The 57,671-nt window shown below is 43.5% G+C and carries 51 protein-coding genes and 1 tRNA gene (2 of these 52 only partly in view); 43 read left to right on the top strand and 9 right to left on the bottom strand.

Features of this window, described 5'->3' with window-relative positions:
- The 3 genes in view from P5V12_RS13515 to P5V12_RS13505 are tightly spaced (at most 28 nt apart) and all read left to right on the top strand, a layout consistent with a single transcriptional unit that may run on beyond the window.
- Nucleotides 1-639, top strand: the 3' portion of a protein-coding gene (locus tag P5V12_RS13515) for a methyl-accepting chemotaxis protein (protein WP_316953613.1). The gene continues 450 nt to the left of window position 1, outside the view; 639 of the gene's 1,089 nt are visible here — the last part of the coding sequence; its start codon lies off the left edge, out of view; it ends in the stop codon at nucleotides 637-639.
- A gap of 28 nt (nucleotides 640-667) precedes the next feature.
- On the top strand, nucleotides 668-973 hold the full coding sequence (locus P5V12_RS13510) for an STAS domain-containing protein (protein WP_316953612.1): 306 nt from the start codon (nucleotides 668-670) through the stop codon (nucleotides 971-973).
- An 18-nt stretch (nucleotides 974-991) separates the two neighbouring features.
- Nucleotides 992-2,689 (top strand): fused response regulator/phosphatase, encoded by a 1,698-nt coding sequence (locus P5V12_RS13505; RefSeq protein ID WP_316953611.1) that lies wholly within the window; start codon nucleotides 992-994, stop codon nucleotides 2,687-2,689.
- A gap of 2 nt (nucleotides 2,690-2,691) precedes the next feature.
- On the opposite strand, the gene bioA is transcribed toward P5V12_RS13505, so the two are convergent.
- Nucleotides 2,692-4,008, bottom strand: a complete 1,317-nt coding sequence (gene bioA, locus P5V12_RS13500; RefSeq protein WP_316953610.1) for an adenosylmethionine--8-amino-7-oxononanoate transaminase — start codon at nucleotides 4,006-4,008, stop codon at nucleotides 2,692-2,694.
- A 59-nt stretch (nucleotides 4,009-4,067) separates the two neighbouring features.
- A complete protein-coding gene (locus P5V12_RS13495) occupies nucleotides 4,068-4,880 on the bottom strand; it encodes a hypothetical protein (RefSeq protein WP_316953609.1) in 813 nt (270 codons plus the stop codon).
- A 294-nt stretch (nucleotides 4,881-5,174) separates the two neighbouring features.
- Between P5V12_RS13495 and ttcA the strand changes: the two genes are divergently transcribed.
- Entirely contained in the window at nucleotides 5,175-6,101 is a 927-nt protein-coding gene (gene ttcA / locus P5V12_RS13490) for a tRNA 2-thiocytidine(32) synthetase TtcA (RefSeq protein ID WP_316953608.1), read from the top strand.
- A 292-nt stretch (nucleotides 6,102-6,393) separates the two neighbouring features.
- Nucleotides 6,394-8,832, top strand: coding sequence for an EAL domain-containing protein (locus tag P5V12_RS13485; RefSeq protein ID WP_316953607.1), 2,439 nt, complete (start codon nucleotides 6,394-6,396; stop codon nucleotides 8,830-8,832).
- Nucleotides 8,833-8,854: 22 nt separating this feature from the next.
- Here P5V12_RS13485 and P5V12_RS13480 read toward each other — a convergent pair whose 3' ends face one another.
- The 5 genes from P5V12_RS13480 to flgA all read right to left on the bottom strand — a co-directional run bounded on the left by P5V12_RS13480 (nucleotide 8,855) and on the right by flgA (nucleotide 11,549).
- Complete coding sequence (locus P5V12_RS13480; protein ID WP_316953606.1) at nucleotides 8,855-9,565, bottom strand: 16S rRNA (uracil(1498)-N(3))-methyltransferase; 711 nt, start codon at nucleotides 9,563-9,565, stop codon at nucleotides 8,855-8,857.
- 51 nt (nucleotides 9,566-9,616) lie between these two features.
- Nucleotides 9,617-9,691, bottom strand: a tRNA-Arg gene (locus tag P5V12_RS13475).
- Between the two features lie 89 nt (nucleotides 9,692-9,780).
- A complete protein-coding gene (locus tag P5V12_RS13470; RefSeq protein ID WP_316953605.1) occupies nucleotides 9,781-10,278 on the bottom strand; it encodes a flagellar protein FlgN in 498 nt (165 codons plus the stop codon).
- 127 nt (nucleotides 10,279-10,405) lie between these two features.
- Nucleotides 10,406-10,711, bottom strand: coding sequence for a flagellar biosynthesis anti-sigma factor FlgM (flgM, locus tag P5V12_RS13465; RefSeq protein ID WP_316953604.1), 306 nt, complete (start codon nucleotides 10,709-10,711; stop codon nucleotides 10,406-10,408).
- A 91-nt stretch (nucleotides 10,712-10,802) separates the two neighbouring features.
- Nucleotides 10,803-11,549 carry a flagellar basal body P-ring formation chaperone FlgA gene (gene flgA / locus P5V12_RS13460; RefSeq protein ID WP_316953603.1) on the bottom strand — a complete coding sequence of 249 codons (747 nt, stop codon included), beginning with the start codon at nucleotides 11,547-11,549 and terminating at the stop codon, nucleotides 10,803-10,805.
- Between the two features lie 172 nt (nucleotides 11,550-11,721).
- On the opposite strand from flgA, the gene P5V12_RS13455 reads away from it, so the two are divergent.
- The 35 genes from P5V12_RS13455 to P5V12_RS13290 all read left to right on the top strand — a co-directional run bounded on the left by P5V12_RS13455 (nucleotide 11,722) and on the right by P5V12_RS13290 (nucleotide 49,711).
- On the top strand, nucleotides 11,722-12,660 hold the full coding sequence (locus P5V12_RS13455) for a chemotaxis protein CheV (protein ID WP_316953602.1): 939 nt from the start codon (nucleotides 11,722-11,724) through the stop codon (nucleotides 12,658-12,660).
- Nucleotides 12,661-12,701: 41 nt separating this feature from the next.
- On the top strand, nucleotides 12,702-13,553 hold the full coding sequence (locus P5V12_RS13450) for a protein-glutamate O-methyltransferase CheR (RefSeq protein WP_316953601.1): 852 nt from the start codon (nucleotides 12,702-12,704) through the stop codon (nucleotides 13,551-13,553).
- A 276-nt stretch (nucleotides 13,554-13,829) separates the two neighbouring features.
- Nucleotides 13,830-14,234, top strand: coding sequence for a flagellar basal body rod protein FlgB (gene flgB / locus P5V12_RS13445; RefSeq protein ID WP_316953600.1), 405 nt, complete (start codon nucleotides 13,830-13,832; stop codon nucleotides 14,232-14,234).
- Entirely contained in the window at nucleotides 14,234-14,674 is a 441-nt protein-coding gene (flgC, locus tag P5V12_RS13440) for a flagellar basal body rod protein FlgC (protein WP_316953599.1), read from the top strand. Before flgB ends, flgC begins: the two co-directional genes overlap by 1 nt.
- 36 nt (nucleotides 14,675-14,710) lie before the next feature.
- Nucleotides 14,711-15,424, top strand: coding sequence for a flagellar hook assembly protein FlgD (locus tag P5V12_RS13435; protein ID WP_316953598.1), 714 nt, complete (start codon nucleotides 14,711-14,713; stop codon nucleotides 15,422-15,424).
- A gap of 64 nt (nucleotides 15,425-15,488) precedes the next feature.
- Nucleotides 15,489-17,954: a flagellar hook-basal body complex protein gene (locus P5V12_RS13430; RefSeq protein WP_316953597.1), complete on the top strand. Its 2,466-nt coding sequence runs from the start codon at nucleotides 15,489-15,491 to the stop codon at nucleotides 17,952-17,954.
- A gap of 683 nt (nucleotides 17,955-18,637) precedes the next feature.
- Entirely contained in the window at nucleotides 18,638-19,030 is a 393-nt protein-coding gene (locus P5V12_RS13425; protein WP_316953596.1) for a hypothetical protein, read from the top strand.
- 189 nt (nucleotides 19,031-19,219) lie between these two features.
- A complete protein-coding gene (locus P5V12_RS13420; protein WP_316953595.1) occupies nucleotides 19,220-20,197 on the top strand; it encodes a hypothetical protein in 978 nt (325 codons plus the stop codon).
- 881 nt (nucleotides 20,198-21,078) lie between these two features.
- Complete coding sequence (locus P5V12_RS13415) at nucleotides 21,079-21,399, top strand: hypothetical protein (protein ID WP_316953594.1); 321 nt, start codon at nucleotides 21,079-21,081, stop codon at nucleotides 21,397-21,399.
- Between the two features lie 773 nt (nucleotides 21,400-22,172).
- Nucleotides 22,173-22,367 carry an IS3 family transposase gene (locus tag P5V12_RS21790; protein WP_410483295.1) on the top strand — a complete coding sequence of 65 codons (195 nt, stop codon included), beginning with the start codon at nucleotides 22,173-22,175 and terminating at the stop codon, nucleotides 22,365-22,367.
- Nucleotides 22,368-22,460: 93 nt separating this feature from the next.
- The gene (locus tag P5V12_RS13410; protein ID WP_316953593.1) at nucleotides 22,461-22,883 is read left to right on the top strand and encodes a DDE-type integrase/transposase/recombinase; all 423 of its coding nucleotides are present in this window, start codon (nucleotides 22,461-22,463) and stop codon (nucleotides 22,881-22,883) included.
- A 69-nt stretch (nucleotides 22,884-22,952) separates the two neighbouring features.
- Nucleotides 22,953-23,609 carry a hypothetical protein gene (locus P5V12_RS13405; RefSeq protein ID WP_316953592.1) on the top strand — a complete coding sequence of 219 codons (657 nt, stop codon included), beginning with the start codon at nucleotides 22,953-22,955 and terminating at the stop codon, nucleotides 23,607-23,609.
- Nucleotides 23,610-23,768: 159 nt separating this feature from the next.
- Nucleotides 23,769-24,101, top strand: a complete 333-nt coding sequence (locus P5V12_RS13400) for a hypothetical protein (protein WP_316953591.1) — start codon at nucleotides 23,769-23,771, stop codon at nucleotides 24,099-24,101.
- A 99-nt stretch (nucleotides 24,102-24,200) separates the two neighbouring features.
- A complete protein-coding gene (locus P5V12_RS13395) occupies nucleotides 24,201-24,893 on the top strand; it encodes an alpha/beta fold hydrolase (protein WP_316953590.1) in 693 nt (230 codons plus the stop codon).
- Nucleotides 24,894-25,094: 201 nt separating this feature from the next.
- Complete coding sequence (locus P5V12_RS13390) at nucleotides 25,095-25,775, top strand: adenosylcobinamide amidohydrolase (protein ID WP_316953589.1); 681 nt, start codon at nucleotides 25,095-25,097, stop codon at nucleotides 25,773-25,775.
- 32 nt (nucleotides 25,776-25,807) lie between these two features.
- Nucleotides 25,808-26,173, top strand: coding sequence for a hypothetical protein (locus P5V12_RS13385; protein ID WP_316953588.1), 366 nt, complete (start codon nucleotides 25,808-25,810; stop codon nucleotides 26,171-26,173).
- A gap of 25 nt (nucleotides 26,174-26,198) precedes the next feature.
- Complete coding sequence (locus P5V12_RS13380; RefSeq protein WP_316953587.1) at nucleotides 26,199-26,453, top strand: zinc ribbon domain-containing protein; 255 nt, start codon at nucleotides 26,199-26,201, stop codon at nucleotides 26,451-26,453.
- 273 nt (nucleotides 26,454-26,726) lie between these two features.
- Nucleotides 26,727-27,473: a flagellar basal body rod protein FlgF gene (locus P5V12_RS13375; RefSeq protein ID WP_316953586.1), complete on the top strand. Its 747-nt coding sequence runs from the start codon at nucleotides 26,727-26,729 to the stop codon at nucleotides 27,471-27,473.
- 26 nt (nucleotides 27,474-27,499) lie between these two features.
- The gene (gene flgG, locus P5V12_RS13370) at nucleotides 27,500-28,285 is read left to right on the top strand and encodes a flagellar basal-body rod protein FlgG (protein WP_316953585.1); all 786 of its coding nucleotides are present in this window, start codon (nucleotides 27,500-27,502) and stop codon (nucleotides 28,283-28,285) included.
- A gap of 23 nt (nucleotides 28,286-28,308) precedes the next feature.
- Nucleotides 28,309-29,016 (top strand): flagellar basal body L-ring protein FlgH, encoded by a 708-nt coding sequence (flgH, locus tag P5V12_RS13365; protein ID WP_316953584.1) that lies wholly within the window; start codon nucleotides 28,309-28,311, stop codon nucleotides 29,014-29,016.
- The gene (locus P5V12_RS13360) at nucleotides 29,004-30,128 is read left to right on the top strand and encodes a flagellar basal body P-ring protein FlgI (protein WP_316953583.1); all 1,125 of its coding nucleotides are present in this window, start codon (nucleotides 29,004-29,006) and stop codon (nucleotides 30,126-30,128) included. The genes flgH and P5V12_RS13360 overlap by 13 nt, the downstream gene beginning before the upstream one ends.
- On the top strand, nucleotides 30,128-31,144 hold the full coding sequence (gene flgJ / locus P5V12_RS13355; protein WP_316953582.1) for a flagellar assembly peptidoglycan hydrolase FlgJ: 1,017 nt from the start codon (nucleotides 30,128-30,130) through the stop codon (nucleotides 31,142-31,144). Before P5V12_RS13360 ends, flgJ begins: the two co-directional genes overlap by 1 nt.
- Nucleotides 31,145-31,156: 12 nt before the next feature.
- Complete coding sequence (flgK, locus tag P5V12_RS13350; protein ID WP_316953581.1) at nucleotides 31,157-34,336, top strand: flagellar hook-associated protein FlgK; 3,180 nt, start codon at nucleotides 31,157-31,159, stop codon at nucleotides 34,334-34,336.
- Between the two features lie 71 nt (nucleotides 34,337-34,407).
- Nucleotides 34,408-35,952, top strand: a complete 1,545-nt coding sequence (gene flgL, locus P5V12_RS13345) for a flagellar hook-associated protein FlgL (RefSeq protein WP_316953580.1) — start codon at nucleotides 34,408-34,410, stop codon at nucleotides 35,950-35,952.
- 1,120 nt (nucleotides 35,953-37,072) lie between these two features.
- Nucleotides 37,073-39,556, top strand: a complete 2,484-nt coding sequence (locus P5V12_RS13340; protein WP_316953579.1) for a flagellin — start codon at nucleotides 37,073-37,075, stop codon at nucleotides 39,554-39,556.
- Nucleotides 39,557-39,979: 423 nt separating this feature from the next.
- A complete protein-coding gene (locus tag P5V12_RS13335; RefSeq protein WP_316953578.1) occupies nucleotides 39,980-40,312 on the top strand; it encodes a hypothetical protein in 333 nt (110 codons plus the stop codon).
- Nucleotides 40,313-40,612: 300 nt separating this feature from the next.
- On the top strand, nucleotides 40,613-45,007 hold the full coding sequence (locus tag P5V12_RS13330) for a hypothetical protein (protein ID WP_316953577.1): 4,395 nt from the start codon (nucleotides 40,613-40,615) through the stop codon (nucleotides 45,005-45,007).
- Between the two features lie 470 nt (nucleotides 45,008-45,477).
- A complete protein-coding gene (locus P5V12_RS13325; RefSeq protein WP_316953576.1) occupies nucleotides 45,478-45,819 on the top strand; it encodes a hypothetical protein in 342 nt (113 codons plus the stop codon).
- A gap of 73 nt (nucleotides 45,820-45,892) precedes the next feature.
- Complete coding sequence (locus tag P5V12_RS13320; protein WP_316953575.1) at nucleotides 45,893-46,210, top strand: hypothetical protein; 318 nt, start codon at nucleotides 45,893-45,895, stop codon at nucleotides 46,208-46,210.
- A 69-nt stretch (nucleotides 46,211-46,279) separates the two neighbouring features.
- Nucleotides 46,280-46,603 carry a hypothetical protein gene (locus tag P5V12_RS13315; RefSeq protein WP_316953574.1) on the top strand — a complete coding sequence of 108 codons (324 nt, stop codon included), beginning with the start codon at nucleotides 46,280-46,282 and terminating at the stop codon, nucleotides 46,601-46,603.
- Between the two features lie 74 nt (nucleotides 46,604-46,677).
- Nucleotides 46,678-47,025 (top strand): hypothetical protein, encoded by a 348-nt coding sequence (locus P5V12_RS13310; RefSeq protein ID WP_316953573.1) that lies wholly within the window; start codon nucleotides 46,678-46,680, stop codon nucleotides 47,023-47,025.
- A gap of 46 nt (nucleotides 47,026-47,071) precedes the next feature.
- On the top strand, nucleotides 47,072-47,389 hold the full coding sequence (locus tag P5V12_RS13305; RefSeq protein WP_316953572.1) for a hypothetical protein: 318 nt from the start codon (nucleotides 47,072-47,074) through the stop codon (nucleotides 47,387-47,389).
- The gene (locus P5V12_RS13300; protein WP_316953571.1) at nucleotides 47,386-48,090 is read left to right on the top strand and encodes a penicillin-insensitive murein endopeptidase; all 705 of its coding nucleotides are present in this window, start codon (nucleotides 47,386-47,388) and stop codon (nucleotides 48,088-48,090) included. The genes P5V12_RS13305 and P5V12_RS13300 overlap by 4 nt, the downstream gene beginning before the upstream one ends.
- A gap of 189 nt (nucleotides 48,091-48,279) precedes the next feature.
- Nucleotides 48,280-49,218, top strand: a complete 939-nt coding sequence (locus P5V12_RS13295; protein ID WP_316953570.1) for a carbon-nitrogen hydrolase family protein — start codon at nucleotides 48,280-48,282, stop codon at nucleotides 49,216-49,218.
- A gap of 19 nt (nucleotides 49,219-49,237) precedes the next feature.
- Nucleotides 49,238-49,711: an N-acetyltransferase gene (locus P5V12_RS13290; protein WP_316953569.1), complete on the top strand. Its 474-nt coding sequence runs from the start codon at nucleotides 49,238-49,240 to the stop codon at nucleotides 49,709-49,711.
- 68 nt (nucleotides 49,712-49,779) lie between these two features.
- Here P5V12_RS13290 and htpX read toward each other — a convergent pair whose 3' ends face one another.
- Nucleotides 49,780-50,664 carry a protease HtpX gene (gene htpX / locus P5V12_RS13285; RefSeq protein ID WP_316953568.1) on the bottom strand — a complete coding sequence of 295 codons (885 nt, stop codon included), beginning with the start codon at nucleotides 50,662-50,664 and terminating at the stop codon, nucleotides 49,780-49,782.
- Nucleotides 50,665-50,964: 300 nt separating this feature from the next.
- On the opposite strand from htpX, the gene P5V12_RS13280 reads away from it, so the two are divergent.
- Together P5V12_RS13280 and P5V12_RS13275 are read left to right on the top strand one after the other, a co-directional pair.
- Nucleotides 50,965-51,549, top strand: coding sequence for an FMN-binding negative transcriptional regulator (locus tag P5V12_RS13280; protein WP_316953567.1), 585 nt, complete (start codon nucleotides 50,965-50,967; stop codon nucleotides 51,547-51,549).
- A gap of 25 nt (nucleotides 51,550-51,574) precedes the next feature.
- Nucleotides 51,575-52,078 carry an AAA family ATPase gene (locus tag P5V12_RS13275; protein ID WP_316953566.1) on the top strand — a complete coding sequence of 168 codons (504 nt, stop codon included), beginning with the start codon at nucleotides 51,575-51,577 and terminating at the stop codon, nucleotides 52,076-52,078.
- Nucleotides 52,079-52,138: 60 nt separating this feature from the next.
- Here P5V12_RS13275 and P5V12_RS13270 read toward each other — a convergent pair whose 3' ends face one another.
- Nucleotides 52,139-55,051, bottom strand: coding sequence for a PKD domain-containing protein (locus P5V12_RS13270; protein WP_316953565.1), 2,913 nt, complete (start codon nucleotides 55,049-55,051; stop codon nucleotides 52,139-52,141).
- Nucleotides 55,052-55,724: 673 nt separating this feature from the next.
- Here P5V12_RS13270 and P5V12_RS13265 point away from each other — a divergent pair.
- A protein-coding gene (locus P5V12_RS13265; RefSeq protein WP_316953564.1) for a flagellin crosses the window boundary here: on the top strand, nucleotides 55,725-57,671 show its 5' portion. The gene runs 429 nt beyond the window's last position; 1,947 of the gene's 2,376 nt are visible here — the first part of the coding sequence; its start codon is at nucleotides 55,725-55,727; its stop codon lies off the right edge, out of view.

The following is a 57,671-nucleotide window of genomic DNA, read 5'->3' as shown; positions in this document are numbered from 1 at the left end:
GATATGGTAAAACACTTGGACGGTATGTTTGTGCTGATTAGTGACATTCGTGGAATTGCTGACCAAACCAATCTACTCGCATTGAACGCCGCAATTGAAGCGGCACGAGCGGGCGAAGCAGGTCGAGGGTTTGCGGTTGTTGCAGATGAGGTCAGAAAACTTTCCCAGGATTCTAATGCCCTCAACGAACAGATTCGCGAGCGTGCAGAAACGGCTAAAGCCACAGTGACAAATGTGGAAGAAGTGGTAGGGGATATTGCTTCTTTAGACATGAATATTGCAATAGATGCTAAAGGTCACTTGGATGCCATGCTTAAAGAGCTTGAGCATGTAAATGAAAAAGTAACGGATAGCGTTGCCCAAGGTGCAAGTATTGGTGAGGAAATTAATCAGGAGATATTCCGAGCGATCGAAGCGTTGCAGTCCGCTGATAGAGTTTCCCAGCAGGCAGAAAAGGTGGTGGCCGTAGCCACACAATTAACTGCGGTAATTCATGCCTGTCATATTTCAAAGACCGAAGGTCAGGACGTGATGGAACTCATCAAGTCAACTCAATCGAGATTGTCCGCTCTGCCTCCCGTAACACATATTTCTGCATCGTCATCACCAAAAAGTACGGGCGATATAGAGTTGTATTAACACCTGCTACTGCTTTATAGGAGTCCTCATGAGTATTGTGGTTAGCAATAAAAGCGAGAATGAAATCGTTTTGTCCTTGGGTGAGCGTTTTGATTTTGGTGCGGTGGAAAGCTTTAGAAAAAGCTATGAAAGTTTAAAAGATCTCAGACGTAAGACTCTGTATATCGACTTTCGCAATACGCGCTATATGGATAGCTCTGCTTTGGGTATGTTGATCAACGCGAAAAACTTTTTTTCATCGTCGGATATTAAAATAAAACTCATTAATGCCAACGACCAGATACGGAAAATCTTTTCGATTTCACGATTTGATAAAAAATTTGATATCGAGTAATCGTCCTCGAGCATTGAGATGAAAATACTGATCGTAGATGACCACGGGTACAACCGCGAGTTACTGGCGTTAATACTGGAAGACGAACACCATGAGTGCTGTTTTGCAACCAATGGTATTGAAGCATGTGATTTGGTTGCCGCTGACGAGTCTATTGATCTGATTTTAATGGATATCAACATGCCGGAAATGGATGGCATTACGGCGACACAAAAAATTAAAGCAGGGTTTGGAGAGCGTTTGACTCCGGTGATATTTGTCACCGCCTTGGATGATGCGGATGTAGTATCGCAATGTCTGGAAGCTGGAGGCGACGATTTCGTTCCCAAACCTGTTAATGAAAACATACTGATTGCAAAAGTGAACGCGCATGGTCGTTCCCTCGCGCTGTACAACAATCTTAAGAAGGCACACGCTGAGCTGACTTTTCATAAACAGCTTATGGATCGGGAGCATTTAGTTGTTGAGCAGGTTTTCAATAGTGCCAACCGAACCACCACTTATTGCGACAATATACAAAAATACACTTCACCTGCATCCATGTTTAATGGTGATCTGGTTCTTGTCAGTCCGTCTCCCTCCGGCGGCGTTTATATTTTGGTTGGCGATTTTACCGGGCATGGGTTAGCCGCATCGATTGGCAGTCTGCCAGTTTCAGAGATCTTTTTTTCCCAAGTGGCTCGTCACGTCAGCGTCGGACAAATTGTGATTGAAATTAATTCCAGATTAAACAAATTACTACCGTCCAATATGTTCTTTTGTGCCACCCTGATTCATATGGATTATCTTGGAAAGTCACTCACGGTTTGGTCTGGTGGCATGAACGATATGCTTTGTGTTTCACCTGAAGGTAGGTTACAAAAAATTGAATCTGCTCATATGCCCCTGGGTTTGTTATGTGAAGAAGAGTTTGATGAAGAAGTTCGTATCTTGGAGTTCACTGAACAAAACCGAATTTATCTCTATACCGATGGCGTAAATGAAGCACAGAATGCAGATGGAGAAGAGTTTGGTTTACAACGGTTGGAAGATATGGTGATCGCGGGCTCTGGCAATATGGTAGATAGGATTCGCGACGCGGTGCAGGTGTTTTGTGGTGAGACGGAGCAGAATGACGACATCTCAATTGTTGAGATCTTAACGGGGCCGGTAACACATCGAAATAAAGAAACCCAGGAATTGGTTGATGTTACTAAGGATTATTACAATGCAAGTTCTTTTCCCTGGGATTTTTCCATGAATGTGGAAAATCAGGATTTGAAAAACCCTGAAATAATGCATCAAGTGTTGGATTTGGTCAGTTGTATTCGGGGAATAGAAATTCACCAGGATAAATTTTTTACCATAGTCAGTGAATTGTTTAGTAATGCGCTGGAACACGGGGTACTTGGATTAGACTCTGGGTTAAAAGAATCCGCCGATGGTTTTGAGCGTTACTATCAATTGAGAGAGCAAAAGCTAAATAGTATTACTAATGCCTATATAAAAATGGATATTGCCTATTTAAGGGGCGAGCCAAACCAGATTAGATTGGTCATTACGGATTCCGGGAATGGTTTTGATTTCCAACGTTATCTCAACCAGCAGGAAGCAAATGATAATGCCCATGGAAGGGGGCTTGCCTTGTTGCAGAACCTTTGCTCATTTATTGAGTATTCCGATGGCGGGAGAACCGTCACCGCCATCTATTCTTTATCGCAAGATAATTGTCAGTAATCTCAAACTGTTTCCAATCCTTCGACTACTTCGCAGGTTGCTTGTGTTAACTGCGACAAATCTGTCTGGTCAATAATGTACGGTGGCATGGTATAAACCCGGGAACCGAAGGGGCGTAACCAGATCCCTTTGTCTACCAGTCTCGGTTGTATTAAGCGTAAGTCTACTGGGTTGTGTAGCTCAATTACCCCAATACCGCCTAAAACCCGAACGTCTTTTACGTGAGAAAATGATGCGGCTGGTGCGAGTTCTTGTATGAGCTGCTGTTCGATACGCGAAACTTGTTGCTGCCAATTGTTTTTTAGTAGTAATTCGATGCTTTTGTTGGCGACAGCACAGGCAAGCGGGTTGCCCATAAAAGTGGGACCATGCATAAACACACCGGCATCACCGTGACAAATACCTTCTGCGATTTGTTCTGTGCAGAGAGTTGCTGCCAATGTCATATAACCGCCAGTCAGGGTTTTTCCCAAACACATAATGTCCGGTGAAATCTGTGCGTGTTCGCAGGCGAACAGTTTTCCTGTTCGGCCGAAGCCGGTGGCGATTTCATCAGCAATAAGCAAAACGTTATGTTGATCGCATAACTGTCTTACCCGGCGAAGGAACTCTGGCGAATAAAATTTCATTCCACCGGTTCCCTGCACAATAGGTTCGAGAATGACTGCCGCCAGATCCTGGCGGTTGTCAGATATTTTTTGCTGAAAGTCCTGTATATAGGTTTCCTGCCAAGGGTCATTAAATTTACATTGTGGGGACTCTGTGAACACCTGTTCCCGCAGTACTTCGGAGAACATATGATGCATACCGGTAACCGGGTCGCAGACTGACATTGCGGCAAAGGTATCGCCGTGATATCCACTACGTAAACTCAGCATCTTGTTTTTGCGTTTATTCCCCTGAGATAACCAAAACTGAATGGCCATTTTCATTGCCACTTCAACCGCCACGGAACCAGAGTCACATAAAAAGACTTTGCTTAATCCCTCCGGAGACAATTGCACCAGTTTCTCACTCAGTGATACGGCAGGTTCATGGGTTAGCCCGCCGAACATAACGTGTGCCATTTTTTGAGTTTGTTCAATAACCGCCTGGTTCAGTTCCGGGTGATTGTAGCCATGTAAGGTGCTCCACCAGGATGACATACCGTCAATTAACTCTCTGCCATCTTCCAGCTTGATGCGCACACCAGAAGCCGAAGCAACCGCATAAAGGGGATTGTCATTGTTTACCGAAGAGTAGGGGTGCCAGATGTATTGTTTATCTCGTTCGACTATAGAGGCGGAATGATTCAAGGTATTTCCCACTATCACATGCATGTATGCTCAATGATAAAGGGATCACCCGGTATAGTTCAATTCGATACGCTAAATAGGTTCTATGCGGCACTGTTCAAAAATTTATCTGCCTGTGAATACATGTCGATGAAGGTATTGATCTGTTCCCGTTCAACATGGGACAGCCGATTAAAGAGTAAGCGGGTTTTTGAAAAACAGCAGGGCTGACGGAAATAATTACTTTGTAATATTTTGGCGGAGACGCTTAATTCGAAGTGCTCATTAAATTGAAAATCACATCGAACTTGGTTTTGACCCGAAAAATCCGGACGATCTTTTTGGCCATAGGTCTCAATCATGCAGCCTTGATTACTCAGGTTGGACAGCCAGCCTTTGATTCTTGGCTGATGTGCAGGATAAATTTCGACAGAGGGCCCCTGACGAGTGGCGAAATGAATGCGGGGGTTCCAGCGTCTGCTGTCAGTGAAATATGCGTTATCTATTTTTAAACTGATGAGTGTGCCGGATGTTTTTGGCAGCAACTCATGGATATGGGTTTCTAACCGGTAGTAGCCTTTTCCGTAGCGTACCTGTAGCCATATCGATTGTCGGTTGCGCTTGACGTCGGTTAGCTTTGGCAGCGACAACGGATAAATACTGTCCACGAGCAATTCAGAGGCAAATAGATCCATCTCCAGAAGTACGGTTTGCATATTCTCAGGTTGGTCTTCCATATGGACGCTGAGTATTTGGTGGTTATATTGTGCGTTGAGCAGAATTTCTGCTTCCCAGTCGAGCCAGGTTTTATTCGGTACTTGTACGGTCTCACTGACCACCGGGGTGAGTTTTTCCTGTGCCTCGGTGCGACCTAATAATGTGTTCAGGAACGATGAAGTATTAAATACTGACTTCATAAAACCTCTATCTGCCTAAAGATTAAGAACGTAGTGATTTTGTATTCTAATAATCATAGTGCAATGAGCATGCCTGATTGTGCGGACTTAACCAAAATGGCTGGCGTCCTTGATAAAAGCTGGAGTTAATGGTGTTACTGCTATAGATTGAGCTCCGGCTCATACACAGAACCCGGTAATTCTTTTCCCGTCTGGCCGCTTTGTTGTTGCCGTTTTGCCTATGGCTCGGGCTCGTTCACAGCTGCAGCGAGACTCTGTACAATAGCGCCCCCACAGAAGTTCAGCGGAGTTCCCTTGGATAACACACGAAAAAGCCGGCTTGAGTTTAATAAGCTGCAAAAGCGTTTACGGCGAAATGTTGGTAAAGCCATTGCCGATTTTGACATGATCGTTGAAGGCGACAAGGTGATGGTCTGCCTGTCCGGTGGTAAAGACTCCTACGCGATGCTGGATATCCTGATGGGGCTACAGCGTACTGCACCTGTTAAGTTTGAACTGGTTGCTGTGAATCTGGACCAGAAACAGCCAGGATTTCCTGAAGATGTGCTGCCAAGGTATCTGGAATCCGTGGGTGTTCCCTACCATATTATCGAGCGGGACACATACAGTGTGGTCAAGCGGGTCATTCCAGAAGGAAAAACGACCTGTGGTTTATGCTCACGTTTGCGCCGGGGAACGCTCTATGGTTTTGCCGAAGAAATCGGTGCGACTAAAATCGCATTAGGGCATCACCGGGACGACGTGGTGGAAACCCTGTTTTTGAACCTCTTTTATGCCGGGCGGATAAAATCCATGCCGCCCAAACTGCTCGCCGACGATAAACGCAATATCTTGATTCGTCCCATGTTCTACTGTAATGAGTTGGATATCGCTTCCTACGCTGAACAGAAAGCATTCCCCATCATTCCGTGCAATCTCTGTGGTTCCCAGGAAAATCTCCAGCGACAGGCGATTAAGCAGATGCTTGCACAATGGGAGAAATCCCATCCTGGGCGTGTGGACACCATTTTTGCCGCATTGGGCCGTGTTTCACCCTCCCAGCTGGCGGATACTAACCTGTTTGATTTCTTTAACATGGAGATTGACCGTTCCCAGCCTTTGCCTGACCGAGAAGAGCAGGAAACGGACGAAGACCTATTCCGGCCCCAAATCGAGGCTCATACGGGGGGGGCGGAGGTAGGTGTTCATGAAGTGATCCCTGCTTTGAATCTGGGGGATTGATTTACCCCGTTATTTAGGTAATTCAAAAGGGGGATATTGAGCCTTACCCTGCTAACTGGCTCGAAAGCGTCTAAGATTAGTTAAGAGCCGTAAGGTCGGCCCCAAATATGCTTATCTTTGGTTGTGTAACTAGGCTAAACTGTCGCCCTTCACAACGAAATAAACATTTAAGCAAAAACGTCATCGACAGAGTGGCGAGAGGGTGTGTTTAGTACAGTAATGTATAAAAAATAGACCCTATGGATAAATTTGTTTGAAGCAGTGCTTGAAAAGCAAAAAATAAAGGTATTCAGTGCAAGGTTTTTTTCAGGGCATATCATTTAGACTCGCAAAAATAGGCGTTGTTGTCGCCTTGCTTGTGGGTATCTTTATGAGCGCTGTGCAAATCTATATCGATTATCAGGCACAGAAAACCGAAGTTAATCGACTGATCAACCGCATTACCGAAGTTTCCACCCCTCCCGCCGCCCGGGCAGTACACACTCTGGACAATATGCTTGCCGCCGAGGTTGCCACTGGCCTCATGCGCTATGACTTTATTATTGCGGTCATCATCGAAGACGAGCTAGGTAATGAACTAGCTGCATCCAGTAAAGTCCGAAAAGATTCCTCCACCGTCTGGTTAACCAGACAAATCACCAATGACCTTGAGCCCTTTTCTTCACCGCTGGAAATTCCCGGTCACACTGGCGTGGGTGGGCATATTAGCTTTGTGGTGGATATGGATTCGGCCTTTACACCGTTTTACCAGCATTCCTTTTTAGTCATCGTCATCGGTTTGATTCGCAGCTTCCTTTTGGTGATGTTCTTGTTTGTGGCGTTCCATTACTTGCTGACCAAGCCGTTGATACGTATTTCCTCGGAAATGAAGCAGATAAACCCCGGTTCGCCAGGTGAGCAGCGCTTATCCATGCCGAAGTCGCATAATAATGACGAGCTGAAGCAACTGGTGGATAGTGGTAACCAGCTTCTGGACGCAGTAGATTTGGCCTTGGCCAAACGGCGTGCGGTGGAAGTGGTGTTGCGTAAGAGTGAGGAGCACGTTCGCCAGATTATCGACAGCCTGCCTGTGTGGGTTGGTGCACGAAATAAAGATGGTCACTATATTTTTGCCAACAAGGCATTGGCCGACTTTTTGGATACCTCACCAGAGGCGATGAGAGGCTCGCATATTAGCGACTTTACTCAGCATTTCATTGCCGACCCCAAACAGGTGATGAGCATTGATTCGCAAGTGATCTCATCGAAAAACAGCGTGCAGGTGTGGGAAGAAATATGGCTCGATACGGACAATAACGAGCGTTCCATGCATACCCACGTTATGCCCATGGAGTTCTATGACGAAGTGGTTGCGTTGGTGGTGTCTTCCGATATTACCGAACTGAAAGCCACGCAAGCGCAAATGGAGCACATGGCGTACCACGATGCGTTAACGGATTTACCCAACCGCAGTTATCTAGTTGAGCGTCTGGAAGAGGAACTGCGCAAGGCTTCTGCACAAAACTTCCTCGGCGCCTTGCTCTTTATCGATCTCGACCAATTCAAATACATTAATGACTCGCTTGGACACCCGGCGGGTGACGGTGTTTTACAGCATGTTGCTGAACGCTTACTGACCATCGCTACAGAAAATGATTTGGTTGTGCGTTTAGGCGGGGATGAGTTCGTGGTGGTCATCACCAACCTTGGCCATGATCTGCCTAGTGCCATTCTGCGTGTCGAAGAAATTGGTGAGCGAATACGTTCAAGTGTTTCCCAGCCATACAAACACAACGATTTAACATTACATGTTACCTGTAGCGTGGGCATTGTGATTTACCCGGAAGACGGTGCCGGGGTGCATGAGTTGCTGCGTTACGCTGATGCGGCCATGTACCAAGTGAAAGAGCAGGGCCGTAACGCCATTCAGTTCTTCAACAAATATATGACTGACAAAGCGCGCAATGTGTTGGTGATGGAAGGGGATCTGCATTCGGCGCTGAAAAATGGCAGTTTCAGTCTGCACTATCAACCACGGGTACACACCGCGACCTCTGAAATCGTTGGTGCTGAAGCGCTATTGCGTTGGGAGCATCCCGAACGGGGGATGATTTCTCCGGCAGAATTTATCCCGATTCTGGAAACCTCAGGCCTGATTGTGGATGTGGGCATGTGGGTTATCGAAGAAGCCATTCGACAGGTTAAGGAATGGCAAGATACAGGTTATTGGACCGATGATATGCGCCTGGGAGTAAATATCAGCCCTCGCCAATTCCGTTCAGCTAACTTCGTCGAGGCGGTCACCGAGCGCCTGGAAAGAGATAATTTCTCGCCCTATTTGCTGGAAATGGAGATCACCGAAGGCATTGTTATCCATAACCTTGAAGAAACGGTTGCCACTATGGAGCAACTCAAAAAGAAAGGGATCAACTTTGCCCTGGACGATTTTGGTACCGGGTATTCATCGATCAGTTATTTAAAGCGTTTACCTGTGTCGATTCTCAAAATTGACCAAAGCTTTGTTCGTGACATTACCATCGACCGTAATGATCGGGCCTTAGTCGAAACGATCAGTGCTATGGGTAAGATGTTGGAGCTCGAAGTGGTTGCTGAGGGTGTGGAAACTGCGGCTCAGCTTAACCTTATTCAGGAATACGGTTGTCTATACTACCAAGGGTATCTATGCAGCCGTCCGGTTGCGCCTAGAGAGTTCGTCAGCCTGTTGGCGAAAAAGAAAATCAATATCGCCTAAGCTTAAGGAAGTCATTCCAGCTCTAAAACAGCTTGCCAATTAATACCGGAATAGCCGTTTCCACTTTCAATATACGTTCGCCAAGTTGTATTGGTGCAAAACCACACTCAACAAAACGCTCAACTTCCTGCTGCAAAAAACCGCCTTCCGGGCCAATTGCAAGGCAGATTTTTCGCTCTTCAGTGTGGGGTGTGCAGAAGGGATAATCTCCTGGGTGGGCGATTATTTTTTTTGCTCCAGCAGAAAGTGATTCCAGTTCATCCTCAATAAACGGTCGAAAGCGTTGGTGAAAATGCACTTTAGGTAGTTGCGTAGCTTTCCCTTGTTCTAACCCAAGTAGCAGTTGATCCTGAATCGCCTGTTCGTGCAAACATGGGGATTGCCAAAAGCTCTTTTCCACCCGACTAGACTGAATCAAATGTAATTCAGCAACGCCCATTGTGGCGATTGTTTGCAGTATGCGTTTGATCATCTGTGGGCGGGGTAAACCAAGAATGATGGATAAAGGCAAGGCGGGTGGGGGTATCTGATTCAGCATGTCCACTTCGATTATGACGTTTTCCCCATCCACTGATGCAATGTGGGCGTTGCCGATCATACCGTTGAGGATTCCAACCTGTAGCGAATCCCCTGTATTCAGGCGTAATATTTTCAGCACGTGGTTGGATTGTCGGGGGGAAAGGTGTGCCAACGCACCTTTGAGTTGCCCGGGTTGCAATATCAATAAATTCATGGGAATCAACAACAAGCCAATAGGTGGCGTTTACTCGCCTTATTTGTGAGATGGCGCTCCCGGCTGGAATCGAACCAGCACCTAAGTCTTAGGAGGACCCTATTGTATCCATTCAACTACGGGAGCGTTACTTGGAGAGGTTCTAAAAAACTGAATTCTCAGAACCTCTTTAGAACGCGCAATTATAAAGCTTGCTACTTAAGGTATCAAAGTGATTATGCTTCGCCGACGGAATTTCCCCGGTTATAGCCACCGGTAGCGTTTCCTGTTGCAGTATAAAGGGAAGGGGCATCCGTCTGGCCGCGCACGATATTGACCAGGCGGGAATATACCTGCTGGTTTCGGGCCAGCATTTTGCCGTTGGTTTCATTTTTTACCCGACATTCTTCAACGAGCTTTTGCAGATTCTTCCATGCGGCTTGCAGGCCGGGGTTTTGGAAACTGAGTAACAGTTCGTCCCATTTATCAGCGGCTTGTTCTATCGGTACTTTTAGCCACTGGCTGCGCAGATTGGCACTTTGTTCCAGTTGAGCCAGGTATGCCAGCTTGCTGTTAATGATTTCCTCAAGCTTATTTGCATCGCGGTGTTTCAGCGCTTCTGATTCATCTGTTAATAAGCGAAGTAACTGTTTGCACGCGTTTATATCAGTGGCAACCTGTTGCTCGATATCTTGCTGATTGGGGGAGCTTGTTTGTGTATTCGCCAAAGTCATAACTGAGTATCCAGGGTCAACTTATTGACATTAACGTGTTGTTAATGACTCATATTAAGACTAGAGCAGTTTTTATGCCGATGTGGCAGAAGAGAGGGGAAAAGAGGTAAAGAGCCTGACTTTTTTATTAGTACAGGCTCTCTTGAGCAAGAATGCTAGCGGCGATTTTGTCCGGATCAACCTTGTAGCTACCATTCGCGATAGCGGCTTTAATTACAGCGACTTTCGCTTCATCGATATCTGGTGCTTCAGCCAGGCTTGCTTCAACCTGAGCCAGGGTTTTACCGGAAATGCTGAGCGACACATTATCACTGGCGGACTCGGAACTGGTGTCGTTTGAGACTTCCGCTTTCGCTTCTCGTTGAGCCGCCGGCTTGGCCTTATTGGCCGCCATATGGCTTGTGTGGATACTGTTACTCGGATCAATAACCATGATCTTAACCTACCTTTTGTGCGCTATATGCCACAAATTTTAACTGTCTACACAGAGTATCGGCAGTTTTTTATGCAACTTTAACTTTTTTTTACCTATTAGATGAGTTTGCCAGCAAATGAGCATTCATCACTGTTACTCTGCCAGGACCTGCCACGATAGCGTCAACAATACGGCTGGATTTGGTGTTTTTTACCCGAATTTGCTGTCCTACATAACCCGAAGACATTGCCTCACCGGGCGCGGTTACCATGAGGGCGGAGAGAGATGCCTCTATGGTTACTGCATCTCCACGATTGATGACATTGGTTTCCGTCAGGCCAGACAACCGAATCGGCTCGCCAGCTCTGATTGGTCGTTTGGTTTCTTTGCCAATTGCTCGCTCAGCAGACATGATGAAGCTGCTATTAAGTAGAGAAGTATTCATCCTTTTGGTGGTCAAACTTTCTTCTGTAACCACTTCTCCGCGTTGAAGGTTATAGGCTGCGACCACAACATCTGCATACACATCCGTCGAAACCGGGATATAAATAGTCCATTGCTGATCTCTGTCGCAGCGCACTTTAACCGAGAATTTTTGCGCGTTATACCCTTGTTTAATGGTTGAAAACTGCAGGCCATTTTCGCAACTCGCCAGCTTAAGCCTGGGATCAATGCTACTTACCTGGATTTCAATATTGTTTTCAAATTCCTTGCGGCCATATTCATCAATCAATTCCTGAGTCACATGTTGTTTCACCGCAGTGCTTAAAAATGCGAGATCCTGATAGTCTTGACCCAGCACGGATGGTGAGCAGAAAACCAATAGAGCAACAACTAAAAAACTGCGTAGTGCCATGATTTGTGTCCTATGCTGTAAGTACGGTCTGCGTATGCTTACGTTTGTGTGTGTCAGAAAACTGTCGTACACAAGGGGTAAGTTGAATTTATTGAGTGATATTGCAAGGTACGTGCCCAACACAAAGTGTAGACCACAGGCATGTCGATTTCGTGAAGATACAGAGGTTTTTATGGCGGGTGTGTTAGACAGCGTCAATCAGAGAACGCAGTTAGTCGGGCAGAACCGGCTTGAGCTTTTATTGTTTAACTTGGGTGATGCTCAACTTTACGGAATCAATGTTTTCAAAGTAAAAGAAGTTTTGCAATGTCCACCGTTAAATGAAATCCCTAAGCGTAATCCGGTTATTCGGGGTGTGGCACATATTCGTGGTGGTACTATTCCTATTATGGATTTAAAGCAGGCCACCGGAAGAGCGCCGCTTGAAGATATCCAAAATTGTTTTGTGATTATTACCGAATACAATCGCTCAACCCAGGGCTTTTTAGTAAAAGGTGTGGAGCGAATTATTAATATGAACTGGGGGGATATCCACCCACCACCCAGAGGTGCCGGTCGAGAAAACTATTTAACGGCTGTGACCGATGTCGATGGTAAATTAGTAGAAATAATTGATGTTGAAAAAGTGTTAGCCGAAGTTTCGCCTTTGCCTTCTGACGTCTCTGAGAAAGCCATCGAGGAAGCTCAGGAAGAAATCTCTGTTTCCAAACACATCCTTATTGCGGACGACTCTTCAATTGCACGTAAACAGATTCAAAAAGTGGTTGAAGCGCTGGGAGTGAAAACCACAGTTAAAAAAGATGGAAAAGAAGCGCTGGAATATCTGACTCACTTGGTTGAAGATGGTAAAGATCCATACAAAGAAATTCTGATGGTGATTTCCGATATTGAAATGCCCGAAATGGATGGGTACACGTTTACCGCAGAAGTTCGGGCTAATCCGGCATTAAAAGACTTACATATCGTGCTTCACACATCCCTCAGTGGTGTATTTAATGAGGCCATGGTTAAAAAAGTCGGGGCAAATGATTTCCTTGCCAAGTTCCATCCAGATGAACTGGCCAAGCGCGTGAACGACCGAATGAAAGAGCTGGTTGGTTACGTAGAATAAAGACAAACAAAAGCATAAAGCAGGTTTTTGGAATAAATCGAGTGATTCGACATAAAGCAGAGAGCGTAACCTTGGGGTCCGGCGAATTTCAGGAATTTCGCGATTACCTACAAGAAATAGCCGGTATAGATCTGGCGGACAATAAACAATATCTGGTTGCGACAAGAATTCGCAGAATACTTTCTGAAAATAACTGTAACTCTTTAGTTGACCTTACTCGGCTGATAAAACAGCCATCGCAGCGCGACCTCAGGCAAAAAGTCATCAACGCGATGACGACCAACGAAACCTTTTGGTTTCGCGATTCCTACCCCTATGAGCATCTTAGGCACAAGTTGTTACCCGAGTTTGCTAAAGTCAACGCAATGGGCAAAATGCGTATCTGGTCGGCAGCGTGTTCAAGTGGGCAGGAGCCATATTCACTCAGTATGGTCGTTGATGAGTACCGTCGAAGCGCATTGGGTGGGGCGCGAATCTCAGCCGAAATCGTTGCAACAGACTTATCCAGTAATGTGTTAGATCAGGCCAAACAAGGGATTTATGACCGGCTTTCTATCGGTCGGGGCTTGTCTGAACAACGATTGAAAACCTTCTTTACCCCTCATGGAAATGAAACCTGGGAAGTTAAACCTGAAATAAAACGATGTGTTACTTTTCGTCAATTAAATCTGCAGGATAGCTACGGGCTACTGGGGAAATTCGACATTATTTTTTGTCGAAATGTGCTTATTTACTTCTCCGGTGAATTAAAGAAAAACATCTTAACCAGAATGCACGCCGCCCTGAAACCTAAAGGTGTGTTATACCTTGGCGCGTCAGAATCTCTGGCTGGTGCGGCAGACTTATTTGAAGTCGTGAACTGCAATCCCGGTGTGTTATATCGCGCTAAATAAACCAGTCTAATATTCGTGGCATGATCATTTGTTTCTGGTGTGAGTGCCATTTTCCCCCTGTGGTTCCATTCTTTTATTTGCTTTCTATTGCCTGTTTATCAGAGCTTTTGTCGAGGGAAATTGTGCTCGTGACGGCAGCGGAAATAGATTGCCGCTTACTCTGACTGTATTGCCTGGAAAAATAAAAAACCTAATAAAATCAATCACATATTTCTTTGGCACAGTCGTTGCAATGTCTTTGTGTAAGTAAATTTAATTCATGATTGAGAGTGTGTGATGGGTATTAGCTTTGACAAAGCATTAGGGGTTCACCAAGCGGCGTTGCAGTTGCGCACGCAACGGGCGAGCCTGCTGGCCGGAAACATAGCCAATGCCGATACGCCTAACTATCAAGCGAAAGACATTGATTTCCAGGCAGCACTGAAAGCGCAAATGGGAACATCAACATCCTCCCTAAGTATGAAATCAACAGTGAAAGGCCATATCAATCAGTCGAGTATGCAAGCGGGTGAAGCGGAAACCTTATACCGCATCCCCGGCCAGCCTTCAATTGATGGCAATACTGTGGATGAGCAGGTTGAGCATGCTGAATTCATGAAAAACAATTTGGAATTCCAAGCCACTTTTACGTTTTTAAACAGTAAGTTTAAAGGCCTTACCAAAGCGATTCGAGGTGAGTAATGAGCTTAAATACTATTTTTGATATCGCCGGCTCAGGCATGAACGCACAAAGCGTTCGGTTAAATACTACCGCCAGTAACATCGCCAACGCTGAGACAGCCAGCTCCAGTTCAGGTCAAACATACCGTGGACGACATCCGGTTTTTTCTGCCGTTCACGCCAGCATGATGAAAGCGAATGATGGTACCAATGCCCTGAATGAAGATGCCAGTGCTGGCGTTGCTGTTGCCGGTATTGTTGAAAGCGATGCACCTTTACAACAACGCTATGAACCTCATCATCCGATGGCAAATGAAGAGGGCTATGTGTATTACCCAAATGTGAATGTGGTTGAAGAAATGGCGAACATGATTTCGGCATCACGTTCATTTCAAATTAATGTTGAAGTAATGAACTCGGCAAAAACCATGATGCAACGTGTTCTTCAACTTGGTCAATAATCAGTTGTGGTGTGTAGTGATTGTGAGGATTAAATCATGACAGAAGTTTCTGCAGCCTCGAACAATGTGTTCTCGGACTACGCCATTAAAAAGAATGACGAAAAGGCGGGTTCGGATGAACTGGGGCAAAAAGCCTTTTTGCAACTGATGATCACGCAGTTGGAAAATCAGGATCCGCTCAGTCCACAAGACAATACAGAATTTATTTCACAGCTTGCCCAGTTTAGCTCGGTTGAAAGTCTGGACAGTTTAAATAACAGCTTTGATCAATTCGCTAATTCATTTGTTGCCAACCAGGCACTGCAGGCGTCGACACTCGTTGGACGTTCGGTGTCAGTGCCATCGGAACAAACTATGTTGGTTAGCGGCGGTTTAATCAGTGCCAGTGTGGATATACCGGCAAGCACCGGTGAGGTCAGAGTAAATATTTACACCGACAGTGGCGAGTTGGTTGATCAGATTTCTCTGGGAGAACAACCCGCCGGTGAACTGGTTATGCGCTGGGATGGTTTAAATGCCGAAGTGAATGGCGACTTATTAGATTGGACAAGCAGCCACGAAAACGGTGTTGGACCTGGTATCTATAAGTTTGAAATTACCGCATCCATCGACAGTAAGCCAAAACAATTGCAAACAGCGTTAAGCGCCAACGTGAATAGTGTGACTGTCGGAGCAGATGGACAGCTTACCTTGAACCTTGCGGGTGTTGGTCCGGTTAGCTTGTCGGATGTTAAACAATTTAATGAGTAATATTTCAAAGTAGGTTGTAGCACTTTGAATGTGTAGAAAAGTTTTGATGTAGTAGGAGAAGACCATGCCTTTTGATACAGCGTTAAGTGGTATTCGCGCCGCTTCCACTGAGTTGTCTGTGACAGGTAATAATATTGCCAACGCGTCAACCACAGGCTTCAAAGGATCTCGTGTTGAATTTGGTGATGTTTATGCCATTTCTGTTCTCGGGGCAGGAACAACCATTGCCGGGAGTGGGGTGCAGATTCAAGATATTGCACAAAACTTTTCGCAGGGGAATGTGACCTTTACCGAAAATGAATTGGACATGGCAATCAACGGAACTGGTTTTTTTATCTTAAACCGGGATGGTGAAACACTTTATACCCGAGCAGGTTCATTTGGTTTGGATGCCGACGGTTACGTTGTGAATAATGTAGGTGCTCGCTTACAAGGTTCCATCGCCGATGAAAATGGCAACCTGGGTGGGATTCCAACTGATATCCGCATTCAAAGAACCGATCTGGACCCCAGGCAAACTACCCTGGTAAGTTCACGATTAAATCTGGATGCCACGCAAGATGTCTTACAGCGGACAGGTATGGGGTTTGATAACAGTACCGGTGTTGTGGTTGGCGCGGCAGAAAGTGGTTTAACCTCGGCCACCACATCAACATTAAGCGGTGGCAACTTCACCGTCACACCTGCAACGCCTTTGGCAATTGATTTTAGTACCACAGACATTACTTTTGATCTGGAAGTGCAAAATGCCAGTACCGGCAACGATGTTGTATCCGTTACGCTGAACACCGCAAATGGTGTACCAGCAACCATTGACTCAAAACGCGATTTGGAAGTGATGGTCGCCAGTATTAATGAGCAGCTTCTTTCCAATGTACCGAGTGTGAGCGCTGTGGCGAGGTTAATTGATAATGGCGGTGGCAGCTATTCCATCGACTTTACTGCATTGCAATCGGGGGAAGCCTCGGTTATTACCTTTACACCAACCAGTGGTAACGAAGCCTTACTGGCTCTGGACGCGGGTAATTTATCTGTTGTTACCGGTGAGCCAGCTGTTTCGAATGGCTATTTATCTGATGCTCTTTCAATTACCGACCCAAATGGAACGACTACGACCTTTGTGTCTGAAGCTGGTGCCTCCGCAGCAGAAACCGCCGCCGAATTAAACGCGATTGAAGGTATTACTGCCTCGGCAGAAACCACCGTGAATATGGATATCTCACTGCTTATTGGTTCACCCGGTTCTATGGATATCACCATCAATGGCGTAACTATGACCGTTGCCAATGAAACCGATTTAGGTACGGAAATTAATTCACGCACAGCCACCACCTTACCCGGCATTTCAGCAACCATCGACGAAACAACTGGTAACCTGATAATTAATTCTGCCTCAGGGGAAGATATTCGGATTTCCATTGCCGGTGGTGGTGATGGAGATAGTGTCACAATTTATGGTACGGATTCCTCTTCACCGGAAGTTTTGGAAATAGAAACCGGCGGCGGTTTAACCATTCCATCTGCTGAAGATGCATCAACCAACTCCGTGGTCGTGGGTGGTGTTATTACCATGATCGTTGATGAAAACTACGCCGTGGCAAATGCTCCTTCTTCGGATGGTGGCCTTGGTGGAGCGGGTATATTCCCATTAATTAACGATGCGCCGGGTAGTGGTTTCTTTACCGAGCAAACCATTAATGCTTTCGACCCTACAGATCAGTCTACCTACAACAGTGCCACCTCAATGACGATCTACGATAGTTTTGGTGTCTCCCATGTGATGACACAATACTTCGTCAAAGAAGGCTACGATCCATCCATGCCGGTTTCTACAACTAATGCTCCAAACCAATGGACCATGTATGTGCAAATCGATGGTCGTGATATCGGCAATCCTGTGCCGCCCAGTGTTGAACCCACTCGACAATCCTTTACACTCAGGTTTAACGAAGACGGTTCTTTAGATGACGGCAATACGCCAATAATGCAAATTACCAACTGGGTACCTATGGATGATAACGGCAATCCCAATGGGTCATTAAGTGCGGACAATAATGGAACCTTGCCGATTCCCAATCCGCCCACCTCATCCAACTTCGTGATTGACCTGGACGGTACGACACAATTTGGTTCTGCATTCTCTGTTAGAGATATCGACCAGAACGGTTATACAACGGGCCAGCTTTCAGGTTTGACGGTGGATGATGAAGGGGTGATTTTTGCGCGCTTCACTAATGGTGAATCCTTAGTATTAGCGCAGGTGGAGCTTGCGGACTTCTCCAACGAAAATGGACTGCAACCGATGGGTAATACCATGTGGGCCGAAACCTTTGATTCCGGTGAGCCGGTTTACAATGCGCCTGGAATTGGGGCTTTGGGAACCATTCAAGCCGGCGCGCTGGAAGAGTCGAACGTGGACTTGTCTGAGCAACTGGTTGCGTTAATTATCGCGCAGCGTAACTTCCAGGCCAGTGCAAAAACCATCGAAACCGCTGACCAGGTAACACAAACGGTTATTAATCTACGATAACTTTCCAGTATTATCTTTCCCAAAAGCCATGCTTATATCAGTGTGGCTTTTTTATTTTCTGCGAATTTAAATAGAAAATAACGACATCACTTCATCGATGGTTTATACGGTTACCCGGTATAACTGTATCGATTAATCTTAAGCAAAATCACCTGCAAGAAAAATCACATCAATAAGTTTTTTGAGTGTGCGCATAATTCATTGAGTGTTAAATGGCGCCTGGATGGTTTTTATTTTGGGGTCTGGTTGTTTATTTTTGTGTTGGCTTTTAATAAAAACAGTGTTTGTTTTTAAGTTTTGTTCTTATTAAAAATATTTATCCGTATTTTTTGTAGGGGAGTAAGCGGGTGGCGGTAAATGCGTTAATTTCACTTGGTGTTAAGAATGGCTGAGTGTAATTGGTTTTTGGACGATAAATCATTTTTATGTCGCAATAATGTTGTGGTTTATTTCCTTTTTTAATAAGTTTTAAAAATGAGTTTTTAACTTCTATACGTGTGTGACGCATAGAGTTACATTTTTTTACAAAACAAACAATTGATTGCCTGTTGTCGTGTGCTACGCTAATTTTTGATCGCGCCTACATCTCTAGAAGTGAAAAGGGAATGAATAAATTACGTAAATAACAATGCTGCGATCGGTATGTTCTACTTCTAGAAAAATAATTATTCGGAGAATAACAAATGAAAAATACGAGTTTTTCAGTAAAACTACTTGCCTTTTCAGTATTGATGGTGGTTTCGGCGTTGAGTATGGCATATTGCCCAAATCCTTCGCCCGGTAACGGACCCGAGCTGATTCAATACTGTGAAAATTATGCAGACCAACGAGCCAGTCGAAGTAACTATAGTACTTGGAACTACTATTTCAATTACTGTATCGATAAATACGGCCCATGTGTTGGTGGGGGAACAGGTTCAAGTAGCGGCGGAAGCAGCAGCGGTGGCACAGGAAGCAGTAGCAGTGGTGGTTCGGGTGATCCCGCTCAGTGTACTCAATATGCTAATTCTTTCTGTGGCACAAATCAGCAAAGTGCATGTTGGATAGAGCGTTATAATATCTGTATGGGAAATTAATAGTATTTTCTTTTTAAAGAAGCAGGCCTTATGGCCTGCTTCTTACAGAAAAATATTTTGTCGTGGGTTTAAAAATATCATTTTTCAAAATAAATTAATATTTTATAAATGTTTTTTTGCTTAGGTGGTTTTGATTGAATAGAAATTATTCCTTTCTTTGCATATGAATTGTTGGTGAAAAATTGGCTCATGAATATGAAAAATAAAACGCTAACCTTTCTATTGGTTTTGATTGTTGCTGGGGCCGGTGTTCAGATTTGGATTCGCTGGGAACAAGTAGGTGATACTGCTGCTGTTAAGCCTGTTAATGAGAGGGTGGATACGGTAAATAAAGAGGGGGGCGTTATCGATTTCTCAGTAGAGAATAATAAAATCTATGAAATAGGGAAAGAGATAAGTTCCAAGCGAGGAGATTCCTCTGTTGTCGAAGAAGTTAAAGAGAGTATGAATACCGATCTGCTGAAAGAAAATATAACATATTTGATGATGCAGGCTGACACTCTGGAAGAAATATGGGAGTTAAAAAAAATAATCGATACGTTCTTTCTTGATCAGGGAGTCGAGCGTGAAGCGAAGATCGCGTTATTTTATGACTTGATTCAGAATGCGGAAGCCAATCCCAAAGCATTCGCAGCCGCGCTAAATGCCATATCACCACACAAGCCCTATGAATTTACTGAACAACTACTGGGTTGGGCACAATATCACTCCAATCCGGAGGTGCAGTTGGCTGCACTCAATGTGCTGAGTGATGGATATGACCAGGAATATCTGGGATTACTTGGTCGTCCAGAGATTTTACAACAAGCTGAAGAGGTGTATGACGTATTGGAAAACTACGACTACTCTCAATATCAAGCTGAAAACGAGCAGCTATATTGGCATTTTTCTTCAGTAGAAAAAGTAAAAGAGAATCTTAGGGAAAGGTTATACCAGAAAAGTGGTAGCACAGAGAAAATAGCTGACATTAAAAAGCTTACCCAGGTTTTAAAGCTACGTAAGAGTAGTGATCAGGTTGAGTTGTTAAATATGATCGATCAAAACTTCGAAAACTATGATATTTATACCCAAAATAAAATCATGGTTTCCTTAATGGTATTGCGAGATAACAATAGCAAATTGTTAGCGGATGACAGCGTGCAGGTAATAAATCGCATTCTGAACTAAAAATACTTTCCTTCTGTTCTACTTTTAGAACGCATAATGCCTGATATAGTTAACTAAACAGCAGGGTATTTCCCTAATCACATTGATTCTCATCTTCATCTTTCTATTGGCTAGCTTATAATTTATGTAAATATTATGTACAGTATTTTGAACCGATATGGGAAATGGAAGATAAAAATTCTGACTTTATAACTGTTTGAATTTAAAGGGAAAATTTTTTATCGATCTTTACATTATTTCCAATATAGCGAACATGTACTGAGATGATGGACAGATTGACTAGGAGAGGTATAATAAATTCGCTAAATGGATATACGAAATAACAGCAGGGACCAGTCCTCTTTACCTTACCTTGTTGTTTTTTGTGCATTTTCCTCAAACTCCGTTTTAGCAGATGCAGCATATTGTCGGACAATCTGTTGATTGTTAAATGGTTATCACTGTGAGTATATAAATATGAGAAACCTTCTTTCATTTGTTTTTTTGTAGTCTATTAGTGGCAGCTATTTTGGAGAGGTCTCCTGTGTTGGGCCGATTAGAAATATATATAAGTGGGCTCAATTTGAAACTATTTCTATAAGGTTAGATATTGATAGTGGTGTGACTAACTATATAAGTCTTCCAACAAAATCAGACGAAAGTATGGCACTGTTGGCATTCGCATCGAAAGCTAACGTACAGATTTTTTGGTCTTGAGCAGACGTAACAACTTGCAAAAATGGTTGGAGTTACAATAAAAAAATAGAAGGTTACTTTGTTGTAGGTGAGTGAGTTATAGCAAGCCGTTTAAGTATTATATAAAATTTTGGCATGTTTTGAACTTGCTGGTCGTTTGCTTTTTTAGTCAAATATTATGAATTATCCAGTAATTTGGAGAGGATATGCGCATATTAATTTTATTTTTTGTATTGATAGTTATTTCATTTTCATCGTCTGCATCGGTGCAGGAATCTGGGAAAGTTTCTAGGATTATTCTGGAAGGTAACGTAGTTTCGGTTTGGGTCGACGGAGTTGATAATACGTCAGAATGTTCTGGCGGAGATAGATGGGTTCTTTTGGAAAGTGATACCTTGTTTAAAGAAAAGTACTCGGCATTGCTAATGGCCTTTGCTTCAGGCAAAGATGTTGTGCTTCTTTCTACTGGCTCTTGTCCTGTAATGAATGCAAACGGAATTTATTATATATATCTTAAGGATATCTAGATAAAATATTTACAGCAAGACAGTTAATGGTGGTTGGGTTTCGGTGTAAACGCGTCTGGGCATGTCAACCTACCACAATAAGTCCGCTTCAGCAGGTTGGTGCTGAGCATCGACCCGATATTTCAAGGGAGAATTTAATGAGAAAGGTTCTAATTCTCTTATCATATATTCTGATTTTCTGCTTATCATTTCATACGTAGGCAGATATGAATGATCTTCGTAATGTCAAAATCACAGACGTTTATATTAGTAATGTTGGGGATAAAACCTAACTGTATTGGCTGCAAGACTTTCTCAGCAGCCAAATACTTGAATTCTACTGGAGGGGGATTTCCTCGGTGGATATTGTAAGTATTCGTAAATTAAGAATATGACAGACGTGGTCTTGCTACACTTATTCCTTTTTCTTTTCAGCTATATAATAAAAATATGAAAGTGGAAGTGGCACGAGAGCTGGGTATTTGCCCTGATTAGATCTGTAATTAGCGTCGTCAGTATAAAAGGCTCTCCGATAGACCATTTAATGGTGTTGATTACTCCAAAAAAAACGAAGAGGTAATAGAAGTCAAGCATCAACTGAGTGACCGAAAAGAAGAGAATGCATTCCTAAAAAAGCGACGGCATACTTCAGTAAACCAAATTGGTGAGGTATGCCTTTGTAGGGTCGTATCGAGAGAAGTTGCCCATAGCACAAAATGTGCAAATGGTTGAAAGTAAGTCGCTCTGGCTGTTAGGCTCGTTATCGAGAGATTGTGCGCTAAGCAACAAAGGAGATGTTTGAGAAACTAAAAAAACGTTATGGGGCGCAGAAGTTGGCTGCCGAGCTTCGTTCGGAAGGTCTTACGTGTTCGGTTAATGCTGTGACAAAACTGTTGTCAGAAGAGAGTTTAAGGGCACGTAACGGAAAGGGGGTTAAATACAGTTCGGCAGGCGTCACAAAAAAAATAATATTGCAAAGAATCTTTTAGGGCGTTGCTTTAAGGCGAATGAACTGAACAGGAAATGGGTGTCCGATATCACCTATATTCCTATTCGAGGTGGGGGGGTACCTTGCCGTAATTATGGATCTGTTCTCACGAAAAATTATTGGTTGGTCGCTTGATAAAACCGTGACGACAGATTTAATAAAAAGCGCGCTTGTTACGGCTGTAGCAAGCAGGAGGCGTGAGCCAGGATTGATACTTCATTCAGATCAAAGTGTTCAATACCGTGCTAAGGAGTATGTGTTGGCGCTATATGACGAACGTATAAAGCCGAGTATGAGTCGCAAAGGAAACTGTTGGGATAATGCAGCAATGGAATCATTTTTTGCTAGATTAAAAGTGGAAGAGATTTGCACCCAGACATATCAAAACCTGAGTGAAGCCTATGCGAGTGTATTCGAATACATCGAAATGTTTTACAATCGAATTAGAAGGCACTCAACCATCGGCAATATAAGCCTGGTTGAATATGAAAATCATTATTACAAAAGGAGCGGTTAATTGGTGTCTACTTTTTGTGGGTAAGACCACTCTTGGTGTTCTAGTTCGGTGGATAAAAAGGAATAAAAGATGTTTTTTCGATTATTTGTTTTGTTATTGGTGGCTATGCCGAACATGGCTTTTTCTTCAGTAACATGCGAAGGGCAGCATGGGGATTCGGGGTTTTGTAATGTTTCATATATAAAAAAAATGATTCGTAACGCGGAGTACATTAAAGAAGCTGTGAGTGGAAAAGATATTAAGTTGTTGAAAAACACTTACGCAATAGATTATGCGCACTTTAGCGTTATGATTAATGAATTTAATGTTAAAGCTAGAGAAATAATCCATTTTCATGGAGCGAGATCTGACTACGGCAATATCAAATATAAGGAACTGGAATCGGCAGTGTCAAAATACTCTTACCTATCCTTTGAGGTGATGAAGCTTCTTGCTGTGAATAACATTAATTTTATTAATTTTGGAGTTGCTTCTCTATCAGAGTGTGAGGAGTATGATAAAATTCGTTCCTATTGGATGTCTGTTGCAAAAAACTACAAAAATATTACTAGCGAATATGTAATGTCAGTAAAAGATAGCGGTGAGGTCATTAGTCAAGAAAAGTGGACCGATTATTTAAAAATAGATCCAGTTATCGTTACCGACGACAAAGAACGGTACTGTTTGGCAATGGTACTCTCGATAGGGCCAGTTGTTGAAACATTAGATTCTTTGACAAAACAATAATAGTGAGCTAACAAAGCTATCCTCCGGACGTTCGATAACGTACAAACTGGAATCTTATGCCCAACATTTTCCAGCTGGAAGTTGGCTTCGGTTAGCAGGGTTGGTTTAGGTGGCTAATATTACTGAATTTTGATAGCGATTAATGATGAGGTGGGATATATGAATTTTTATCTGTTTTTAGGTGTTTTTCTTCTATCATCTATTTCATTTTCGGCAACACCGCAATCTACTGTCGGGAATGTATCTGAGTTGAGAGTATATATGGAAGATCATGTTAATGTGAATGCCAGGGGGAATATTGGTTTTGCTATAGATAGTCCGTTGGTTGCTCCTTGTACGAGTTTTTATTATTCTGCAAATGAGAACGTTGCGACTTCTATTTTGCTTGCATCGAAAGCCAGCAAAAACCAAGTTAAGATATATTACTACAGCGATGTAGTTGCACCATGGAACAGTAAAACATGTAAAGTCTACACTGTTGAAGCCATCTAGTATTAACTGGAATATAGTTTTTTTTAGATCTAACTGTATGATCAGGCATGGAATGGCTTTTTTTTTAATAATAGTGTAAGTGTTCAAAGGGTATGACTTTTGAAGTTGGTCTTTTTGCCTGGAATGGATGGTACTGGTATATTGTTTGAAGCTCTTTTTAAAGAGCTTCAAGGCTTTGATGTTATAGCCTTACCCTTGCCTGGTGAAGGGTCGCAAGATTACATAACGCTTTCCTGTCGTATCAGAAGTTGTTTGCCGAATGAGGACTTTGTTTTAGTGGCGGAGTCTTTTTCCGGCGGGATTGCAGCTCAGTTGTCTCAGCAATCTATACCGTATATGAAAGGAGTGATATTTGTTGCTTCTTTTCTGTCTTCACCCAACAGTCTATTTGCTTACTTAGCATCGTTGTTGCCGTTAGGTTCATTATTGGACTTACCTTTGGGGGCTGCGATTGGTGGTTCTTTATTGTTCAACCGTACAGAAGAGAGTATGGATATTGTTCAGTTAAAGCGTGTACTCCATGGGGTGCCGGAATCCATTCTTAAATCAAGATTAAAAATGATTTCTCGGTTAGAGTATGATGGCTTCAAATCATCTATACCAACTGTTTATATCGGAGCGAAAAAAGATCGACTTGTCCCTAATAAAAAGACAGAAGACTTTAAAAAAGCGTACCGAAATAGTATGTTTGCACTGATCGATGGACCTCATTTTATTCTCCAAGCGAAGCCAAAGGAGTGTGCCTCGGCGATTGAGGCTGCTGTGGAGTTTTTGAAAGTAAATAAAAACTGATCGGTGATATTGATAAATATAGATGTTCGAGTTGCTTCAGTTCAGGTATCTCTTGCATGGTGATATATCCTACACGCCGTCGTAGATTGTAATGCGGTGCTTCTCATAGCTACCAGTCGATAGTATCTGTATACTTCGGACAAAACTTTTCCTGTTTGCACCTATCTGGAATAAACCGTCTCTTATTAAAACTCGTTGCTCATGCCAGTCGAACTGACCCAATACGCCTCTATAGAACACTGCAATACCCACATACATGTCGAATTTAACACACCGCACCAGGTGGTAAGTTCTGCGGTATGTCATGGTGGTTTGGTCTTGGCCGACCATATAGTGAATATGAAGGTGGCGAAAAATACATCTACGATAGAATCACCCGATTTAACCATTTTAAAATACGCCAAAGGTAATGGTTGGAACGGAACCGTTGTTGGTTTGATGACGGCAGCTTCAATGCGGTCTTTTCGGATGGTCAAGAAATCTGCACAAGGGGTTGATATTTTTGCTTTGGTCACTTCGGGGCTTTCTAATCCCAGGCGTGCGGGAGATTATGCTGAATATCGGTATATGAATACGGGTTTGGAGGAGGTGGGAACAATTAATATTATTGTTGTGACTTCAGCCAAGCTTTCAGAAGCAGCAATGATTGAAGCGTTGTTGATCACAACCGAAGCCAAGGCAGCTGCTTTGCAGGATGCGGGTATTATCAGCCCGGTTTCGAATCAGGTTGCAACGGGTACAGGAACGGACTCGGTGGCGGTTGTCAGTGGTCAGGGGCCGGAACAGGTGCATTATTGTGGTAAGCATGTGTTATTTGGCGAGTTACTAGGTAAGGCAGTAATTGAAGCGGTGTCTTCATCAATACAATGGCGAAAACCATAAGATAATATTGTGAACACATTTGGGAGCTAATTATGAGTCGACATCAAGGAAGGCAAGAAGGGTTTGATTATGGTGCTGATGAGTTACCCTCTGAATATAAAATGTCCCGCTCAAGAATTATGTATATAGAAAATAAGTCGAGTGGGCTTGAAGGGAAAGCAAATATCGGACGGGTATACTTTTCTAAATCAGGCAAAACACTATACTATCGAAGCTTAACGTTTAAGAGCTTAAAAGGAAGTGGTTTTAAGGCTAACTACTTTGAAGTGGAGTCCGGCCACCACTATTGGATTTCTGGCCCGCATAAAGATCAGAATGATCGCCTTTACGGGGGAAGCCAAGGTGTTCAAATTGACCCCGACGTTTATGACGATTACCTGCACCATATTCAAAACTGATTGTTATCGTATTTAGGAGAACATTATGCCCACCTATGATTACCGTTGCGAGGCTGACCAGAAGGTGTATGAGGTGAAGCATTCTATATCGCAGCAGCTGCACACATGGGGTGAGCTTTGTGATTTGGCCGGGCTCGCGCTTGGGGATATTGGGCCGGAAACAAAAGTTACCCGCTTGATTCGTGGTGGTGGAGTGGTGAAGAGCAGTAGCCTTAAAAACCCGGATGTTCCTCCATGTATGTCTGGGGCTGGTTGCTCTGGCGGTCACTGCGGATTTTAGGTTCACCAACGCTATCGCTTATCCTCTCTCCATCCCGAGCCGTTTAACGGCGTGTTATTTACAAAGCCCTTTCTTATAGAAGTATCTCATCGGGGGTTCTGCTTTAGAGCCCCAAGAGTCCCTCCTGACTTTTTCCTGTATAGAACATTGGGGTAGTGTTCCACGCCATGTAGCCAAAAAGCTGTTTCGATTTTTTGGCACTTTAATTGCTGTAATCCATTGTGAAAGCAAAATTGACGGTTTTCTAACGCGAAAACCTATGAGAGTTTTTCGATGGATAAAGCACTATATATCGCCATGACAGGTGCGAAACACAACATGCGTTCGCAGACTGTCCACTCCAATAACCTGGCTAACGTGAATACCACAGGGTTTAAATCGGATTTTGCCCAGGCTCGCAGTATGCCCGTGTACTACGGAGAAGGGTTGCCTACACGCGCCTATGCCTTGTCGGAAAATCCCGCGACTAACTTTAATTCCGGTGCTTCGGTTGAGACTGGACGCGACTTAGACATCATGGTTGAGCGGGATGGTTTTATTGCTGTTCAAGCCCCCGATGGCCAGGAGGCCTTTACCCGTGCGGGCTCCTTGTATGTCGATAGTGTTGGAATGCTGCGCAACGGCAGTGGATTGCCGGTGATCGGCAATGGTGGACCAATCGCCATTCCTACTGCAGCCAAAATCGAAATTGGGTTAGACGGCACTATCTCAATTGTGCCCCTTGGGGAAGAAGACCAAGCGCTAGCACAGGTCGACAGAATCAAGTTGGTCAACCCTCCATTGGAAGATATGCGTAAAGGGGAGGATGGTTTATTTCGTCCTGCCAACGCAGGCGGCGAAGTGCCTGCCGATGCCAACGTTCGTATTGTGTCTGGTTTTTTAGAAGCCAGTAATGTCAACGCCGTCAATGAAATGACGAGTGTTATGAGTCTGGCAAGGCAATACGAAATGCAAGTCAAGATTATGAAAACCGCTGAGCAAAACTCTGAATCCTCGGCACGTCTGTTGCAGAGCAACTAAATAAGCGATTTATTTTGAGGTGAGATATGCACTCCGCATTATATGTAAGTAAAACCGGGCTGGCCGCTCAGGATACTCAGCTAACCACAATTTCTAATAACCTGGCCAACGCCTCAACGGTTGGTTTTAAACGGGATCGTGCGGTCTTCGAAGATTTACTCTATCAAATTCCACGACAACCTGGAGCGCAGAACACTGAGGAGACTCAGCTGCCCTCAGGCATGCAGCTCGGTACTGGTGTTCGTGTTGTTGGTACGCAAAAAGAATTTACTTCTGGTAGTTTGCAAATTACTGAGCAGTCGTTGGATGTGGCGATTGATGGCAGGGGCTTTTTCCAGATTCTTCAGCCTGACGGCACTATCGCTTACACACGTAATGGTCAATTTCATTTGAATGGCGATGGTGACATTGTTAATGCAAACGGTTTATTTCTTCAGCCCAATATTACGGTACCAAATAATGCGCTAAGTGTGTCTATCGGTACGGATGGTACTGTCAGTGCGTTAATTCCAGGCCAGACAGACCCTCAGGTTCTTGGAAATATTCAAACCGTGGATTTCGTAAACCCCGCTGGTTTAAAAGCGATTGGTGGAAATCTGTTTTATGAAACACCCGCCAGCGGTGACCCTGTTACCGGTGAACCGGGTATTGATGGTTTGGGTCAACTAAAACAAGGCATGTTGGAAAACTCCAATGTGGATATAGTGGAAGAAATGGTCAATATGATTACCACACAGCGTGCCTACGAAATGAATTCTAAAGTGGTTTCCACCGCAGACCAAATGTTGCAATACATTACGCAAAACTTATAACGGTTGATACGAGGCGGATGGTGATGAACAGTGTAATCAGGTTTTTTTCAATAATTATCGCAAGCTCTGCTGTATTGCTTATGCAGGGGTGCGTAATTAATCAACCCGCAATGCCTGATGACCCTTACTATGCACCAGTATTGTCTACCAGCCAATATGCAAACCAGCCGGTGAATGGCTCGCTATACAGTAACAACACATCCGTGGATTTATTTTCTGATGTAAAAGCCAAAAGAGTCGGCGACATTATCACCATTGTATTAAACGAACGAACCACTTCCAGTAAACAAAATAATATAGATTTGAAAAAAGAAAATACCATCGGTATTGAATCCAATGATAGTGGAGCCGGAACTGTATTTGGAATTCAGCCAACTATCGGTAACCTGGGCTTGGGAGCAAACCTGACTGGGAACAGAGAATTTAAAGGTGAAGCGGGTGCAGACCAAAGTAATAAACTACAGGGCAATATCAGTGTAACAGTAGTGGAAGTTTTTCCCAACGGAACCTTATCCGTTCGTGGGGAAAAATGGATTACCTTAAATCGTGGTGACGAGTTTATTCGTATCAGTGGTCTGGTAAGGCCAGAAGATGTATCTCCTAGCAATACCGTAAGTTCCATGAAAATAGCCAATGCACGAATTACCTATGCAGGGCGGGGTGAATTAGCTGAATCGCAGGAAATGGGGTGGCTGAGTCGATTTTTTAACAGTTCTCTATGGCCGTTTTAGTTATGAGAAGTTTTTATCCGAAACTATTTTTTACTGTCTGTTTACTCATTGCTTCTGTCACTTGTGCAGCTGAGCGAATTAAAGACATTACTTCTGTTGCCGGTGTACGCAGTAACCAACTTATTGGTTATGGTTTGGTGGTTGGCTTGGATGGCACGGGTGACCAAACCACTCAGGCTCCATTTACGGCACAATCTTTCCAATCGATGTTGCGTCAGTTTGGTATTACTATTCCTGAAGGCGCCAAGCTGCAATTAAAAAATGTGGCAGCAGTGGCCTTACATGCTGAGCTACCTCCCTTCGCCAAACCCGGTCAAACTATTGATGTTACCGTTTCTTCTATTGCGAACGCCAAAAGCTTGCGTGGTGGTGCCTTGTTAATGACACCGTTAAAAGGAATCGATGGTCAGGTTTATGCCATTGCTCAAGGTAATTTAATTGTCGGTGGTTTTGGTGCCGAAGGGAAAGACGGTTCCAAAGTGACCGTGAATATGATGAGTGTTGGTCGCATTCCAAATGGTGCGTATGTTGAGCGCGCTGTACCAACCAAATTTGGTGGTGATGACCGTATTGTTTTTAATTTACATACACCTGACTTTACTACAGCAAAGCGCGTTGCCGACAGCATTAACACTCTGCTTGGGCCAGACGTTGCCTTTCCTGTGGACTCTGCCTCCATTTCTGTTTTTGCGCCAAAAAATCCAGCCAACCGAGTCAATTATTTATCGCTCTTGGAAAACATTGAAATACGCCCCGCAGAAGCTGCGGCCAAAGTGGTCATTAATTCGCGAACTGGAACCATCGTAGTAGGTGAACATGTCAGAGTGTCACCTGTCGCGATCACTCATGGGTCGCTTACTGTGACTGTTCGGGAAGATGTCAGTGTCAGTCAGCCCGGTGCATTTGGTGATGGTGATACGGTTGTTGTCCCTGACAGTGAAGTCGAAGTGATCGAAGAAACCGGTCGCATGTTTAACTTTAACCCCGGCCCAACATTAAATGACATTGTGCGTGCAGTAAACGAAGTGGGTGCTGCGCCGGGTGATTTAATGGCCATATTGGAAGCCCTTAAACAAGCGGGTGCGCTGAAAGCGGAAATTATGGTGATCTAATGAGTATTCCTGTTTCCAACAATTTGGCGTCACCTGAAAATTATATGGATTTAACTGGGTTAAAATCCATTGGTAAAGGTGAAGACAGCGACGCTGCGATAAAAAAAATCGCTAAACAGTTTGAATCCATGTTTGTTCAAATGATGCTGAAAAATATGCGTTCAGCTAACGCGGTATTTGAAGAAGACAGTTTATTTAACAGCAATGAATCTGATTTTTATCGCGATATGCATGACAACCAATTAGCGTTGACCATGGCGCATGGGCGTGGTTTAGGTATTGCAGAAGCCTTGTATCGCCAAATGAGTCGTGTACACGGTGGAAAGTCCGTTCCTATTACAGAGGTACCTGCACAATCAATGCAGGCATCGTTTGTCGCAAAACCTGATGTATCAGAACTCCAGGCTCAAAAGCACATTCAGCCGCAAGTAAAAACAACAGAGCATGAAGCGGCGGCGGAACCAACCATTAAGGCAACAGAAGTAAACGCCAAAAATACTGCTGACCGAATTTCTATCGCGAATGATGAACGAGAGTTCATAGAAAAAACCTTTCCCTATGCGGTTGAAGCTGCAAGAAAAATTGGTGTGGACCCTAAAGTATTGGTTGCTCAGTCTGCCTTGGAAACCGGGTGGGGGCGTCAAGTTCTTGCCGGCGATAATGGTCAATCCAGCCATAACTTATTCAACATCAAAACCGGAAGTGGTTGGGATGGCGACAAGGTCCGTATTGAATCGCTGGAGTTTCGGGCAAACCGACCTATGTTGGAAGCCTCTGAATTTCGCAGCTATGCCGACATGGCAGAGAGTTTTTCTGATTATTCGGATTTTATTTTACGCAGCCAGCGTTACAGCAAAGCCGTGGAAAATGCAGCAGATCCTGAAGCCTTTATTCAGCAGTTACACGAAGCGGGTTATGCCACCGATCCTGAATACACCAATAAAGTGATTGCCGTTATGCAACGTGTGTCTAAAGTTGTTGACGACAGTGCAACTGTTTCACCCAGTCGGTCATAGAGGAGAAATCGCGTGGCCAGTGATTTATTAGGTATCAGTGTTAGCGGGTTGCGAGTTGCCCAGGCATCGCTGAGTACGACTGGGCATAATATTGCCAATGCCGGTGTGGATGGTTACAGCCGACAACGGGTTTTGGTCGAAACCAATCCTGCAAATTTTCAAGGTGGCGGTTATATCGGTAATGGCGCGAACGTCGCTTCCGTTGACCGTGTGGTAAATAACTTTGTTATCGAACAATTACGCACTGATACTACGTTATTTAATGACTTAAAAGTCTTTAATGAAAATATCTCACAGTTGGACACCTTGTTAGCCGATGAGTCATCGGGCTTGTCCAGCGGCTTGGAAAAGTTTTTTGCCGCGGTTCAAAATGCGGCAGACGATCCGACCTCTATCCCAGCACGACAATTAATTATCAGCGAATCTGAAAATCTGGCAGATCGTTTCAATACTATTTATGAACGCTTCAACACCATCAACGAAGGTGTGAGTGAAGCAATTGATACCGGTGTAGCCAAAATTAATGCCCTTACATCCAATATTGCCGAACTGAATCGAAAAATTACCGATGCCTATGGCCGGGGAGACGGCGCTTCTCCCAATGATCTACTGGATCAACGGGACGAAGCAATACGACAATTATCGGAACTGGTTTCCATTCAAACCTATGACCAAGGTTTCGGCCAGATAAATATCATTGTCGGTCAAGGTCAAAACCTGGTGGTGGGTACAAACGCGAGAGAGCTTGCCGTTATTGCGTCACCCGAAGATGCAAAAAAACAAGATATTGTATTTGTCAACGAGTCAGGTGGGCAGATTATTACCAATTTAATTTCTGGTGGTGAAATTGGTGGTCTGATTCGTTTTCGCGATACCGTGATGGACCAGGCGTACAACGAATTTGGTCGTATAGCTGTGGTCATGGCTGACACATTTAATGAGGTTCATAGTCAAGGGGTGAACCTGCAGAATGATTTTGGCGGGTTATTTTTCTACGATGTAAACGACCCCACTATTGCTGCTAACCGTATTATTGGGAACTCCAATAATACGGCAGATTCTGGTCGCTATATGCGGCTGAATATTGATGATCCCACCCAAATTACCGCCAGTGAATACGATATGGAAGTGGGCACTGGCGGTCGATTCGAAATAACACGTTTAAGTGATAACAAGGTGGTTAGCTCCGGCTTGCTTACCGGTGTGTATCCATTTTCAATTGAATTTGATGGTTTGGAACTGGTTATTGACGGTGGTGCATATCAAGCTGGAGATTCCTTCCGCTTGCAACCAACCAAATCCGGTGCACGGGATTTTTCTTCCGAATTACTCAATCCAGAATCTATCGCTTTTGGTAGTCCGGTATTAACAGACACATCTTTAGCAAATCTTGGAACCGGATCAATTACACCGGGCCAAGTGCTGTCCCTTGTGGATCAGAACGGTGACCCGCTACCATTATTTGCACAATCGGGGGAAATGAATCCACCGTTAATAATTCAGTTTACCTCGCCCACAACCTACGACATTTTGGATAACTCTGATCCGGGTAACCCTGTTCAGTTGGATCCTCCTATTCGAAATCAGCGTTACGTTCCTGGTATCGATAACCCATTATTTTCCACAGATCCAGGAGAAACTCGTATTTCGACTGGTGGCGGGTTAATTGGTTTAATTGAGGGGAATAGCGCCGTTACTCAGGCATCCATACAAATTGCCGCTGCGGTTCCACCATCCTTTGTCACCACAGATTTTAGTGCGAGTGGTAATCAGTTTTCTTTTGATGTGGTGGCAAGTAATACACCGAATGGGGCGAACGATGGCACTTTCACCGTGACCGTCGATGGTGGGGCCATCACCGATGAAACGGCCTTACTCGCTGAAATTAACAGTCAGTTAATCGGCAGTGATGTGGTGGCATATATCGCCGATAATGGAAGCCTTGCTTTCCGTTCAAATACACCAGGTTATGGTGACATAACCCTGAATAATTACAATGGTGACCCGGATGGTGGTTTGGATATTGCGCCTGCGGGGCAAGCCAATGCACTTTTGGGGTTTGATATTGAAGGCGCAACCTTTACTACCGTTGGTGATGTGAATGGCATCAGCGGCGACGGGGAAATGAATAATGGTTATCCCGCGGAAGTTATTCATATTACCTTGCCACCGGCTTCGCCTGGGGCCGACCCGATTACGCAAACCATTATTACTTCTGCCGATGCGTCTATGCGGGAAACCGCCAGTATATTGAGTAATATTCCTGGCGTAAGCGCCAATGCATACAACTATATCGAACTACAAAATTTTAATATTACTGACAGCACACCTTTACAATTTACGTTAAATGGCGAAGACCTTCTTGAATATACCGCCGACCCAATGGGAAATGGAGCAATTCTTTATGATGGCGTACCTAATCCGGTAACGGAACTGGAAGATTTTAATGATTACGTTGTCAGTCGAATTAATGAAAATGAAAACCTATCTGCTGCTGGTATTTATGCCGTAGCTGGGCGGGACGCAATAACCGGTGAATCGGAAATACGTATCTATTCGTCGGAAGGCGATGATTTTAATTTCTCCTTTTTTGGTGCCAGCGGTGAATCGGTGGATATCAGCGATGGAGAAAATGCGCATTTAAGTTTGTCCGGTGCCGGTAATGGTGTGGCTTCTTCCATTGTGGTGGGTGGACGTATGGACGTCACCATGGCTGATGGCATTAGTTTAGCCACCTTACCACCACAAAGTATGTTGTTCGGCGATACCACTGCTGCGGATTTTGCCCAATCCAGTTATTTGGGAATCCAGGCTTCCATTAGTGGAATTCCGCAAACAGGTGATACCTTCACCATAGACTTTAATGTGGATGCAGCTTCAGATAACCGTAACGCACTTAATCTTGCTGGTCTGGAAACTGCCCACACCATCGGCGGTGGTATTAGTAGTTATTCCGAAGGCTATGCGTCTTTGGTGGAACGAATCGGGATTAATACCGCGTCATCAAAAATTAACACCGATGCTGCCAAGCAGGTACTGGAACAATCAACGGAAATGCGTAATTCCATCTCCGCAGTGAATCTGGATGAGGAGGCGGCAGACCTGATTAAATTTGAACAATTATTCGCCGCCAACTCACAAGTGATCTCTGTGGCACGGGATTTGTTTGAAAGATTAATAGGTGCATTTTAGCGGAAACAACTTGCCGGTACAGAACAATGCGAATTTCATCGGTTCAAATATTTAACATCGCAAGCAATAGCATGGCTAATGCGAACGAAGCGATAATTAAAACCCAAGAACAGCTGTCGACAGGTAAGCGGGTATTGACGCCTGCGGACGATCCGGTTGCTGCGACCAAGATCATGCAGTTGAGTGATGAACTTGCAAGCATCAGTCAATACAGCGACAACATGGATATTGCTGAAAACAATTTGGTGTTAGAAGAATCTGCTTTGAAAGGGGTGAATAACCTGTTGCTGCGAATTAAAGAAATTGCAGTCAGCGCCGGTAACACCGCAACCTTATCGCAAAACGAATATAAAACATTAGCCGCGGAAGTGGATTCTCGTTTAGATGAGCTAAAAAACCTTCTCAATTCACAAAATGCCAATGGTGATTACATTTTTGGCGGCTACAAAAGCGGTAAAGAACCGTTTTCAGGGAATGCAGGGCAGGGCTTTACCTTCAAAGGCGATGAAGGTCAACAGTTTATTCAGATCGCCAATGGTACAACCATTGCCGCGAGTGATTCTGGCAAGGATTTATTCGTCGATATTGACAGTGCACGAAATACTATTACAACTTATGCCAGTCCGGCGAACACGTCGTTGCCGCCGGTCCAGATTTCTGTCGGTAATGTGGTTGATCGGACTACTTTTGATGAGTTTTACCCGGAAGATATGGTCATTACCTTTAATGCCGATACCAATATCTCGCCACCAGGGAAAAATTATACTGTGACAGAGCGTTCGACTGGTCGTGTGATTGCCGATCATCAAGCGTATTCATCCGGAAGCCCAATTGAAATTAATGGTGTGAGCTTCCGTATTGCCGGTAGCCCGACATCTGGTGTCGCGGCGATTCCAGCCTCTCAAACATTTAACACCACAGGGTATGATTTTGCGGCTAATGGCACAGAAACATTTAACATTACGGTCGCGGGAAGAACTGAGACGTTTGTGTTAGCCAGTAATATCACAACACAAAATGATTTGGCGGCCGAGTTAAATAATGTTGGTAACGGAAATGCGGCAAAGCTGGCCCGATTAGGGCTTACGGTTGATGCGAATGGTATTCACATGCCTGAAGGGATTAATTTTACGATAAATAGCGAGAGTGATCCGGCTGTTTCCACTGCATTGGGGATTGATGCATTATTTGGATCGACCTCAACGGATGGTGAGTTGGCGGAAGCTGGAGATCGTCTTTTTATAGATTCAACCAATAAGCAGGATGTATTAACCACGCTTGCACGTTTTAGTGATGCCATGAAATCCTTTGATGGTACGCAGGAAAGTCGCGATTCTTTGGAAGATATTGTTGGAGAGACACTGGATAACGTCGCTAATGCACAAACCAGCGTGTTGGATGTTACCTCAAAGCTGGGGGCACGTTTTAATACGATTGAGAGCACGCGATCTTTGCAGTTGGATGCGGAGTTGGTGACGAAAGAATTAATGGCACAACTGCGAGATGTGGATTACGCTGAAGCAGCGTCTCGTTTGTCTGCTCAGTCATTAATACTGCAAGCTGCGCAGTCATCGTTTATTCGGGTAAGTCAATTATCGTTATTTAATCAGTTATAAATGATTTTCAGATCCTTTGCTGATTTACTTCGCTGGGCTAAAGTGCTTGCTAATCCAGAAGGCCTTTTTGTTTTTACAGACCATAGGAGGCAGGAGGCCGACGATGAGCGTATAGGGATATATGTACAGCGTGTCTGAAAAAGCAAAAGGCTATCTGATAAAAATGTAGTCTGATAAATAAAGCACATCCCATTCGGTATGGGTTTCCAAGACACGCCGTAAATCCGTCCCTGGAGGCTCGATCGCCGCATCCCTGCGGCTCACGGTCTTTGAACCCATAACCGAATTACCTCATGAAATTGTGTCTTTATCTAAAGGCAGTACACGAAAGTCTCGAAAGAAAAAGGCTATCTGATAAAAACCTAGTTTGACAAGTTAAGCATGTTTTATTCAGTGGTGCCTATCTCATACACACGGTAAATCATTAACTCGGATGCACCCATTTAGCCGCCCGTTCGGACGTAGTCACAGTTAAAAACTCTCCCATCATTTTGTCTGCGGAGGCTTGACCCCCACATTTTAACGGTTCATGGTCTTAGAGCCCATAACTGAATTACCTCGTAGAAGCGTATCTTTATCTATATGGAAAGTACTCACTAATCTCGAAAGCCTTTTTTGCTTTTGCAGACCATAGGAGGCAGGAAGCCGACGATGAGCGTATAGGGATATATGTACAGCGTGTCTGAAAAAACAAAAAGGCTATCAAATAAAAATGTAGTCTGATAAATAAAGCACATCCCATTCGGTATGGGTTTCCAAGACACGCCGTGAATCCATCCCTGGAGGCTCGATCGCCGCATCCCTGCGGCTCACGGTCTTTAAACCCATTACCGAATTCTTTGCAAGTTAGTTCTCATTCAAAAACCGCAAGCAGGCAAATCGAGCATCTAGTTTTTTTGATTAATCCTCTTCAACAGGCAAAAGAAAGCGGCAATGGATCAGCAATTTATTGCCGCTTTAAATAAAAATAATAAAAAAAGTACTGAAAAATAAGCTTTTTTTGGTTTTGGCATAGGCGTTGCAATGATATCCGTAGCTATCACATTTGCCGCTTTTTTTGGGTTACTGGCGGTTTATATGCGAATCAATTTATAGACTGCTGGGTTACAGGAGAAATACTATGCCTTTAGTCATTAATACAAATGTTGCTTCGTTGAACGCACAGCGACAACTGGTGGCCTCTGGTAATGATATGTCAGAGGCAATGGAACGCTTGTCTTCTGGACGACGCATCAATACCGCTGCAGACGATGCTGCGGGTCTTGCCATTTCAAATCGTCAGACATCTCAAATACGCGGTTTAGGTCAGGCAATTCGTAATGCAAACGATGGTGTCTCTCTAATTCAAACTGCAGAGGGTGCACTAGACGAAACCACAAATATCTTGCAACGCATGCGTGAACTTGCTATCCAGGCTGCGAACGGAATTTATTCCGATGCAGACCGAGCAACACTCGATGCAGAATTTCAGCAGCTTCTGGATGAGTTGGATCGGATCGCAGAAACCACCAGCTTTAACGGCCAAAAATTACTTGATGGCAGTTTGGGTAATGTCGATTTACAAGTTGGTGCCGAAGCGTATCAAACTATCGATTTTAGTATTACTGCAATGAACACCAAAACCCTTGGCTTGGGTACAACCAGTTCAGATGTATCTGGTGCGCGAACTGCAGACTTATTAAATCTGGATGCGGCAGCAGGTACTCCGGTGGCAATTGGTGACAGCGATGTACTAATTAATGGCCAATCCATTGGTGCATTTGATGGTTCCACTGATACTTTCCAGGATTTAATCGACAATATTAATGAAAATGTCGATGGCGTGAGTGCTACCGGTTACAACATTGCTAACGCAGGCACAGTAGGTACAGGTGCAATTCAAGCGGGTGACACGCTCACCATTTCTATTTTTGATATCGATGGTGTTTCCACTGCGCGGACAGATTTTACCTTCACGCAAGCCAACAATCTAAATGAACTGGTCGCAGCAATTAATAACAAAACCGGAAGCTTGTTAACAGCATCATTAAGTGAAGCGGGTACCTTGGTATTAAGTAACGACACGGGTGCTGCATTTTCCTTAACTTATGATAATGCTGGTTCAACAACGGACACTCTAGCTGACGTGCTTGGTTTTACCGACGCCAGTGTGATCGATCAAGGTGGTATTAACTCCGCGGGCAACCAATTTATTGCCGCCGGTGATGATGCGGCACTCTTTACCGGGTCCATCGCACTCACTGCTGACGATGGTGGCGATATTGCCGTGACCGCAGGGCCAGAAGGTACCGCGACTGATCTTGCAAGCCTTGGTTTTCAGCAAACCAGTGGTGACGGTACTGTAAAAGGTGTCTCCAACGGTGCGACAGTGCCAGCGGGTACGGTAGATTTTTCTGAAGGTTTGGAAACTGGCGATTTAAAAATTAATGGTGTTGTAATTGAAGCGACACAAAATGACAGCTTACAAGGTGTAATCGATACCATTAATAATGCAACGTCGGATACCAATGTGGTGGCTACGTCGAATGCGACCGAAGCTTTTGATGAAAATTCTCAAGTATTTGCCACTGAATTTGTTTCGACCGGTGGTGCAGCCATTACCGCGGGTCAAAACTTAATTATTAACGGTATTACCACCTCTAACTTTGCCGGTACAACATTAGAAGATGTTGCGACTGCAATTAATGATGTCTCGGATAATACTGGCGTAACCGCGGCAGTGGATGACAACGGCGAGATTCATATTTTTGCCGCAGGGCCAATAGTGATTGCTGATGGCACCGCTACCGTGGCGAACTTGGGCGGTCTGCAAGATGCATTTACAGCGGCAACAGCGGTGGTAAGTGGAACCGCAGTTGCAGATGCTGACTTAAGTACCATAGCCGCCAACTCAGACTTGGTGATTAATGGCCAGGTGGTGGCACTTACAGACCTTGGTGATTTAACACAAGTTGTCGCAGATATTAATATTAGTGAGGCACAAACAGGGGTACACGCTGAAATTGATGATAATGGTGAGCTATCGCTCAGTTCGACTTCCAATATTTCAATTCAATTGGGAACATCCAGAACAGCGATGACAGCAGCACACTCTTTGGGAATAATGGATCTGATTTCCGATACGGATGCGGATGGTGCCCTGAATGCGACCTCCTATGTTATTGGTGCCGGTATTGAACTCACCTCTATTAATGAAACCACCATTTCCATTGAAGGTAATGCCTCCGCACAAACGGCAACAGGTTTATTAAACCAAAATACGGAGTTGTCTTCTGTGGTAACCGGTTCCGCCATTGCCAACTTGAGTGTGGCGACGTATACCTCGGCACAGGAAGCCATATCGCCGATTGATAATGCGCTGGAAACCATTAATGCCACACGGTCAGATTTAGGTGCAATTAACAATCGACTTGAATTTACCATGAGCAACCTGTCCAATATTTCAGAAAATACTGCGGCAGCGCGTTCACGAATTGTCGATGCGGACTTTGCTGCAGAATCGGCCAACCTTTCCCGAGCACAAGTACTGCAACAGGCTTCACAAGCCATGCTGGCTCAGGCAAATGCTCAACCGCAACAGGTGCTTCAGCTACTCCAAGGTTAATCACCTTAGCACCCCGAGAGAATATCGAATCCCGTACCGATATTCTCGAAGTACCTGGGAAAGCACAAGCAATCACAAGTTGCTTGTGCTTTTTTTATGCCGCTTTATTTGGAAATAGACATTTCTGTCTGAATGGAGTTTAATGACAAACAGAAATGAATTCTGTGTTTTTCCGAGAGAGAGCCGCTTCTTGCAGCTAAAGGGAAAAGTGTCTCATTATCAAATGCATGGATGTCTCAGATTGTTCAGCCGTGTATGTACATAGGCATATCTTTCCTATCAATAGCCGTTCTATACGAGCTTTCTTTTTGTTAATTTATTGATTTAAATAATAATTTAATATTTGAGAATGGTTGTTATTCTTTTGTTTTCGGAGTTCTGTAGTGTATCTTTTTTAATTGTCAGTCGAAAGTGGAGATGTATATGAAAAAAGTTCTTGTGGTATTGGTTTTAAGCTTGGTTTCTAGCTCAGTGTTTGCAGGAAGTGGTTCGGGAACTGTTGAGTGGGTAAGGGTTCGTGCCTCAGACAATTTACATTATTTTAAATTAACGGGAGCTCACAATAGTCGTCCAAATTGCGCAACTAATAGTGCTTGGACAATTAAAGATGAAAATAGCCCTGCGGGTAAAACTCAAATTTCAATTCTTATGGCTGCTTGGGTGTCTGGTAAAGAAGTAGAAGTTGTTGGCAACAATGATTGCACTCGCTGGGGTGATATTGAAGATGCCAATGAAGTTGTTATTAATCAAGGTTAACAAGGCAAACTATATGATAATTGCGTAGTTAAGATGCGGCTTACCCTATAAGAAGAAACATGTGTAGTATTTTTGTAATATTGGTTGAATAGTAGTGGGTAATAGAGCTCATCTAAAAGCAGGAGATATGATGTAATAGAGAAAGATGCAAATCATAAAAATCGGATCTTAATTAAAATTCTGCGTTATGAATATATGGCGTTTCTTGTTTTTTTAGAGGCGTCAAGGTGTTTTTGGTTGACATATTTTTCCTAAACAATCCAAGGATGCCTGTTTTTAACATTAGAGGGATTGTCAACGATGTACGGTATATCCGTTTTAAAAATAATTTTTATTTTACTGTGCTTTTATGTTGGAAATGTAAATGCATTTTCTACCCTAACTGAGGGGATGTTTAAAGATGTTGGAGGTATCTCACCTAACGGAAATGTCATTTTTACCGGGGGAATGATTCAAACCGGTTTAACCGGGAAAAACACCATATCGATTCGTATATCAGGTTGCTCTGATAGTGGAACAGTCTGTATTGGTTCGCAGTTTCAAAATGATTACCAATCTTCTTTATGGACCCATGATGGAGGTCTTTTTGACCTTAACGCTTTTTTCTCCTCGACCAGAATTCAGGTTGGAGACGTCTCCAGGGATGGCGTTATACTAGCGGGCGGGAATCTTGATGGTCGCTCGGGGTTTCGATGGAATCGAATCACAGGGGCTATAGATACAATTCCAACTATCGACGATAGGCCTTACTCGAACCTAAATGTAAATGCTATTTCTCCTTCCGGTGAATATGTCGTTGGAAGAAACAATGCAAATATGCTTGTAGGTATGACCTCTGAATATGAGGCTTTTGTTTGGTCGCAAAAAAATGGAAGTCGAGGTTTAGGGGATTTTCCAGGTGGAGATTATTATAGTGAAGCAACAGGTGTTTCAGATAACGGCGTAGTAGTGGGTTATTCTTATATAGAAGGTGCTCCCATGGCTTTTCGCTGGACTGAGGCAGAAGGTATGCAACCTTTAGGTGAATTAACGCCTGGCTGTGGCAGTATTGCCAGAGATATTTCTGCTGATGGTCGTGTGATTGTAGGTAACAGTTGTCCATATGGATCTTACGCTGATGAGGCTGCTTTCATATGGACTGCGGAACACGGGATGCAAAACCTATCAGAAATAGCGAAAAATACTTACCAGATAAACTTAAATGACCGAAATGGGGACTTTTATTATCATAAAGAATGGCAGCTTCGCGATGCGGTAGGGGTTTCCGATGATGGTAAAACCATTATAGGTAATGGGTATACCCCTAAAGAAGAGTATAAAAGCTGGACGCTAAGGTTGGATGTGCCAGTGGAAAGTGATCTGGATAATGATGGCTTAACCGATGATGAAGAGGTTGCTTTAGGGCTGCCAATTGATAATGCAGACTCAAATAATAACTTTATCAATGACGGTTTAGAGTACGGAAATATTATACGAAGTTCTCTCACCTACGATAATAAAGAGCTAGTTGGAGGAAGAGCTCTAAGTGGTAAGCTTATTCATAATGGCCGTTATACTCTATTCACGAGTTTTGCTGACAATGTTGTTCCTGGAGACACCAATAATACTACTGATCTCTTTCAGCGGAATAATGTGACAGGTGAGGTAATAAGGTTATCAACCACAGAAACTGGTGCACAGTTGAGTAAAGGGATGGGGCCAAGTCCAATGTATTCCATTTCAGATGATGGAAAATTTCTGCTCTTTACTTCCAATTCTCCTGAACTTGAACCCTTTAATTCTAGTGTGTTTTATCCTTATCTTTATTTAAAGAACTTGGAGACAGGCACCATTCGGCTGGTAACCAAATCTCAAGATGGTAGAGCAATTAATTTACGTCATGGTGGGTTTAATATTAGTGCGGATGGCCAATATGTTATTTTTTCTTCTCCAGAAAATGGTTTTGTTGAAGGGGATGCTAACGGTTTTTATGATGTGTTTCTATTTAATACACAGACTAACGTTCTTGAGCGAATTTCCAAAAGTTTCGATGGTGGTGAGTTGGATGGGAGTACTTATGTTGGGAAAATTACATCGGACGGCCGCTACATAACCATGGTTTCTCGCGCCAAAAATATGGTAAATCGAAGCGTTGGTGGGCGTTCAAATATATACTTGTATGACCGAGTGACAAAGAAAACGGAACTGATAACTGTTTCAACCGATGGGTCTGTTAGTCAAAATGAAATTGCAGAAGCGGGTTATCATGAAATCACCGATGACGGAAATACTCTATTATTTTCGTATGAAGGAGATTTATCAGACCCTGCAAACACTCATAAAAAGAATAGGTTGTATATACGAAATCGAGTTGATAATACGACGACAGAGATATTAAAATCGGATGCTAAATATGGCGGAGCAAAACTCTTTCCTGATGGAAAGCATATTGTTTATTGGACGGACGAAAATATTGGTCAAGACAATAATTTTAAATATGATGCTTATATATGGAATAGAGAGACTCAAGTCACGAGAGCTATTTCGATAAATAATAATCATGAGTTAGGGCTAAGTGACAGTTGGTCCCCTGATATTTCTGAAGATGGTCAATATGTACTAATATCCAGTAGATCACGCAATCTTGTGCCTGGAGATACTAATGAGTCAACAGATTTATTCATTGTCAGAAGTGGGCTGCAGCCACCAAATACAGATCCAGCTATCGAATTAACCTCGCCCTTAAACTCGGATGAGTTTATCGTTGGTGATGATATTCAACTTTCGGCTACGGTGACGGATGCAGAAGACGATAATACGACTCTCTCGAATTATGTACGTTGGTTTGTCAATGGTGTAGAGCGTGCAGAAACTGGCGCAACAATAACGATAAACGATCTAGCTGAGGGAGGTTACTTTGTTTATGCTGAAGTAACAGATAGTCAGGGGGCAACGGCTACCAGTCAGGAGGTTGCTTTTTCTGTTTTATCTAATGCTGCCTGGTCACAGGATTTTACCTCCAATAGTTTTGGTTTAACCGGTTTGCCTGATCATTATTCAGTTACAAATGGTGTACTAAATACAACACGTTTAACCGATTGGAGAACCCATGTATTTGAGGTGAATGGAATTCGAACCTACGGATTTAGCGAAAGAGTAATGTTCGTTGGAGAGTTAACTGCAATTAATAGCTGGTATTCGTCTGGCGAATTGGGTTTTGGAATAAAAAATACGACTGAAGTTCGATCAAATATGCGTTATCACTCCGCATTCATGGAAAACGGACGTTGGTATATCCGTACCAATAATGTTTACGGGTGGGATAGCATTATCGAGCTAGGTGCTGCTGAGTTAAATGTCACTTATAAAATTGATGTTGAGCTACATAGCGGAGGCTCGAGCATATATGTGTATCCAGTTGGACAATCGCGAGGAGCTCTCTATGAGCACCATCAGTCCTATACTGATTGGGGGGACGTTACTCTAGTTTTATATAGCAATCAACTTGGTTTGGATGGTTACTTTGATAATATTAAAGAGATCGTTCCTGATGCGATACCAAATAATCCTCCCAGTATAGATATTACTTCGCCGATTAGTGGTTCTGAATATATTCAAGGGGAAATCGTCGATGTTTCCGCTACAGCTACCGATGTTGAGGATGATGATGCTTTACTCTCAGCAACCATTGAATGGTTCGTTGACGGTGTTCTCCAGGCGGAAAAGGGGGCATCAATCTCTTTAATCGATTTGATACATGGTACATACCAAATCGGGGCGCAAGTAACAGATTCCGCCGGTGCTTCAGTTAAAAGTACTGAAGTCACAGTAGTGGTAAACCCAGCTCCAAATAATCCTCCAGTGGTAAATATTTTGTTGCCTGCTGACGGTTCCGAATATTTTGTTGGAGAGGCTATTAGTTTTACCGCTGAGGCTATGGATGTTGAGGACGATGATACGGTTCTTTCTAGTAATATTCAGTGGTTCCTTAATGGTGTATTGAGAGATGAAGTTGGGCCTAGTGTTGTACTTAGCGATTTAGCTTCTGGGTCTCACAGCATTGTTGCTCGCGTTACAGACAGTGCCGGAGATTCGGTTTCCAGTACAGCCGTTAGTGTTATCGTTACGGATCAAACTGGTGGAACAGAAACTATTTTGTGGTCCCAAAACTTTAATACAGATAGTTCTGGTCTAAGCATCTTACCGGATCATGTCTCTGTTTCTGCTGGTAGTTTAAGTTTCAATCGTATGACTGGATGGCAAACTACTCCGTTTCAAATTTATGGCGATCGAAACTATTTTTTCTCCGATCAAGTTACCATTAGAGCCAGAGTTGAAGTTACTGGGAACTGGTATTCTTCTGGAGAGCTAGGGTTTGGCGCAATGAACTCCTCTAGTGTTCGTTCTGGAATGAGATACCACTCAGCATTTATTGAGAACGGCCGCTGGATGGTTCGAACAAATACGGTTTATGGTTATGACTATATCATTGATCTCGGAGCTGCAGAAACGGGAGTCGTTTATCAACTTGAATTAGTTTGTCACGACACAGGAACGAGTCTTTATATTTACCCATTAGGCCAAGATCGAGGTACTTTGTATGAAGATCATCAGAATTTTACCGATTGGGGGGATATGAACATGTATATATACAGTAATCAGTTAGGGTTAACCGGTAAGTTTGATAATTTAGAAGAAGTTGTAACGATTCCTTAATTCCTAGGAAATTGTATTGCTTTAATTCGTGTTCTGGGTGGGTATTTTAGTTTCTCTCGCCCAGAATACTAATTCTAGTGGGGATTACAAATCATACTTATTTTTGATATGAACTTCTCCTGAGTGCAAGTAACTGCAAGTTGTTTATGCTTTTTTCGTCACTCCATTTGGAAATAGACATTTCTGCCTGAATGGAGTTTAATGACAAACAGAAATGCATTCTGTGTTTTTCCGAGAGAGAGCCGCTTCTTGCAGCTAAAGGGAAAAGTGTCTCATTATCAAATACATGGATGTCTCAGATTGTTCAGCCGTGTATGTACATAGGCATATCTTTCCTATCAATAGCCGTTCTATACGAGCTTTCTTCTTATTATTTTATTGGAAATAAAACAATTAGTTGGTGAGAATTGTTTTCATTCGAGTGTTTGAGAAATTATCTCTCTTGTACTGTTAGAAAAATAGGAGTAACAATGAAGTATATATGGCTGTGTTTAACACTTTTTGTGTCAAATTTATCCTTTGCGAACGGATATACGAATACTGCTAATGTGGTTGACTTGGAGATAATTCGAGCCCAAGGTTTTCAGTTAAGGGGGGAGTTTGGTAATCCGTCAAACTGCACCGTAACCAACACGGTTTTTATCTCGGTCCAGCACCCCCAATATGAACGACTGTTGTCTGTTGCGTTAGCTGCCTATATGAGTGGAAAAAAACTCCAAATATATTCTCATCAGTGTACTGAATATGGTTGGCATGGCGGTACGCATAACGAACTGACATCAGCAGGTTCAATGTATCTTAAAAATGAGTAATTTTGAAACTCTGTACGTGATATCTTGCATGATGTTGAATATAACCTGTATTTATTATAAATAGGAAATAAAAATGAAGATTATTATCAGTGTTATTGTATTGTTGTTTTCAGTAAGTTTGAATGCGGCGGAGTTTACTGGGACCGTAAAAGGCTTCTTGGTTCATAGTTCAAAGGTGGCGTATGTTACGCTTGAGAAGGGGAATACGAGTCCGAGTTGTGATCTTGCAAATGGTTGGCAGTTTCAGTTTGACCCTACTTCTGAGCATGGAAAACAATGGGTAAGTATGTTACTTGCTTCTAGAATGTCAAAAATGGAAATAATTGCTGGCTATAATCCAAATACAAGTGGTAATTGTACTCCAACGTATTTTTATTATTATGATTATTAATAAACTGAATGTTTTATAATAGTTGTTTTGTTTAATTCTGTTTATTTCGTTTTACTTTTAGGGTGTTTTATGAAAAAAATGATAGCTATTGTTTTTGCTGTCGTTCTATCAAGTAATATTTATGCTGCCGGTACAGAAGAGTTTACTATTACTGAGGTAGGTGTTACCCGAGGGGGAAACTATGTTTTTTTAAATATTATCCCGAATGAGTCTGTGTCAACTTGTTCAAGGCATAATCAGCTTAGATGGGAAATGACTGATTCAATGTCTGATGCTATGTTGAGCATTGCATTAACAGCGCATGCATCGGGTAAGAAAGTTAAAGTAGGTATTGCGGATAACGATTGCTTAGGTGATTCTCCTCGGCCTGGTAGTTTTACCATAATCAATTAAGGCGGGAAATGACTAAATTGAATACTGTATGTGTTTTAAATATTGCCGAAATTTAAGTCCTAAATGGAGCGACAATGAAAATATTATTACCTTTAAGTTTTGTTCTACTTTTTTTTACATCATTGACTGTTATTGCTAAGCCTGTAGTAAGAGATGTTGTGATTGAGCGTATTCATCCAATGGCTATGGATCGAACTCATTGTCCTAGTTGTTCGGGTATAACCAGAATATACGTGAATAATGTGGCATGGGGAGATACTGCTTGTAGAGGGGATGCAGCTGATCTGTTAAAGGAAGACGAACATATTCTTTCGATTCTGCTTGCTGCCTGGATTTCAGGGAAGTCAATACAGCTTGAAGTAAACGATAGCGTAACGCCAATTGCTCCAGTATGTAAAATTACTGCGGCCTATATTAAATAAATATAATAAGCCAAAGTTGATAGGGATTGATAAAAAGGAGGAGTGGATGTATTTAAAAGAGTATTTATTAGGTTTTTTGGCCTTGGCGTTTTCACCTGTTGTATGTTCTGATTCGGCCACTTATGATCCCTATTGGCAATGGAATAAAAACGTAAAAATTGAAAAAGTTATTGTTTACTGGGAAACATCAGATACCAGAATTTTCTTGTCTAATGGCGAAATTTGTAAAATCAGTAAGACGGACAAGGAATTATATTCAGCTGCGCTTGCTGCAAGAGCACAAGGATTATCTGGAGAGGTTTTATGTCAGAAAGACCCTGTTGAAGGGAATGCTGAACGGCGTGTTCATAGGTTGGCATTTTGAATTATCTATCTTATAGGTTAGTGATTGTACTTTTAACGGGGATTTTTAGTACAGTTCTACTTCCTGTCCTTGTCTCGGCAGAACCCAGTACTTGCTACGGCACAACATCCAATGGTCGTTTAGCTGAAGGTGTAGAGCTTCCATCGAAAGGAACTAATTTTGTTACATACAGCTTCGTCGCTAGACTGGCTGGTAGAACTTATATTCATTCCGATGTAAGGGATATTATTGTTTCAACCTATAAAGTTCTTGAGCAAGAACAGCCAAGTAAGGTCTATAAATACGCTGAGACAGGCTTTAAAAATGGAGGGAAGTTTTCGCCGCACAAAACTCACAGGAATGGTTTATCCGTAGATTTTATGGTTCCAGTTGTGGATGAAAATGGGAAGTCTGTCCATTTGCCGACTAACCCTCTGAATAAGCTTGGTTACAATATTGAGTTTGATAATGACAGTCATTATGACGGAATGCATATTGATTACGAGGCAATGGCTGCACATATTGTCGCGTTGCATCAACAGGCCAAAAAGCGTAACCGAGAAATATGGCGTGTGATATTCGCCCCTGAACTTCAACCGAATTTGTATTCAACCAAATATGCAGACTATTTAAAGTCTCATATTCAGTTCTCTAAAAAGCGTTCTTGGGTAAGGCATGATGAACACTATCATATTGATTTTGTTGTGCCCTGTAAGCAATAGTGTTATCAAGCAGTAAGCAGAAGAATTGAAAAACGGCTTGTTTGTGTTTTCCTGGCAAGGAATGCCATTTACCAAACTTTCAAGTAATAATTCTAAAAACAATAGGCTTTTTTCTGGCAGTCTCTCCTGAATTAACTAGTGTTAAAGACAGTAGTTACTCGTCCGATAGCAAGCCCGTGGGGTTTGGTTATGAAGAAGATAGCCATTATTCAAGAAGCGCCATGTGTTCTTGATAAACAACGTACTGTCAAAAAGGCCGTAGAGATCATTGATTCTGTTGCAGCGCAAGGTGCAGAGCTTGTTGTTTTTCCTGAAGCCTTTATTCCCGGATACCCTGCCTGGATTTGGCGATTGCGGCCGGGCAGTGATGGGAGCTTATGTCAAAGATTACATGCCAGGCTATTTCAGAATGCGATTGATCTGTCCTCCAATGATTTAACACCTCTACTGACTATTGCCAGGGAGAAACAAGTCACCGTGGTATGTGGTATTAACGAACGAGATAACACAAATAGTCGTTCAACGATTTATAACGCTGTAATAACTATTGATGCTGAGGGGCATATTGTTAATCACCATAGGAAGTTAATGCCAACTAACCCTGAACGAATGGTTTGGGGATTTGGTGATGGATATGGTTTAAATGTTGTTGATACGCCAGTTGGAAAAATTGGTAGCTTAATTTGTTGGGAAAACTATATGCCTTTGGCGAGATACGCGTTGTACTCCCAAGGTGTAGAAATATATATTGCACCAACTTATGATAGCGGTGATGCGTGGATTGGAACCATGCAACATATTGCAAGAGAAGGGCGATGCTGGGTGTTATGCTGTGGTGTTGCGCTGGAACGAAAAGATTTACCTGAAAACTTTCCAGATCTGGATCGACTATATCCTGTAGACGAGGAGTGGATTAATCCTGGCGATTCGCTTGTTGTTTCACCGAGCGGTGAAATTGTCGCTGGCCCCTTAACAAACCAGAAAGGGTTTATTGTGCTGGATATTGATGTTGAACAGGCAGCGATATCTCGGCGCGCTTTGGACGTTGCCGGGCATTATTCCCGGCCAGATGTTTTTCATTTAGAAGTAAATAAGTCCAGGCCGTCACCGACGGTTTTTAAAGGGTAGGGTAGGATAACGATACTAAATGTCTGTTGCTGTTAAACAGGCTGATGTTCATGGCAGTAAGAGAAGTATGATCCGAAACTATAAAAGCCGGGATATGAACTCCATTCTGGGCATTTGGCTTTCGGCCTCAGTGGAGGCCCACCATTTTATTCCCTCCGAGTTTTGGCAATCAAAAGTAGAGGATATGCGAAACCTCTATATCCCTGTATCAGAAACCTATGTGTTTGAGGCTGATGGAAAAATCGTTGGGTTTTATTGTTTATATGGCGATACGTTGGCAGCGATTTTTGTTTTACCTAACCATCAGGGTAAAGGAATAGGAAGCGCTTTGATGAACGATGCCAAGAAAAGGCGTAAGCAACTCCAGTTGACTGTATATAAAATGAATTCTTCGAGTACTGAATTCTATAAAAAACACGGATTTGTTATCGCCGGTGAACAAATCGATACAAATACCGGGCAGCCAGAGCTGATGATGGAATATAGGATGTAAGCCGGGTTAAATTATTGGGATAAGGAGGCAATGTCATTCTCAAACAACATGCCTCCTAAAATGTCTCGTTATTTAATATCAGTGCTTCGTTGCAAAGCTTCAATGCGTGCTTCCAGTGGTGGATGGCTGGAGAATAGCAACTGTACTTTGCCCGCGTTAATGGCAAAGGCTGACATCTCCTCCGGCATCGGGGGAGCGTTGTGTTGCGTTTGCAGTGCGCGCAAGGCGGAGATCATGTTTTGTTTTCCGGCGAGTTTTGCTCCTCCCGCATCCGCGCGATATTCCCGCCAGCGGGAAAACCACATGACAATGGTTGTGGCGAGAATGCCTAGCACGACTTCGGCGATCATAGAAACAATCCAAAAGCCGGGCCCGTGTCCACGCTCTACCTTGAAAATCAATCGGTCCACCAGGAAGCCAATAACACGGGAAACAAATACGACGAAGGTATTCACTACACCCTGAATCAACGCCAGAGTGACCATATCGCCATTGGCAACGTGGCTGACTTCGTGGGCGAGAACAGCCTCAACTTCTTCCCTGCCCATTGTTTGTAATAAACCCGTACTTACTGCCACTAACGCGTTGTTACGGTTCCAACCGGTGGCAAAAGCGTTAGGAGAAGGGTGGTTAAATATACCCACTTCCGGCATGCCGATACCGGCTTGAGACGCCTGGCGGCGAACGGTATCAACCAACCAGTGTTCAACCTGATTACCGGGTTGCGTAATGACGGCGACTTTCATTGAGGCTTTTGCCATGAATTTGGACAATAGCAAAGAGATGAATGAGCCGCTGAAACCAATTACTGCCGCATAAATAAGCAAAGCATTGAGGTCGAGGTCAACGCCGTTTTCCTTTAGCAGACCACCTATGCCCAATAGGCTGAAGGTCAGGCTTAACAAGGCCAGTACAGCAATATTTGACCCTAGGAAAAGTAAGATTCGTAGCATTAAATTGCTCCAGTTAAATGTATTAATAAGCAGTTAAAATCCAGTGGGTACCAAGCACCTTATAATGACTGTGTGGGGGAATTTCAATGACTGAACGACAAAATAATTCCGGATTTTTCCGTAATTTGCTTGCATAGGACGACATAGGTGAGTGAAAGTAGAAGACAATTAAAACTCCATTATCATTCCGTTATCAGTCTTATATTGTTACCCGCCTGTTACTTGTTCAATAACGGTTTGTAGGAGCTTGTTAAATGATCGGTCGATGAATTGTTTATGGAAGATCTACAAGGATAAATTATGCATATACCTAAGTACTTTGAGATTACCGATAAGGAAGAGATCTTGTCTTTTGTCCAGGCGAATGCATTTGGCCAACTGATTTCTCATGTTTCTGGCAGGATATTTTCCACACATATGCCGTTTCTATTGTCGAACGACAATACGAAAATGTTGGGGCATCTGGCAGGAAACAATCCTCAATGTAATGAACTGGATGGTCAGGAGGTAATGATTACTTTAGAAGGGCCGCATGATTATATTTCACCTTCCTGGTATAAAAGCCCCGGTGTGCCCACCTGGAATTATCAAGCTGTTCATATTTACGGACGTGCACGCATTTTTACGGATTTGGACAGGCTTCAATATGTGGTGGATAAACTCACGGAAAAATATGAGTCGCTTTTAACTCCACCCTGGCAACCTGAATACAATAACGCCATGCTCAAAGCGATTGTTGGTGTTGAAATCTCAATCGATGATATTCAGTGCCAATATAAATTGAGTCAGAATCGTTCGGCTGAAGATAGGGAGCAGGTGATTGATCGATTATGTGATTTGGGTTCGATTAAGCTTGCTGAAGCCATGAAGCGTGTTTCCGAATAACTTATACAATCCAGTGTGAGATCTCATGAGTAAACCTAAGCTGTACATATTTTCCGGGCTTCCTGGTGTGGGGAAAAGTACACTGGCTCAAGAGCTGGCGAGAATCACCCACGCTTTTTATTTACGCATAGATACGATAGAACAGGCATTAAGAGATTTGTGTAATTATTCTGTCGAAGGTGAAGGGTATCGATTAGCATACAGAATTGCATCCGATAACCTTAGGCTGGGCAAAAGCGTTATAGCAGATTCATGTAACCCTATCACGTTGACTCGCGGAGAATGGAATGACGTTGCGATAAACAGTAGTGCTGATTCTGTGAATATTGAAATTATCTGCTCCGACAAAATGGAGCATCGTCAGCGTGTAGAACTTCGTCAATCAACAGTGCCGAATCTTAAACTATCTACATGGGATGAAATTGAAAATAGGGAATACCATCAATGGAATTGCGATAGGTTTATTATTGATACGGCTGGAAAATCTGTATTGGATTGTGTGATGGAAATTCAAAAGCACATCAGCTAAAAACTAATCCCCGGTATTTCTCCTGGGGATTAGTTGATTCAATATTAATTCTTCAAAGTATTACTGAACTTGAGCAGGTTGGTAGGGTGAATCGTTGACTAATTCAAACTCAAGCATGTTGACGCCATTCCATTCGGCAAAACGTTTTACAATGGCAGTATTTTCAGCTTCTTTTAATAGATAGATGGTTTTATTTTGCCAATCATAAGAATAGCTTTCTGTCTCGGGTTCATTGGCTGCGAGCAAAATCTGTTTGATAAAATCTAATTCAATTACGCCGCTGGTAGGTCGATATACTCCAGTTTCAAAATTAATTTCATATAAATTTGAGTAACTTAAAAAATAAATCTTTGAGCTGGTTTGATCGTAGTAAAATGATCCCGTTGGGTCAAAACTATTTCCCTTTATGATCTTATTAACGTTTTCCAGTAGAGTAATCTTGCCTGACTCAAAATTAATGTGACTGAACTCTCCTGTTGTTTTACCTGGAGTGGTATGGCGTTTTACGATAGCGCTTTTTGCATCGGAAGCAATTGACATCTCATCAGCAAAAATGGGGTCATACGACGCGGATTGATAAATGGTTGATCTTTCTCCTGTCGTGGTATTAATGCGGATAATGTTTTTTCCGTCTGAAGCGATAACATTCCCGGTTTGAGGGTCTATAGAAGCAAATTGTGCTGCAGAGTAGAGGTATCCAGGTAGGCTCGGGTCTGTGATGGCTGACGAAATTAAAGCGCGAGTGTATTGGTCGCAGTGTCGTTCAACCAAAGTGTTATCGGAATACATGATATAGAACTTACTCTCACAACTACCAGTAATGACTTCGGCTTGTTGATTGGTTTGCGGCAGGTTCTTGAAAAAGACGACATCGCTATCGTGTGTGTTATAGGAAACTTTCAGTGCTCTCACTTCTTCAACATGTCTGCGGTCACTGTACCCCAGTCCAGAGTATGAAAGTTGCCATAGACCTTGGGCATCAGAGGTTGACGAAACTGAGTTTGAATCGCTACGCCATATGGATGCCAGGATTGGTAACGATGCGCCCAAACCGTCTTGCGTGATCGAGCCGTTTGCGATCAGATCATCTCCCAATACCACTTGTCCGTGATTAGGCTCGTGAATAGTAATCTGAGTGGATGTGGAGGATAGTGGTAAAATGTCGATGGAAAAGTCTTTGGTTACGATTTCATTGGTATCGCCGATAACCGTGAGTCTGAATGACAAATTTTGTTGTACATCTGTTTCGGGGGCGATGAATTTCCATTCTTGAGGATTGACACGGGCCAGCCATATTTCTGGGCCGGTTAATTGTGTTATATAGGATTGTCGAGTTAATCCGTCGGGATCATGAAACGATGCAATTATCGAGCGTTGCGTCCCTGAATACACTGAATTAATACCGTAAATTGTGCCTATAACGGGCAGTTGGTTTTTGTTCTGGATGGTGATACTTACCGTTGCCGTGTCTGTTTCACCAAACAGGTCGGATACGGTGAGTTGAAATCGAAATTGTGTGTCTTCAGATAGGTTATCTATAGAAACGTTGGCATCTGATGAATTGCTATTCCTAATATTTACATCAGGCCCCGACAGCTGGCTCCATTGATAACTGACGATATTGTTATCGACATCACTTGAGCCACTGCCAGTTAGCGTTACCCGGGTTCTTTCATCTGCTGTTGTCGGTGCCGTTGCAACAGCTACTGGCGCGGCATTGGATGGATAGACGGTGATATCGACCGTTGCTGCGTCTTCTAACCCGGAAGCATCGACAACGCGTAACTGGAATGACAGGGTTTCTACGCTGGTCACGGTTGGTGCATTAAAGCTGAGGATAGGTTCGGATGCGCTGATGCCAGAGATGGGCGTTCCCTGAGTTTGGCTCCAGTAATAATGAGTGATTCCCAAATCGTCTGTTGAACCAGAACCATCCAATTGCACGTTATTACCGGTAAGCACATAGGTAAGTGATGCATTGAGCACGGCTTTCGGACTGACAGGAGGGCTCATGGTGACAGTGACTTGGTCCGAGTGAAATAGGCCCCTATTGTCGGTAACGGTCAGCTCAAAAACATAAGTTTGCTGAGAGTATGTTTCTGGGAGACGAACCTGCATTTGGCTATAGGACTGATGGATAATCTCGAGCTTTTCGCCGGAAATCTGCTGCCAGTTATAGCTTTGAATGGGAGACGAGCCCATGTTGGCCGCTCCCTGTAATAGTACAGTGCCGAACGGCGGAGCAGACTGATCATTACCTGCAACTGCTGTCGGTGGAGTTGGTTGGACGACTGTAAGTGTTATTAAGTCGGTGTCTGTTTGTCCGCTGGTGCTGGTTGCGGTCAGCTGAAAAGTAAATGTATTTTCAGCAGATAGATCTGGCAACGTAACTTGGGCAGTACATTGGTTTGGGTTGGTAATGACGAGGGTCGCGCCGGAAGTTTGTTCCCATGCGCAGCTATCGGTGTTTGTGGATTGGCTGGACAAGGTCACAAGGTTGCCGGGAATACCTGTTTGATCACTCCCTGCATTAGCACGGGGTGATGTGTCAACAACGGTGACCACAACGCGAGCAGTGGGTTTACCTGCAAGAATGTCGGTATAAATCACCCCCTCTGCGTCAAGTTGAACCAGGAAGATAAGGTCACGATTACTGGAAACCATTGGTGCCGTGAACGTAATGGTGTCGGTATTCGTACCTTGTAAGTCTGGGAGTAATGAGGCAAAAACGGTCAGCCATGAATAGGAAAGTTTAGGGTTTGCACCGGAAGCTCGGCCGGTCGCTTTGATTGTGACCTTTTCGCCCTCATTGACGGTCATTGTTTGGGGAGCGGATATGCTGAGTTTTACCTCTTTTACCGTGAATTCCTGATACTCTGTGCCGCCCGAGCCGCCTGCGCCACCACCACAGCCTACGAATACTAATAAAGAAAGAAAAAAGAGCGCTTTTTTACCGCATTGAATGACGTTCATAAGTACGTTTCCGTTTTTAATTACTGTTCTTCCTGGATTGGCACATACCTAATCTTCCATTAAGCCAAATACCTCTCTCCAAGATTTGATGCCAGCTGGGTGTAAAGTGATTACCGAAAACACCCGAAAGGCTGATTTTTGTCAGTCTGACTTTCTTATGTCATGTTTATATGTTCTTTGACACTTTATTGACTGATGTGACTAGTGTAATTGCGCTACCGCAATTTAAACAGATGTTTCTAAGCGGGAAGAAACTAACTCTCGTTGCATGTTATTAGTTGATCGACCGGAAGAAACTCTCTGTACCAGATTTTGGGGCCGTCGTATGGACGTCTTAGGGCAATAATCAGCTCTATATGCATTTGGGTAATGATATCCGCTCTTAAAGTAACCAATTAATTTAAGAAAAAATCACAATTATTTTTTGACGGAAAAATAAGGGTGTGTTTTTTGCTGTTCCAAGCCGTTGAATTTGTTAGATAAATTTATTAATTACTGAGAGTGATGATATTTATCTATCTGTTTACCCCCACTAAAGTTTGAATTCCTCGTGCCGTTATCCCAGGTAAGAGACGTTAGGGCCCAGTTCACAAAACTCCCTGACGCTTCCTTAAGAAGCTTTTGCTAGTCACTGACGGCTGGCTTTGGTTAATTCAAACGTGGGAGTCTTACCATGGCACTAGTTGTAAATAGTAATATTTCTTCACTGAATGCTCAGCGTCAGTTGAACTCTTCAAGTATGGACTTGGAGAGAGCAAGCGAACGTTTGGCTTCAGGTAAAAGAATCAACTCCGCCGCGGATGACGCAGCGGGTCTCGCAATTTCTAACCGTCAAACTTCTCAGATCAGAGGTTTGAACCAAGCAATTCGTAATGCAAACGATGGTGCTTCTCTTATTCAAACCGCCGAAGGTGCGTTGGAAGAGTCCACCAACATTTTGCAACGTATGCGTGAGCTATCTATCCAGTCTGCTAACGGCATCTACTCTGATGCTGACCGGGCAACTCTGGATGCAGAGGTTCAGCAACTTGTTGCAGAATTGGATCGTATTTCTGAAACCACCAGCTTTAACGGTCAAAAAGTATTGGACGGAAGTCTAGGCAGTGTTGACCTACAAGTGGGTTCAGAAGCGAATCAAATCATTTCTTTCTCCATTGCAGAAACCAGTACCAAAACTCTAGGTCTTGGTTCAACCACCAGCGATTTAAGTGGCGACAACATCAGTGCAACGTTCAGCATCGATGATGGCGACATTGAAATTAATGGCCAAGGTTTAAGTGCAATCGATTTGTCACAAGCTGACGAAAATCTGGATGACCTTATCGCTGACATTAACAACAATGTTGATGGCGTTAGCGCATCTGCCTACAACGTCTTTGAAGGTACTGGCGCTGCGGATGGTGTACTAGCAAGCACTGATAGTTTCGACATCGTGGTTGGCTCCATCGACGGCTCTGCTGCAACTACCTTCACCATTGGCGGTACAGGTGTTACCACATCCAGCCTGGATGAAATGGTTGCCCTTATCAATGAAAAAACTGGCGGCGCGGTTACAGCAAGCATTGCTGAAGACTCAGGTCGTTTAGTACTCAGTAATGATACTGGCGGAACCATCACCGTTAACAACTTCCAAAACGGTGCCACAGCAGCGAATGTTGGCTTCACCTCTGGTGATTCTCAAACCGGTAGCCTGGCGTTAACTTCAGACGACGGTAGTGCAATTACCGTGACTAAAGGTGCGAATGGTACTGATACCGACCTTGAAGGCTTTGGCTTCCAGGAAATCGCAGCGGCGGGTGAAGTAAAAGGTGGTGCTAACGGCACAACTGTCGACGGACAAACTGTTGATTTCACTACTGCGCTTACTGCAAATGACTTGGTGATCAACGGTGTCGCCATTGATGCAAGCAACACTGACACCTTGCAAGGTAAAGTGGCCAACATCAATGCGGTAACTGATGAAACCAATGTAGTGGCTTCCATCGATGCTTCTGAGTCCTACGGTGCAGACCTTACCCAGCAAGTTAACGAGCTTACCTTAACTGGTACCTTGAACGTAGTCGCTACCAATACCTTTGATATCAACGGTATTACGGTAACTGTAGGCGCAACCGCAGGTGCAACCGCGACAGCATCAGAATTGGCAGCCGACATTAACGGTACTGCGAATATTGGTGTGACCGCCTACGTAGATGACGACGATCAGCTACACCTATACGGTACTGGCCCAATCGAAGTCACTGACGGTACTGTAGCCGGTGCGCTTTCCACTCAGTTCATTGATATCGGCGGTAACGCGGTAGCGGATGACACTGCAGAAGCTTCTGTTGCTGCAACCACAGTGACTACTGGTTCGATCAAAATCAACGGTACTGAAATTACTGGTATCGACTTGAGCAGTGTGGACGCGATGTTAACCGACATCAATGCTCAAACAGTGACTACTGGTGTAACTGCGGCGATTGATGAAAACGGTGAGCTTGAATTCTCCGGTACATCTTCGATCACACTTGAGCTAGGTAATACCCTCGGTGGAGCAACCGCAACAGCATTGGGTATTTCCTTCCCTGGTGCGAGCGCTGGTGACAACTTGGTTGACCCAATCACCATTGGTGCAACG

This window comes from Teredinibacter sp. KSP-S5-2 (genome assembly GCF_032773895.1).
Lineage (GTDB): Bacteria > Pseudomonadota > Gammaproteobacteria > Pseudomonadales > Cellvibrionaceae.
Note: the sequence above shows the minus strand (reverse complement) of the source record. Positions and strands in the feature narration are given on the sequence as shown.

Bases quoted from the DNA above. Each gene is read 5' to 3' on its own strand.
- P5V12_RS13430 (WP_316953597.1), top strand. From the start codon at position 15,489: ATGCCTTTTGATACAGCGTTAAGTGGTATTCGCGCCGCTTCCACTGAG.
- P5V12_RS13420 (WP_316953595.1), top strand. From the start codon at position 19,220: ATGAATATGAAAAATAAAACGCTAACCTTTCTATTGGTTTTGATTGTT.
- P5V12_RS13390 (WP_316953589.1), top strand. From the start codon at position 25,095: ATGCCAGTCGAACTGACCCAATACGCCTCTATAGAACACTGCAATACC.
- P5V12_RS13425 (WP_316953596.1), top strand. From the start codon at position 18,638: ATGAAAAATACGAGTTTTTCAGTAAAACTACTTGCCTTTTCAGTATTG.
- P5V12_RS13510 (WP_316953612.1), top strand. From the start codon at position 668: ATGAGTATTGTGGTTAGCAATAAAAGCGAGAATGAAATCGTTTTGTCC.
- P5V12_RS13480 (WP_316953606.1), bottom strand. From the start codon at position 9,565: ATGAATTTATTGATATTGCAACCCGGGCAACTCAAAGGTGCGTTGGCA.
- P5V12_RS13405 (WP_316953592.1), top strand. From the start codon at position 22,953: ATGTTTTTTCGATTATTTGTTTTGTTATTGGTGGCTATGCCGAACATG.
- P5V12_RS21790 (WP_410483295.1), top strand. From the start codon at position 22,173: ATGTTTGAGAAACTAAAAAAACGTTATGGGGCGCAGAAGTTGGCTGCC.
- htpX (WP_316953568.1), bottom strand. From the start codon at position 50,664: ATGCTACGAATCTTACTTTTCCTAGGGTCAAATATTGCTGTACTGGCC.
- P5V12_RS13295 (WP_316953570.1), top strand. From the start codon at position 48,280: ATGAAGAAGATAGCCATTATTCAAGAAGCGCCATGTGTTCTTGATAAA.
- flgA (WP_316953603.1), bottom strand. From the start codon at position 11,549: ATGGCACTACGCAGTTTTTTAGTTGTTGCTCTATTGGTTTTCTGCTCA.
- flgG (WP_316953585.1), top strand. From the start codon at position 27,500: ATGCACTCCGCATTATATGTAAGTAAAACCGGGCTGGCCGCTCAGGAT.
- P5V12_RS13340 (WP_316953579.1), top strand. From the start codon at position 37,073: ATGCCTTTAGTCATTAATACAAATGTTGCTTCGTTGAACGCACAGCGA.
- P5V12_RS13320 (WP_316953575.1), top strand. From the start codon at position 45,893: ATGAAGATTATTATCAGTGTTATTGTATTGTTGTTTTCAGTAAGTTTG.
- P5V12_RS13270 (WP_316953565.1), bottom strand. From the start codon at position 55,051: ATGAACGTCATTCAATGCGGTAAAAAAGCGCTCTTTTTTCTTTCTTTA.
- P5V12_RS13335 (WP_316953578.1), top strand. From the start codon at position 39,980: ATGAAAAAAGTTCTTGTGGTATTGGTTTTAAGCTTGGTTTCTAGCTCA.
- P5V12_RS13400 (WP_316953591.1), top strand. From the start codon at position 23,769: ATGAATTTTTATCTGTTTTTAGGTGTTTTTCTTCTATCATCTATTTCA.
- P5V12_RS13435 (WP_316953598.1), top strand. From the start codon at position 14,711: ATGACAGAAGTTTCTGCAGCCTCGAACAATGTGTTCTCGGACTACGCC.
- flgH (WP_316953584.1), top strand. From the start codon at position 28,309: ATGAACAGTGTAATCAGGTTTTTTTCAATAATTATCGCAAGCTCTGCT.
- P5V12_RS13495 (WP_316953609.1), bottom strand. From the start codon at position 4,880: ATGAAGTCAGTATTTAATACTTCATCGTTCCTGAACACATTATTAGGT.
- P5V12_RS13455 (WP_316953602.1), top strand. From the start codon at position 11,722: ATGGCGGGTGTGTTAGACAGCGTCAATCAGAGAACGCAGTTAGTCGGG.
- P5V12_RS13325 (WP_316953576.1), top strand. From the start codon at position 45,478: ATGAAGTATATATGGCTGTGTTTAACACTTTTTGTGTCAAATTTATCC.
- P5V12_RS13330 (WP_316953577.1), top strand. From the start codon at position 40,613: ATGTACGGTATATCCGTTTTAAAAATAATTTTTATTTTACTGTGCTTT.
- P5V12_RS13290 (WP_316953569.1), top strand. From the start codon at position 49,238: ATGTCTGTTGCTGTTAAACAGGCTGATGTTCATGGCAGTAAGAGAAGT.
- P5V12_RS13410 (WP_316953593.1), top strand. From the start codon at position 22,461: ATGGATCTGTTCTCACGAAAAATTATTGGTTGGTCGCTTGATAAAACC.
- P5V12_RS13380 (WP_316953587.1), top strand. From the start codon at position 26,199: ATGCCCACCTATGATTACCGTTGCGAGGCTGACCAGAAGGTGTATGAG.
- flgC (WP_316953599.1), top strand. From the start codon at position 14,234: ATGAGCTTAAATACTATTTTTGATATCGCCGGCTCAGGCATGAACGCA.
- P5V12_RS13315 (WP_316953574.1), top strand. From the start codon at position 46,280: ATGAAAAAAATGATAGCTATTGTTTTTGCTGTCGTTCTATCAAGTAAT.
- P5V12_RS13310 (WP_316953573.1), top strand. From the start codon at position 46,678: ATGAAAATATTATTACCTTTAAGTTTTGTTCTACTTTTTTTTACATCA.
- P5V12_RS13505 (WP_316953611.1), top strand. From the start codon at position 992: ATGAAAATACTGATCGTAGATGACCACGGGTACAACCGCGAGTTACTG.
- P5V12_RS13470 (WP_316953605.1), bottom strand. From the start codon at position 10,278: ATGACTTTGGCGAATACACAAACAAGCTCCCCCAATCAGCAAGATATC.
- P5V12_RS13280 (WP_316953567.1), top strand. From the start codon at position 50,965: ATGCATATACCTAAGTACTTTGAGATTACCGATAAGGAAGAGATCTTG.
- P5V12_RS13275 (WP_316953566.1), top strand. From the start codon at position 51,575: ATGAGTAAACCTAAGCTGTACATATTTTCCGGGCTTCCTGGTGTGGGG.
- flgM (WP_316953604.1), bottom strand. From the start codon at position 10,711: ATGGTTATTGATCCGAGTAACAGTATCCACACAAGCCATATGGCGGCC.
- flgL (WP_316953580.1), top strand. From the start codon at position 34,408: ATGGCTAATGCGAACGAAGCGATAATTAAAACCCAAGAACAGCTGTCG.
- bioA (WP_316953610.1), bottom strand. From the start codon at position 4,008: ATGCATGTGATAGTGGGAAATACCTTGAATCATTCCGCCTCTATAGTC.
- P5V12_RS13360 (WP_316953583.1), top strand. From the start codon at position 29,004: ATGGCCGTTTTAGTTATGAGAAGTTTTTATCCGAAACTATTTTTTACT.
- P5V12_RS13375 (WP_316953586.1), top strand. From the start codon at position 26,727: ATGGATAAAGCACTATATATCGCCATGACAGGTGCGAAACACAACATG.
- flgJ (WP_316953582.1), top strand. From the start codon at position 30,128: ATGAGTATTCCTGTTTCCAACAATTTGGCGTCACCTGAAAATTATATG.
- P5V12_RS13415 (WP_316953594.1), top strand. From the start codon at position 21,079: ATGCGCATATTAATTTTATTTTTTGTATTGATAGTTATTTCATTTTCA.
- P5V12_RS13385 (WP_316953588.1), top strand. From the start codon at position 25,808: ATGAGTCGACATCAAGGAAGGCAAGAAGGGTTTGATTATGGTGCTGAT.
- flgB (WP_316953600.1), top strand. From the start codon at position 13,830: ATGGGTATTAGCTTTGACAAAGCATTAGGGGTTCACCAAGCGGCGTTG.
- P5V12_RS13305 (WP_316953572.1), top strand. From the start codon at position 47,072: ATGTATTTAAAAGAGTATTTATTAGGTTTTTTGGCCTTGGCGTTTTCA.